This window comes from Polymorphospora sp. NPDC050346 (assembly GCF_040655695.1).
Classification (GTDB): Bacteria; Actinomycetota; Actinomycetes; order Mycobacteriales; family Micromonosporaceae; genus Polymorphospora; species Polymorphospora lycopeni.
In genome coordinates, this window is the sequence record NZ_JBFAKM010000023.1 from 60,549 (window position 1) to 116,912 (window position 56,364).

53 protein-coding genes are annotated in these 56,364 nt (G+C 72.6%); 23 read left to right on the forward strand and 30 right to left on the reverse strand.

Translation table 11 applies throughout. The annotated features are described in order from the left end of the window. Window positions 1–104 precede the first annotated feature (104 nt). The 5 genes from AB0I42_RS22885 to AB0I42_RS22905 all read right to left on the reverse strand — a co-directional run bounded on the left by AB0I42_RS22885 (window position 105) and on the right by AB0I42_RS22905 (window position 5,586). On the reverse strand, window positions 105–2,225 hold the full coding sequence (locus AB0I42_RS22885; RefSeq protein ID WP_357539776.1) for a Xaa-Pro dipeptidyl-peptidase: 2,121 nt from the start codon (window positions 2,223–2,225) through the stop codon (window positions 105–107). A 450-nt stretch (window positions 2,226–2,675) separates the two neighbouring features. Then, a complete protein-coding gene (locus tag AB0I42_RS22890) occupies window positions 2,676–4,202 on the reverse strand; it encodes a PQQ-dependent sugar dehydrogenase (protein ID WP_357539778.1) in 1,527 nt (508 codons plus the stop codon). A gap of 156 nt (window positions 4,203–4,358) precedes the next feature. Continuing rightward, the gene (locus tag AB0I42_RS22895) at window positions 4,359–4,634 is read right to left on the reverse strand and encodes a hypothetical protein (protein WP_357539780.1); all 276 of its coding nucleotides are present in this window, start codon (window positions 4,632–4,634) and stop codon (window positions 4,359–4,361) included. Beyond that, window positions 4,631–5,137, reverse strand: coding sequence for a hypothetical protein (locus AB0I42_RS22900; protein WP_357539782.1), 507 nt, complete (start codon window positions 5,135–5,137; stop codon window positions 4,631–4,633). Before AB0I42_RS22900 ends, AB0I42_RS22895 begins: the two co-directional genes overlap by 4 nt. A 20-nt stretch (window positions 5,138–5,157) precedes the next feature. Continuing rightward, window positions 5,158–5,586, reverse strand: a complete 429-nt coding sequence (locus AB0I42_RS22905) for a MarR family winged helix-turn-helix transcriptional regulator (RefSeq protein ID WP_357539784.1) — start codon at window positions 5,584–5,586, stop codon at window positions 5,158–5,160. 113 nt (window positions 5,587–5,699) lie between these two features. Here AB0I42_RS22905 and AB0I42_RS22910 point away from each other — a divergent pair, with 113 nt between their 5' ends. Continuing rightward, window positions 5,700–6,734: a PCRF domain-containing protein gene (locus AB0I42_RS22910; RefSeq protein ID WP_357539786.1), complete on the forward strand. Its 1,035-nt coding sequence runs from the start codon at window positions 5,700–5,702 to the stop codon at window positions 6,732–6,734. Here AB0I42_RS22910 and AB0I42_RS22915 read toward each other — a convergent pair. Next, window positions 6,731–7,303: a helix-turn-helix domain-containing protein gene (locus AB0I42_RS22915; RefSeq protein ID WP_357539788.1), complete on the reverse strand. Its 573-nt coding sequence runs from the start codon at window positions 7,301–7,303 to the stop codon at window positions 6,731–6,733. The two genes, AB0I42_RS22910 and AB0I42_RS22915, sit on opposite strands and share 4 nt — an antisense overlap. A gap of 119 nt (window positions 7,304–7,422) precedes the next feature. On the opposite strand from AB0I42_RS22915, the gene AB0I42_RS22920 reads away from it, so the two are divergent. From AB0I42_RS22920 to AB0I42_RS22930, 3 genes are all read left to right on the forward strand, one after another. Continuing rightward, on the forward strand, window positions 7,423–8,304 hold the full coding sequence (locus tag AB0I42_RS22920) for an SDR family oxidoreductase (RefSeq protein ID WP_357539790.1): 882 nt from the start codon (window positions 7,423–7,425) through the stop codon (window positions 8,302–8,304). A 106-nt stretch (window positions 8,305–8,410) separates the two neighbouring features. Beyond that, complete coding sequence (locus AB0I42_RS22925) at window positions 8,411–9,103, forward strand: CBS domain-containing protein (protein WP_357539792.1); 693 nt, start codon at window positions 8,411–8,413, stop codon at window positions 9,101–9,103. A gap of 41 nt (window positions 9,104–9,144) precedes the next feature. Next, complete coding sequence (locus AB0I42_RS22930; protein ID WP_357539794.1) at window positions 9,145–9,723, forward strand: dienelactone hydrolase family protein; 579 nt, start codon at window positions 9,145–9,147, stop codon at window positions 9,721–9,723. A gap of 81 nt (window positions 9,724–9,804) precedes the next feature. Here the strand turns inward: AB0I42_RS22930 and AB0I42_RS22935 are convergent, their stop codons facing one another. Next, window positions 9,805–10,593, reverse strand: a complete 789-nt coding sequence (locus AB0I42_RS22935; RefSeq protein ID WP_357539796.1) for a TetR/AcrR family transcriptional regulator C-terminal domain-containing protein — start codon at window positions 10,591–10,593, stop codon at window positions 9,805–9,807. Between the two features lie 62 nt (window positions 10,594–10,655). Here AB0I42_RS22935 and AB0I42_RS22940 point away from each other — a divergent pair, with 62 nt between their 5' ends. Together AB0I42_RS22940 and AB0I42_RS22945 are read left to right on the forward strand one after the other, a co-directional pair. Further along, window positions 10,656–11,591 carry an ATP-binding cassette domain-containing protein gene (locus AB0I42_RS22940; RefSeq protein WP_357539798.1) on the forward strand — a complete coding sequence of 312 codons (936 nt, stop codon included), beginning with the start codon at window positions 10,656–10,658 and terminating at the stop codon, window positions 11,589–11,591. Further along, the gene (locus AB0I42_RS22945) at window positions 11,588–12,355 is read left to right on the forward strand and encodes an ABC transporter permease (protein ID WP_357539801.1); all 768 of its coding nucleotides are present in this window, start codon (window positions 11,588–11,590) and stop codon (window positions 12,353–12,355) included. The genes AB0I42_RS22940 and AB0I42_RS22945 overlap by 4 nt, the downstream gene beginning before the upstream one ends. Window positions 12,356–12,365: 10 nt before the next feature. Here AB0I42_RS22945 and AB0I42_RS22950 read toward each other — a convergent pair whose 3' ends face one another. Then, window positions 12,366–13,316, reverse strand: coding sequence for a DMT family transporter (locus AB0I42_RS22950; RefSeq protein ID WP_357539803.1), 951 nt, complete (start codon window positions 13,314–13,316; stop codon window positions 12,366–12,368). Between the two features lie 66 nt (window positions 13,317–13,382). On the opposite strand from AB0I42_RS22950, the gene AB0I42_RS22955 reads away from it, so the two are divergent. From AB0I42_RS22955 to AB0I42_RS22990, 8 genes are all read left to right on the forward strand, one after another. Further along, entirely contained in the window at window positions 13,383–14,267 is an 885-nt protein-coding gene (locus AB0I42_RS22955; RefSeq protein ID WP_357539805.1) for a LysR family transcriptional regulator, read from the forward strand. Between the two features lie 133 nt (window positions 14,268–14,400). Then, window positions 14,401–14,730: a hypothetical protein gene (locus AB0I42_RS22960; protein WP_357539807.1), complete on the forward strand. Its 330-nt coding sequence runs from the start codon at window positions 14,401–14,403 to the stop codon at window positions 14,728–14,730. 173 nt (window positions 14,731–14,903) lie between these two features. Next, window positions 14,904–15,410, forward strand: coding sequence for a hypothetical protein (locus AB0I42_RS22965; protein WP_357539809.1), 507 nt, complete (start codon window positions 14,904–14,906; stop codon window positions 15,408–15,410). Continuing rightward, on the forward strand, window positions 15,410–16,807 hold the full coding sequence (locus AB0I42_RS22970; protein ID WP_357539811.1) for a hypothetical protein: 1,398 nt from the start codon (window positions 15,410–15,412) through the stop codon (window positions 16,805–16,807). The genes AB0I42_RS22965 and AB0I42_RS22970 overlap by 1 nt, the downstream gene beginning before the upstream one ends. Beyond that, entirely contained in the window at window positions 16,804–18,192 is a 1,389-nt protein-coding gene (locus AB0I42_RS22975) for a VWA domain-containing protein (protein WP_357539813.1), read from the forward strand. The genes AB0I42_RS22970 and AB0I42_RS22975 overlap by 4 nt, the downstream gene beginning before the upstream one ends. A 14-nt stretch (window positions 18,193–18,206) precedes the next feature. Next, window positions 18,207–19,319: an AAA family ATPase gene (locus AB0I42_RS22980; RefSeq protein WP_357539815.1), complete on the forward strand. Its 1,113-nt coding sequence runs from the start codon at window positions 18,207–18,209 to the stop codon at window positions 19,317–19,319. Continuing rightward, window positions 19,316–22,126, forward strand: a complete 2,811-nt coding sequence (locus AB0I42_RS22985; RefSeq protein ID WP_357539817.1) for a DUF5682 family protein — start codon at window positions 19,316–19,318, stop codon at window positions 22,124–22,126. Before AB0I42_RS22980 ends, AB0I42_RS22985 begins: the two co-directional genes overlap by 4 nt. Before the next feature lie 59 nt (window positions 22,127–22,185). Next, on the forward strand, window positions 22,186–23,007 hold the full coding sequence (locus AB0I42_RS22990; protein WP_357539819.1) for a hypothetical protein: 822 nt from the start codon (window positions 22,186–22,188) through the stop codon (window positions 23,005–23,007). A 22-nt stretch (window positions 23,008–23,029) separates the two neighbouring features. Here AB0I42_RS22990 and AB0I42_RS22995 read toward each other — a convergent pair whose 3' ends face one another. The 7 genes from AB0I42_RS22995 to AB0I42_RS23025 form a co-directional block, all read right to left on the reverse strand. Next, window positions 23,030–23,794: an SDR family oxidoreductase gene (locus tag AB0I42_RS22995; protein WP_357539821.1), complete on the reverse strand. Its 765-nt coding sequence runs from the start codon at window positions 23,792–23,794 to the stop codon at window positions 23,030–23,032. 18 nt (window positions 23,795–23,812) lie between these two features. Beyond that, window positions 23,813–24,655 carry a fumarylacetoacetate hydrolase family protein gene (locus AB0I42_RS23000; RefSeq protein ID WP_357539823.1) on the reverse strand — a complete coding sequence of 281 codons (843 nt, stop codon included), beginning with the start codon at window positions 24,653–24,655 and terminating at the stop codon, window positions 23,813–23,815. Window positions 24,656–24,680: 25 nt separating this feature from the next. After that, window positions 24,681–25,658, reverse strand: coding sequence for an aldo/keto reductase (locus tag AB0I42_RS23005; protein ID WP_357539825.1), 978 nt, complete (start codon window positions 25,656–25,658; stop codon window positions 24,681–24,683). 207 nt (window positions 25,659–25,865) lie between these two features. After that, a complete protein-coding gene (locus AB0I42_RS23010) occupies window positions 25,866–27,269 on the reverse strand; it encodes an endo-1,4-beta-xylanase (RefSeq protein ID WP_357539827.1) in 1,404 nt (467 codons plus the stop codon). 508 nt (window positions 27,270–27,777) lie between these two features. Next, window positions 27,778–29,235, reverse strand: coding sequence for a PepSY domain-containing protein (locus tag AB0I42_RS23015; protein WP_357539829.1), 1,458 nt, complete (start codon window positions 29,233–29,235; stop codon window positions 27,778–27,780). A gap of 161 nt (window positions 29,236–29,396) precedes the next feature. Beyond that, on the reverse strand, window positions 29,397–30,527 hold the full coding sequence (locus AB0I42_RS23020) for a Gfo/Idh/MocA family oxidoreductase (protein ID WP_357539831.1): 1,131 nt from the start codon (window positions 30,525–30,527) through the stop codon (window positions 29,397–29,399). Then, window positions 30,524–31,267 (reverse strand): sugar phosphate isomerase/epimerase, encoded by a 744-nt coding sequence (locus AB0I42_RS23025; protein ID WP_357539833.1) that lies wholly within the window; start codon window positions 31,265–31,267, stop codon window positions 30,524–30,526. Before AB0I42_RS23025 ends, AB0I42_RS23020 begins: the two co-directional genes overlap by 4 nt. A 267-nt stretch (window positions 31,268–31,534) precedes the next feature. Here AB0I42_RS23025 and AB0I42_RS23030 point away from each other — a divergent pair, with 267 nt between their 5' ends. Next, entirely contained in the window at window positions 31,535–33,085 is a 1,551-nt protein-coding gene (locus AB0I42_RS23030) for a serine hydrolase domain-containing protein (RefSeq protein WP_357539835.1), read from the forward strand. 11 nt (window positions 33,086–33,096) lie between these two features. Here the strand turns inward: AB0I42_RS23030 and AB0I42_RS23035 are convergent, their stop codons facing one another. After that, window positions 33,097–33,750, reverse strand: a complete 654-nt coding sequence (locus AB0I42_RS23035; protein WP_357539837.1) for a ThuA domain-containing protein — start codon at window positions 33,748–33,750, stop codon at window positions 33,097–33,099. After that, a complete protein-coding gene (locus tag AB0I42_RS23040) occupies window positions 33,678–34,646 on the reverse strand; it encodes an EamA family transporter (protein WP_357539839.1) in 969 nt (322 codons plus the stop codon). Before AB0I42_RS23040 ends, AB0I42_RS23035 begins: the two co-directional genes overlap by 73 nt. A 67-nt stretch (window positions 34,647–34,713) precedes the next feature. On the opposite strand from AB0I42_RS23040, the gene AB0I42_RS23045 reads away from it, so the two are divergent. Together AB0I42_RS23045 and AB0I42_RS23050 are read left to right on the forward strand one after the other, a co-directional pair. Next, window positions 34,714–35,577 carry a LysR family transcriptional regulator gene (locus AB0I42_RS23045; RefSeq protein ID WP_357539841.1) on the forward strand — a complete coding sequence of 288 codons (864 nt, stop codon included), beginning with the start codon at window positions 34,714–34,716 and terminating at the stop codon, window positions 35,575–35,577. A gap of 102 nt (window positions 35,578–35,679) precedes the next feature. Next, complete coding sequence (locus AB0I42_RS23050) at window positions 35,680–36,120, forward strand: carboxymuconolactone decarboxylase family protein (protein WP_357539843.1); 441 nt, start codon at window positions 35,680–35,682, stop codon at window positions 36,118–36,120. On the opposite strand, the gene AB0I42_RS23055 is transcribed toward AB0I42_RS23050, so the two are convergent. From AB0I42_RS23055 to AB0I42_RS23065, 3 genes are all read right to left on the reverse strand, one after another. Continuing rightward, entirely contained in the window at window positions 36,117–37,013 is an 897-nt protein-coding gene (locus tag AB0I42_RS23055) for a sigma-70 family RNA polymerase sigma factor (RefSeq protein ID WP_357539845.1), read from the reverse strand. The two genes, AB0I42_RS23050 and AB0I42_RS23055, sit on opposite strands and share 4 nt — an antisense overlap. A gap of 78 nt (window positions 37,014–37,091) precedes the next feature. Continuing rightward, on the reverse strand, window positions 37,092–37,433 hold the full coding sequence (locus AB0I42_RS23060) for a hypothetical protein (protein WP_357539847.1): 342 nt from the start codon (window positions 37,431–37,433) through the stop codon (window positions 37,092–37,094). Window positions 37,434–37,536: 103 nt separating this feature from the next. Further along, the gene (locus AB0I42_RS23065; RefSeq protein WP_357539849.1) at window positions 37,537–37,731 is read right to left on the reverse strand and encodes a hypothetical protein; all 195 of its coding nucleotides are present in this window, start codon (window positions 37,729–37,731) and stop codon (window positions 37,537–37,539) included. Window positions 37,732–37,905: 174 nt separating this feature from the next. Here AB0I42_RS23065 and gdhA point away from each other — a divergent pair, with 174 nt between their 5' ends. Beyond that, window positions 37,906–39,267, forward strand: coding sequence for an NADP-specific glutamate dehydrogenase (gene gdhA / locus AB0I42_RS23070; protein WP_357539851.1), 1,362 nt, complete (start codon window positions 37,906–37,908; stop codon window positions 39,265–39,267). Window positions 39,268–39,867: 600 nt separating this feature from the next. Here the strand turns inward: gdhA and AB0I42_RS23075 are convergent. From AB0I42_RS23075 to AB0I42_RS23085, 3 genes are all read right to left on the reverse strand, one after another. Further along, a complete protein-coding gene (locus tag AB0I42_RS23075; RefSeq protein WP_357539853.1) occupies window positions 39,868–41,046 on the reverse strand; it encodes an acyl-CoA dehydrogenase family protein in 1,179 nt (392 codons plus the stop codon). A 65-nt stretch (window positions 41,047–41,111) separates the two neighbouring features. Then, a complete protein-coding gene (locus AB0I42_RS23080) occupies window positions 41,112–42,161 on the reverse strand; it encodes an oligopeptide/dipeptide ABC transporter ATP-binding protein (protein ID WP_357539856.1) in 1,050 nt (349 codons plus the stop codon). Then, the gene (locus AB0I42_RS23085; protein ID WP_357539858.1) at window positions 42,161–43,204 is read right to left on the reverse strand and encodes an ABC transporter ATP-binding protein; all 1,044 of its coding nucleotides are present in this window, start codon (window positions 43,202–43,204) and stop codon (window positions 42,161–42,163) included. Before AB0I42_RS23085 ends, AB0I42_RS23080 begins: the two co-directional genes overlap by 1 nt. Window positions 43,205–43,328: 124 nt before the next feature. Between AB0I42_RS23085 and AB0I42_RS23090 the strand changes: the two genes are divergently transcribed. Genes AB0I42_RS23090 through AB0I42_RS23105 form a run of 4 tightly spaced genes read left to right on the forward strand, consistent with a single transcriptional unit; the run spans window position 43,329 to window position 47,944 of the window. Next, window positions 43,329–43,835: an Lrp/AsnC family transcriptional regulator gene (locus AB0I42_RS23090; RefSeq protein ID WP_357539860.1), complete on the forward strand. Its 507-nt coding sequence runs from the start codon at window positions 43,329–43,331 to the stop codon at window positions 43,833–43,835. Window positions 43,836–43,886: 51 nt separating this feature from the next. Then, window positions 43,887–44,834, forward strand: a complete 948-nt coding sequence (gene nikB, locus AB0I42_RS23095; RefSeq protein ID WP_357539862.1) for a nickel ABC transporter permease — start codon at window positions 43,887–43,889, stop codon at window positions 44,832–44,834. Beyond that, complete coding sequence (locus tag AB0I42_RS23100) at window positions 44,824–45,717, forward strand: ABC transporter permease (protein WP_357539864.1); 894 nt, start codon at window positions 44,824–44,826, stop codon at window positions 45,715–45,717. Before nikB ends, AB0I42_RS23100 begins: the two co-directional genes overlap by 11 nt. Window positions 45,718–45,742: 25 nt before the next feature. Continuing rightward, on the forward strand, window positions 45,743–47,944 hold the full coding sequence (locus tag AB0I42_RS23105; RefSeq protein ID WP_357539866.1) for a thiamine pyrophosphate-dependent enzyme: 2,202 nt from the start codon (window positions 45,743–45,745) through the stop codon (window positions 47,942–47,944). 61 nt (window positions 47,945–48,005) lie between these two features. Here the strand turns inward: AB0I42_RS23105 and AB0I42_RS23110 are convergent, their stop codons facing one another. The 6 genes from AB0I42_RS23110 to AB0I42_RS23135 all read right to left on the reverse strand — a co-directional run bounded on the left by AB0I42_RS23110 (window position 48,006) and on the right by AB0I42_RS23135 (window position 54,126). After that, window positions 48,006–48,974 (reverse strand): D-2-hydroxyacid dehydrogenase, encoded by a 969-nt coding sequence (locus AB0I42_RS23110; protein ID WP_357539868.1) that lies wholly within the window; start codon window positions 48,972–48,974, stop codon window positions 48,006–48,008. 7 nt (window positions 48,975–48,981) lie between these two features. Continuing rightward, window positions 48,982–49,191: a tautomerase family protein gene (locus AB0I42_RS23115; protein ID WP_357539870.1), complete on the reverse strand. Its 210-nt coding sequence runs from the start codon at window positions 49,189–49,191 to the stop codon at window positions 48,982–48,984. 4 nt (window positions 49,192–49,195) lie between these two features. Then, window positions 49,196–50,068, reverse strand: a complete 873-nt coding sequence (locus tag AB0I42_RS23120) for a tetratricopeptide repeat protein (RefSeq protein WP_357539872.1) — start codon at window positions 50,066–50,068, stop codon at window positions 49,196–49,198. A gap of 109 nt (window positions 50,069–50,177) precedes the next feature. Beyond that, entirely contained in the window at window positions 50,178–51,791 is a 1,614-nt protein-coding gene (locus tag AB0I42_RS23125; RefSeq protein ID WP_357539874.1) for an ABC transporter substrate-binding protein, read from the reverse strand. Continuing rightward, entirely contained in the window at window positions 51,769–52,845 is a 1,077-nt protein-coding gene (locus AB0I42_RS23130) for a membrane dipeptidase (protein WP_357539876.1), read from the reverse strand. Before AB0I42_RS23130 ends, AB0I42_RS23125 begins: the two co-directional genes overlap by 23 nt. A gap of 612 nt (window positions 52,846–53,457) precedes the next feature. Next, entirely contained in the window at window positions 53,458–54,126 is a 669-nt protein-coding gene (locus tag AB0I42_RS23135) for a hypothetical protein (protein ID WP_357539878.1), read from the reverse strand. Between the two features lie 140 nt (window positions 54,127–54,266). On the opposite strand from AB0I42_RS23135, the gene AB0I42_RS23140 reads away from it, so the two are divergent. Then, the gene (locus AB0I42_RS23140; protein WP_357539880.1) at window positions 54,267–55,559 is read left to right on the forward strand and encodes an MFS transporter; all 1,293 of its coding nucleotides are present in this window, start codon (window positions 54,267–54,269) and stop codon (window positions 55,557–55,559) included. Window positions 55,560–55,591: 32 nt separating this feature from the next. On the opposite strand, the gene AB0I42_RS23145 is transcribed toward AB0I42_RS23140, so the two are convergent. Continuing rightward, window positions 55,592–56,173 (reverse strand): hypothetical protein, encoded by a 582-nt coding sequence (locus AB0I42_RS23145; protein ID WP_357539882.1) that lies wholly within the window; start codon window positions 56,171–56,173, stop codon window positions 55,592–55,594. Between the last annotated feature and the right edge of the window lie 191 nt (window positions 56,174–56,364).

Consider the following 56,364-nt stretch of genomic DNA (forward strand, 5'->3'; position numbering starts at 1 on the left):
GCGCGGTCCCCCCCCCCGCCCCCCCCACCCCCCGCCCCCCCGGGGGGGGGGGGGCCCCGGGGGGGGGGGGGGGGGGCGCCCCCCCCCCCCCCCCCGCGGGTCTGCTAGCGGATCCGCGAGCGGGCGGCCGCGCTGACGATCGCCCCGCGTTCGCGAGGCTCGATCTTCCCGGCGGCCACCAGGTCGGAGGCCACCTCGGTCACGTGCCGGACGAACTGGCCGTGGTTCGGCCACTGTTCGCCGTCGAGGATGTGGTCGTTGATGGTGCAGGTCCCGGCCAGCGGCCGGTTCGGTACGCCGCTGTCGACGCCGCCGATCACGACCGTCGCCCCGGTGTCGGGGTTGTCGCAGACCGGCATCGCCAGCGGCCCGCCGACGACCGGGAGTTCGAGGGACGCGCCGGCCAGGTCGACGCTGAGCTCGGTGCCCGGCGCCGGGTGCAGGGTGAACTCGTGGTCGGTGGAGAAGACCATCAGGCCGATCCGCTGTCCGGCGGGGATGACCTGGTCGTCGGGCTGCAGGTCGACGGTCACGTCGACGAACTTGCCCGGCACCAGCGGCTTGCTGCGGGTGAGCGAGTCACGGTTCTGCGGGTCGGCCCAGCCCCGGGTGATGACGCTGGTCGTCGAGCCGCGGGTGCTCGACTCGCAGCCGGCCGCACCGGTCCACGGCAGCCGGACCAGCGCCACCGACAGGTTGGCCGCCGCCTTGCTCGACGCGAGCTTCAGCGTCACCTTCGGCGACCCGGAGATGTGCACCGGGGCGGACAGTTCCGGGGTGACGTAGAGCAGGCGGTGCGGCGAGTCCGCGGTGGCGTACGTGCCGACGTTGCAGGCGGTGTTGCCCGCGTCGACGAACCGCTCGACGCCGGTGCCCGGCCGGGCCAGCGAGGTCAGCCCGCCGGTGGTGGCGCCGCCGGCGCTCAGGTTGAGGGTGACCGGGGACGCCGCCGGGTTGGGGTAGTCGGCGTACGGGGTGAGCTGGCTGGCCCCGGTCTCGTTGCGGATGATCCAGGCCTTCGGGTCGTTCTCGACGCCGTTGCGGACGCCGTACAGGTAGCGGCTGAACCACTTGTTGCGCATGTCCAGCGGCGGGGCGCCGCCGTGGCCGCCCTGGTGGAAGTACGCCTGCACGGGAACCTTGCGGGCCTTGAGCGCCTCGATGATCCGGACGCTGTGCTCGGGCATCACGTTCCAGTCGTTGAACGCGTGCGCCATCAGGGTGGCGGCCTTGACGTTCTTGACCTGCGGCAGGTAGTCGCGGCCGGCCCAGAAGTCGTTGAAGTCGCCGGTCGCCCGGTCCTGGTGCCGGTTCATCATGTCCCGGACCTGCTCGATGCAGTACTGGCGCCGTTCCGGGAAGCCGCTGTGGATGTAGTCGAAGAGGAAGTCGATGTCCTCGCCGACCCAGCCGCCGGGGTTCCGGACCAGGCCCTGCGAACGGTAGTAGTGGTAGTACGACGTGTTCGGGGCGATCGGGATGATCGCCTCCAGCCCCTTGACGCCGGTCGTCGCGGCGGCCAGCGGCAGGGTCCCGTTGTACGACGTACCGGTCATGCCGACCTTGCCGGTGGACCAGCTCGTCGCGGAGACCAGCTCGGTCCCGTCGACGCTGGTGAAGCCCTTGGCGCGGCCGTTCAGCCAGTCGACGACGGCCTTCGGGGCCAGCGACTCGTTGCTGCCGCCGACCGTCGGGCAGCCCTGGGACAGGCCGGTGCCGGGCGAGTCGGAGTGGACGACCGCGAAGCCGCGCGGCACCCAGGTGCTGACCTCGCTGCTGCTGACCGACGTACGGTCCGCGCGGTGGGTGATCGGCGGCGGGGAGAGCCGGGCCGGGGGCTGCTCGCCGAGTTCGTGGGAGACGTTCCACAGGTACTGGCGCTGGGTCGAACCGGTCCCGGCGTAGTAGGGGCTGGTCTCGTAGACGACCGGCACCTTCAGCCCGTCGGCGGTCGGGCCGGGGCGGGTGACGTCGACGTGCATCCGGTCGCGCCGGCCGTCACCGTCGGAGTCGAACTCGGTCTCGACCCACAGCTGCTGGCGGATCCAGGTGGTGGAGTCGGCGAATTCGGGGACGATCTGCGCCTGGCCGTCGACGAAGACCGGCCCGGCATTCGTCGGAGCGGCGGCCGCCGGCTGGGTGACCGCCGTACCGGCGGCCAGCGCGGCCACGCACGAGACGGCCGTCGTGACGACCGCCCGTGCACCCAACTTTCTTCGTGTCATATGAGTCCTCCGTCAGCAGTCCTGGTCAGGGCGATCGACGGCCGCCGCCGCGGCGTGCCGGGGCGGTGGCGAGATATGGGGAACGGCCGCCCGGGTCCGGTTCGGTCCCGGCGGCGCTGGTTCAGGCAGGGTCGGCCGGACGTACGGGGGTGGTACGCCGGTGAAGAAGGTCGGATCGACGACGGGTGTTCTTGGTCACGAGACCGTAGCAACGGGTCCCGATCGACAGCACCCGACACCTGACGGAACTTCGCCCTGGCCTGGACCTTCCAACGTCGAACCGGAACCCCTGGTCGGCGGCCCGTCGGGCGGCCCACGGGCGGCGGAGAGCGCTCCCCTACGACCGGGCGCCGGAGGTCGCGGCGCTTCCCCACCGTCGGCCGGTCGACACGGGCCGGGTACGGCGAAGGGCCGGCGGGGCACCCCCGCCGGCCCTTCGCGCCCTGCCGATCAGGTCCGGCAGGCGGAGCCGCCGAGGGTGAACGTGGTCGGGACCGGGTTGCCGCCGGAGTACGTGCCGAGGAAGCCGAAGGTGACGGAGGCGCCGGGCGCGACGGTCCGGTTCCAGGACAGGTTGGTGGCCGTGACGGTGCTGCCCTGCTGGGTCAGCGCGGCGTTCCAGCCGCCGCCGACCCGCTGCCCGGCGTCGAAGGCCCAGGCGAGCGACCAGCCGTCGAGCGCGGTGGTGCCGGTGTTGGTGAGGGTCACGGTGCTGCGGAAGTTGCTCCCCCACTGGTCGTCGACGGTGTAGGTGACGGCGCAGGCGGCGGGTGGCGGAACCGCCTCGAACGAGATCCGGTGGAGCTGGCCGGGCAGGTCGTTGACGAGGTAGAGCTCGCCGTCGGCGTCCTCGCCGAAGCTGGTCGGCTGGGTCGGCAGCTCGCCGATGACGCGGTTCTCGTACGGGGCGCCGGGGGCGCCGGGGCGGATCGCCCACGCGGTGGCCGAGCAGTAGTCGCTGGCGATGTAGGTGCCCCCGACCAGGTCGGCGTACCGCTGGCCGCGGTAGACGAACCCACCGATCACCGCGCAGCCCTCGAAGGAGGTGCGGTAGTGGAACACCGGGTCGGTGTACCTGGCCCCGGCGCGGCACCGGCTCAGGTCGAACACGACCGGCCCTTCCCGGCACGACCAGCCGAAGTTCGCGCCGCCGCCGTTCGCCGGCAGGTGGTCGATCTCCTCGTAGGTGCCCTGGCCGACGTCGGCGATCCAGAGCGAGCCGTCCTGCGCGTCGAACGAGAAGCGCCACGGGTTGCGCAGGCCGAAGGCCCAGATCTCGGCGCGCGCCCCGGCCACCCCGACGAACGGGTTGTCCGCCGGTACGCAGTACGGGCTGCCGCCGCAGGACCGGCTGACATCGAGCCGGACGATCTTGCCGAGCAGGGTGTCGAGCCGCTGGCCGGCGTCGAACGGGTCGCCGGCGTTGCCGCCGTCGCCGAGGCTCCAGTAGAGGTGTCCGTCGGACCCGAACTTGACCTCGCCGCCGTTGTGGTTGGCGAACTCGGCGTGCGGCTGGGTCAGGATCACCTGTTCGGTCGCGGTGCCGCCGGACAGGACGAACCTGGACAGGGTCAGCGTGCCGTCGGGCACGGCGGTGTATGCCAGGTAGAGCACGCCGCTCGTGGCGAAGTCGGGCGCGGTCTCGATGCCGAGCAGGCCGCGCTCGTTGCCGGAGACGGCGACCCGGTCGGTGATGTCGAGCAGCGGCGTGGCGGCCAGTCCGGTGGTCGGGTGGTAGGCCCGGATCCGGCCGGCCTTCTCGGTGATGAACAGCCGGTCGCTGCCGTCGTCGGGGGCCGCGATGGCGGTGGGTCGCTGGAGTCCGAAGGCGACCTGGGTGGTGGTGACCCGCACCTGGTCCAGCGGACGGGCGGTGGCGCCGGGCGCGGCGGTGTCCGGGGCGGCGTGCGCCGGGCCGGGGAGCCCGGCGAGGGTGACCGCGAGGGCCAGGGCGGGGATCCAACGCTTTCGGTGCACTGTCCACTCCAGTCCAGCCGGCGTGCCGTGATCGGGGAATCCCGCGCATCGTATCGGCATTTGCCGATTTTTCGATGACTTTCTGGGAGCGTTCCCACGTATCGGGACCGGGCCGGACCGTCCCCTCCCGACGGGAGGTCCGGCCCGTACCCCTCGTCAGCCGGCGACGGGTCGCCGCGCCTCGCGCCGTACGTTCAGCATCGTGAAGACGCCGCCGGCGACCGGCACCAGCGCGAGCAGCCGGGTACGCGGCCGCAGGTCGCGGCCGAGCAGGGCGGTGACCGCGACCGCGAGATAGAAGGCGCCGTGCACCGGACCGAGCACGGCGCTCACCGGCCGCAGGTGCACGGTGGCGAGATTGAGCAGCAGCACCACGACGCTCGCCAGTTCGAGGATCGAGAGCACTTCGAGGGAGCGCAGCAGCGGCCTCACGAGTAGTCCGACCCCGGCCGGACGATCATCAGGATCACGACGACCGCCCACAACAGGTTGAAGATCCCGGCGAGCATGCCGAGCCGCCGCAACCGCCGCCCGTCGCCGGGAGTGGCGAGCGCGTCCCGCTGTCGCGGGGCGATCTGGAGGGCGAGGATGCCGCCGGCGACGGCCGTCAGCACCATCGCAACGGTGATCCACACCTCGCCCATCCGCCCCTGCACGAGGGCGAGCGCGATCCCGACGACCGGCACGACGAGGGCGGCGATCCCGTAGCCGCGGGTGATCCGGTGCAGCAGGCGGGCGACCCCGACGTTGCGCTCCCCGGCCGGGCGGGTGGCGCCACCGGTGCCACCGGTGCCACCGGTGCCACCGGTGCCAGCGGCGCCAGCGGCGCTTTCGGCGAGGGGCGCGAACCTCGGGAACAGACTGACGGCGACGGCGGCCGGGCCGACGAAGAGGATGCCGGCGAGCACGTGCACGGAAAGAAGGAAGGCTTCCACACCTTCAGCATAACTGAAGGTTAGTCGGGTGCCGATCCCCCGAAACTGCGCCGCATCACCTCGCGCAGCGCGTCCGCCACCTCGGGCAGGTCGGCCGACAGGCGCGCGTCGAGCGTCGCCACCGCCTCGGCGGCACGGGCCAGCACCGCCTCACCCGACGGGGTCACCCGCAGCGTGGACGCCGCGCCGGCCTGCGCGGTCGAGTCCTCGACCAGACCGGCCGCGACCAGCGTCGCGACCGCGGTGTGCGCGCTCTGCACGGTGATCCGGGAGCGCCGGGCGAGCTCGCTGAACGAGATGCCGGGCCGGCCCCGGATGTGCCCGAGCAGGCCGTACTTGCGCGTGGTGAGCCCGATCGGCTTGAGCGCGTCGGTCAGCTCGGCGTCCCACACCCGGGCGGCCGTGAGCAGGGCGATCAACGGGCTGATGGGCGGTGGGCTGGCGGACATGGCCGCAGTCTAGGGCGCGTGCCGAGGTCAGGGCGGCGACCGGCACCGCCTCGACGGCCCCGGCCGGCGACGTCCGCGCCGACGGCTGGCCAGGCGACGCTACCGTGCCGGAGGTGATCGCCGACCTTGCCCGGCGGGCCGCGGACCTCGACGCCACGCTCGGTGTCGCGGCGTCCGCGTTGGACGATCTGCGGCGGGAGCGGGCCGGGCTGACCACCGCCACCGCCGCACCGGGCCTGTGGGAGGACCGGGAGCGGGCACGCGGAATGCTGACCCGGCTCGCGCGGGTCGACGAACGGATCGGCCGATACACCGAGCTGCGCCGAAGGCTCGACGACGTGACCGCGCTGCTGGAACTGGTCGCGGCCGAGCGGGTGGACGACGGTCCCGCCGGCCGGGTCGACGACGAGGCGGCGGCCCTGGTAGCCGATCTCGCCGCGGACCTGGCCGCGCTGGCCGGCCCGGTACACGACCTGGCGATACTGAGCCTGCTCACCGACCCGGACGACGAGCGGCACGCGCTGGTCGAGATCGAGGCGGTCGACCTCGAGCCGGACGGGCTCGACCTCGTCGACCCCGTCGGCACGCTGCTGGCGATGTACCTGGACTGGGCCGCGTGGCGCGGTCACCCGACCGAGGTGCACCGGCGCCGGTTCCGAGGGTGGTCCGGTCTGCGGTCGGCAGTCCTCACCGTCGCCGCACCGTACGCGTACGGCCGCCTCGCCGCGGAGACCGGCACCCACCGGCTGACCGCGACGTACTCGCCGGACGGGTTGCCCCGCACCGCGGCCGCCGTGGTGCGGGTGCTGCCGGTCGCGGTTCCCGGCGACCACGTCGACGTGCGCGACCGGGAGGTCCGCGTCGACCAGCCGCGCGTCACCGGCGCGGACTGCAGTGGCCGCTACCGGGACACGATGGTGATCCTCACCCACCTGCCGACCGGGATCCGCGCGTCGAGTCAGCACCCCGGGCCGGGCTGGACGGTGGCCCGGTCCGCCTGGCGCGAGCTACGCACCCGCCTGCTCGCCGCCGGACGCGGCACCGACGACCGGCCCTCGGGCGAGGTCCGCGCGTACGGGGAACCACCGGGCGCGGAGGCCCTTGAACGACTGCTCCGGGAAGCTGTCCGGCGGCGGGTGACCGGCTAGCGGTCGGGGCGGAGCCCGTCGAGCATGAAGTCGACCGTCCGGTCGGCCTGCTCGCGCGACACCTGCCCACGCAGCCAGGCCGCCGCGCTCGTGAGCGCCAACACGTCGGCCCCGGTGACCTCGGGGCGTACCGCACCGTCCTTCCGGGCCCGGTCCACCAGGGCGGCGGTGGTGTCGGTCATCCGCTGGCAGGCGACGTGCAGTTCGGAGGCCTCGTCGTCGACGCCGGCGGCGAGGATGTCGGCCAGGCCCGCGTACGCCGCCGCGTGGTCGACCATGGCACGGATCCAGTCGGCGAGCGCGTCCTGCGCCGAAGGATGGTCCCGCAGCCGGTCGGCGTGTTCGAACAGCGCGGCGTGCCGGTCCCGCAGCACCGCGCCGAGCAGGGCGCGCCGGTGCGGGAAGTGGCCGTAGAGGGTGCCGATCGCCACTCCCGCCGCGCGGGCGATGTGCTCCAGCGGCGCGTCGGTGCCTCGCTCCCGGAAGGCGGTCTCGGCCTCGGCGAGCAGGCGTTCGTAGTTGCGGCGCGCGTCGGCGCGGGGCCGTCGCTGCCGTGCCGGCGTGGTCATGCCACCTTCCACCTTGCTAAGTCGAGGGCCCCTCGATATTTTATTCGAGGACGCCTCAGCTTAGCCGTCGTGTGGTGCGGCGGCGTCGTGGCGGGCACGTCGAGCGGAGGGCGACCCTCATGATCCTGGTGACCGGTGCGACCGGATCGATCGGCGGACACCTCGTACGCCGACTGGCGGACGACGGCGTCCCGTTCAAGGCGATGGTCCGCGACGAGTCCCGGGGCGCCGCCCTCGGCGTCGACTTCGTCGCCGGCGACTTCGACGACCCCGACTCGGTCGCCCGCGCGCTCGACGGCGTCGACCGGCTGTTCCTCAACGCCGGCGGCGCCGTACCGACCGACGGCGAGCAGCCGATGGTGCGCCAGCAGCGGGAGGCGATCGACGCGGCCCGGCGGGCCGGCGTCAGCCGGATCGTCAAGGTCTCCGTCTGGGGCGCCGAGGAGGGCGGCCGACTGGCCGTGGGCGCGCACTGGCAGATCGAACAGCACCTCAAGGCGTCCGGCGTCGAATGGTCGCTGCTGCGACCCAGCGGCTTCATGCAGAACTTCGTCACCGGCGCGGGATCGTTCACCGCCGACGGCGACCTGATCGGCAACCACCTCGACGCGCCGGTGTCCTACATAGACGCGGCCGACATCGCCGCGTGCGCGGCCGTGCTGCTGACCGGATCGCGCGGTGCCGGCGAGACGTACGTGCTCACCGGGCCGGAGGCGCTGACGCAGACGGAGATCGCGGCCAGGTTGACCACGGCCGTCGGCACCACCGTGCGCAACGTCGGAATGCCACCGGCCGAGATGGCGGCCACCCTCACCGCGCAGGGCCTGCCCGCGCACTTCGCCGACGACGTCGCCACCCTCTGGGCCGGGATCGCGGACGGCGCCCTGGCCGCCACCACCGACGCCGTACGGGAGCTGACCGGACGGCCGCCGCGCACCTTCGACGAGTTCCTCGCCGACCACCGCGACGCGCTGAAGGCTGTGCTCGCGCCCCGGCACTGAGCCGCCGTCCAGGGACCAACGCCCCCACCGGTCGCGGACCCACGACCCTGCCAAGGCCCGACCAGCCCGAATACGCTGGGTTGCAGAACGGCCGAGGAGGTACGTGATGAGGACGTGGACCGTCGACGACGTGATGACGACCGATGTGCTGACCGTCGGTGAGTCGGCGCCGTACCGGGAGATCGTCGACCTGATGACCGCGCGGCGGGTGAGTGCCGTACCGGTCGTCGACGAGTTCCGGCGGGTGCTCGGCGTGATCTCCGAGGCCGACCTGCTCCACAAGGTGGAACTGACCGGCGAAAGTCCCGGCTGGCGGATCTTCGAGGGACGGCGCCGGCACGACGCCCGGGTCAAGGCCGCCGGCATGATCGCGTACGAGCTGATGACCACGCCGGCGGTGACGGTCCCGGCCGGTACGCCGCTCGCCGCCGCCGCGCGGCGCATGAGCCGGGAGAACGTCAAGCGGCTCCCGGTCACCGACGACCTCGGCCGACTGGTCGGCATCGTCTCGCGGAGCGACCTGCTCAAGGTGCACCTGCGCCCCGACGGGGACATCCAGCGCGACATCGTGCGGGAGGTGGTCGAGCGGGTCCTGACCGCACAGGAGGGCACCCTGGAGGTGACGGTGACCGACGGGATGGTCGAACTCGCCGGACGACTCGACCGGCGCAGCTCGGCCGAGATCGCGGGCCGGCTGGCGGCGCGGGTGCCGGGCGTCGTCGACGTCGTCGCCGACGACCTGACGTACGACTTCGACGACGTGGACCCGGCGCCGTCCACGTCGGCCGCCGCCGGCTGAGCGGACCCCGGCGCGACCGGCGGTCTGGCAGGATCGGCCGCATGGCCGAGGTACTGCTGTTCCACCACGCGCAGGGGCTGACGTCCGGCGTACGCGACTTCGCCGACGTGCTGCGGCAGGCGGGTCACACCGTCCACCTGCCCGACCTGTACGACGGCGAGGTCTTCGACACCCTCGAGGACGGGGTGGCCCACGCCGGAAAGGTCGGCTTCGGCGCGCTCGCCGAGCGCGGCCGGCTCGTCGCCGAGGGACTGCCCCGGGAACTCGTGTACGTCGGGCTCTCCCTCGGCGTGGTGCCCGCCCAGATGCTGGCCCAGACCCGGGCCGGCGCCCGTGGTGCGCAGCTGCTGCACGCCTGCATACCGACGTCGGAGTTCGGCGGCGGATGGCCGGCCGGCGTACCGGTCCAGGTGCACGGCATGGACGACGACCCGTACTTCGCCGGGGAGGGCGACATCGACGCCGCCCGCGCCCTCGTCGCCGAGGCCGACGCCGGGGAGCTGTTCCTCTACCCCGGAGAGCGGCACCTGTTCACCGACAACAGCCTCGACGCGTACGACGAAGAGGCCGCCGCACTGGTGACCCGACGGGTGCTCGCCTTCCTGGCCGGCGTCCGCTGACAGGTACCCCGGCCCGCCGGGGCACCTGTGATCATCTGCTGCCCAGCAGTTCGACACGCCGTACGGACAACAGTGGAACAGCTAACGATCACTACGCACCTTCACGTCACGTAGGGCGCGGCGGCGGGCGGCGACGCCGTCGAGGATGACGTCGATCGCGAGCGCGAAGTCGGTGTCGTCGAAGGACTCCCCGCCGTCGGCGGGATTCTCGCTTTCCAGGATCGCCCGGAGCCGGGGGAACTCGTCGTGCCGGTCCGCGACGCGCAGGCGCTCCGCGAGGTAGGCGTTGACCTCGGGGGCGGTCCGGGCGCTCGCCGGTAGCGACTCGGCGAGGCCGGCGCCGAGTTCGGCGTCCGACCGCACGTAGGTCCACAGCAGGGTCAGCACGGTGACGGCCTCGCCGCCGGGCAGTTCCGAACCTTCGAGGGAGCCGAGACCGGCCTCCATCCACCGCACGTAGGAGGGCATCAGCGCTTCGCCGGTGATCGGCAGCGACGAGAGCCAGGGATGGGACCGGTAGGTGTCGCGCATCGCGGCGACCCAGGCGTGGGTGCGCGCGCGCCAACCCTCCTCCGCCGCCAGGTGTGGTGGGCGCCCGAGTGCGGCGTCGGCGGCGAGGACGAGCAGGTCCTCCCGGGACTGGACGTAGCGGTACATGGACATGGTGCCGCCGCCGAGCGTCTTGGCGACGCGGCTCATGGTGATCGCCTCGACCCCGTGTGCGTCGCCGAGCGCGACCGCGGTGTTCAGGATCTGGTCGAGGCTCCACCGGGGCTTCGGCCCCTTCGTGGTGTTCTGCGCGATGCCCCAGGCGGACAGGAGCACCGGGGGCAGGCCGCGCAGTGGCCCTTCGGAAGCTGTCGACGACACGGGACCGATCTTACTGCGTAACCATTACGCATCCGTACTGCGTAGGGGTTACGCTGTCTGGCATGACAGTCGAACCCCCCTCCTCCACCGCGCTCCGACCACCGGCGACACCGGTGCCGGCACTGGCCGTGACCGGCATCCGCAAGAGCTACGGCGGCCACGACGTCCTGCGGGACGTGACCTTCACCGTGCCGAGCGGACAGGTCTTCGCGATGCTCGGCCCGAACGGCGCCGGGAAGACGACCCTGATCCGCGTCCTGACGACCCTGATCCGGCCGGACGCCGGCACCGCCCACGTCCTCGGCCGCGACGTGGTGACCGAGGCTTCCGAGGTACGCCGGCTGATCAGCGTCACCGGGCAGTACGCCTCGGTCGACGAGGAACTCACCGGCCGGGAGAACCTCGTCATGATCGCCCAACTGCTCGGCCGGAGCAGGCGGGACGCCGAGGCCCGGGCCCGGGAACTGCTCGTCGAGTTCGACCTCACCGACGCCGCGGACCGCCGGGCCGGCCGGTACTCCGGCGGCATGCGACGCCGGCTCGACCTCGCCGCCGGCCTCGTCGACTCACCGCCGGTGATCTTCCTGGACGAACCGACCACCGGCATGGACACCCGCAGCCGCCAGGCACTCTGGACGACCATCACCCGGCTCGCCGCGGCGGGCCGGACCATCTTCCTCACCACGCAGTACCTGGAGGAGGCGGACACCCTCGCCGACCGGATCGCCGTGCTCGACGGCGGCCGGATCGTCGCCTCCGGGACCGCCCCGGAGTTGAAGCGACACGTCGGCCGGGAATGGGTCGAACTCACCCTGCAGGGCGGCGACGTCCGGCGCGAGAGCACCGACGGCAGCCCCGACCGCCTGCGCGAGATCCTCAACCGCTACCACGACGAGGGACAGGCTGTGGCCAGGGCGGCGATCCGCACGCCCAGCCTCGACGACGTCTTCCTCACCCTCACCGGACACCCCGTCGACCGCGAGGACAAGCAGCCGTGAAAGCTCTGCCGCTCCCCACCGAACTCGTCTTCACCCGGCGCAGCATCGTCCACTCGCTGCGCAATCTCGACAGCCTCGTCACCGCCGTCGTCGCGCCCGTCGCGATCATGATCCTGTTCGTCACCGTCTTCGGGTCCGCCCTCGAGGGCGCCGCCGGTGGCCCGTACACCGACTACGTCACCCCGGGCGTGATGCTGCTGTGCGCCGGCTTCGGCGCCGCGCTGACCGCGACCTCCGTCCACGCCGACGTCACCAAGGGGGTGATCGAGCGGTTGCGCACCATGCCCGTACGGGCCTCCGGGGTGATCTTCGGTCACGTCTTCGCCAGCGTCCTGCGCAACCTCGTCTCCACCACGGTCGTCGTCCTCGTCGCGCTGGCCCTCGGCTTCCGCCCGCGCGCGTCGTCCGTGGAATGGCTCGGCATCGTCGCCCTGCTCGCCGGGTACATCCTGGTGCTGACCCTCGTCGCCGCGGCCTGGGGACTGGCCGCCCGGTCGGTGGACTCGGCCGGCATGTTCAGCTTCGTCGCACTCTTCCTGCCCTACCTCTCCACCGCGTTCGTACCGGTGGAGAGCCTCCCGGCCTACCTTCGGGGATTCGCCGAACACCAGCCGGTCACGGTCGCGATCGAGACGCTGCGCGGCTTCGCGGCCGGCAGCCCGGACGCCGGTGACATGCTCGCCAGCACACTCTGGCTCGGGTCGATCGGCGCCGTCGCCACCGTCCTGACGGTACGGCTCTTCGCGCGTACCGGCCGGAGGTAGGCCGGGCACCTCACCGTGCCGGAGTCCGGCCGGCCCGGCTCCGGCTGGTGAGGATGCCGAGGATCACCAGGGCCGCGCCGACGGGTCCGTTCCAGCGCAGCGGCTCGCCGAGCACGACGATGCCGAGGCTGACCCCCACGACCGGGGTGAGGTAGGTGACGGTGGAGGCGAGGGTCGCACCCCACGCCTGGATGATCCGGGTGTTCCAGACGTAGGCGACGCCGGTACCGATCCCGCCGAGCACGACCACGCTGGCGACGACCGGGACGGACCACCGCACCGGCGTGGCGCCGGCGAACGGGACCAGGGCGGCGGTGACGACCGCCGCGACGGTGACCTGCGCGGCGGCGATCGTCGTCGGGTCGTACGGGGTGCCGCGCAGAAACCGTCGACTGTAGACGAAGGCGATTCCGTAGCAGGTGGTCGCGGCCAGGCACGCCCCCTGGGCGAGCAGGGGCCGGGTTCCGGCGCCGCCGGTGGGCGCGGTCCACGGCGCCGCGACGAGCAGGACCCCGGCCGCCGCGACGACGAGCCCGGCCGTACGGGTCCGGGTGAACCGTTCGTCGGGCAGTACGGCGAGCGAGACCAGGAGGGTGGTGATCGGGGTGGTGGCGTTGTAGATGCTCGACAGGCCGGACGGGATGTACTGCCCGGCCCAGGCGAAGAGCAGGAACGGGGCGACGCACAGCAGCACGGCGATCACCGTCAGATGTCCCCACACCCGCACCCCGCGCGGCCAGCGGCGCCGTACGGCGAGCATCGGCACGGCCAGGACGGCGGCGCCGCACGCGAGGCGGCCGAACACCACCTGCACCGGCGACAGACCGTCGAGGGCGACCCTGATGAACAGGAAGCTGGCGCCCCACACCAGCGCCAGCAGCGTGAATTGCACCGCCACGAGCCGGTTCCCGGCATCGTCCATCCGCTCCTCCTCGCTGTGCCCGGGTCCACGTTCGGGCATCGCCGTACGATGAGGCAAACAGATCTGTTTCATAGGTCGATCTGTTTTCCTCATGGAGGTCGGGCAGTGACGACGTTGCGCCAGCTCCGGGTTTTCGTCGCCATCGTCGACACCGGCGGGTTCGCCGCCGCCGGTGCCGTGCTCGGCACCAGCCAGTCGTCGGTGTCGCACAGCCTCGCCACCCTGGAGTCGCAGGTGGGCGCGGCGCTCGTGCACCGCTCCCCGGTCGTCGTGACGACGCACGGCGCCCGCCTGTTGCCGTACGCCCGCGCGACGCTGGCCGCCGCCGACGCCTTCGACGCCGCGACGCCGTCCCGTACCCCCACCACCGGCACGATCCGGCTCGCGGTCACCCCGACGGCCGGGCACCGCCTCGTCCCCGACCTCCTCACCCTCTGGCACACCCACGCGCCCGGCATCCGGGTACGGCTCCTCGAAGGTGACGACGTCGAGGTCGCCGAATGGCTGGCGACCGGGGCGGCCGACGCGGCCGTCCTCGTCGACGCGCCGGCCGGCACCGGGCCGGTGGTCGCCCGCGACGAGTTCCGCGCCGTCACCCGTACCGACCACCCGCTCGCCGGCACCGCCGCGATCCCGCTCGCCGATCTCGCCGAAGACCCGCTCCTGGTCTCCACCGCCGGCTGCGAGCCCCAGATCCGGGAACTCCACCGGCGGGCCGGCCTGCCCTACCGGCCGGCCCAGCGGGTACGCGAGCTGACGACATTGATGGCGATGGTCGACGCCGGCCTCGGCGTCACGCTCATGCCCACCCTCGCCGGGCCGATGCTCCCGGCCGGGCTGGCCATGACCCCGCTGGCCGACACCCTGCGCCGTGTCCTCACCCTGGGCGCCCCGGCCACCCGCCCCCGCCACCCGCTGGTCGGAAGGCTCCTCGACCTCACCGCCGAGCACCGGTCACCGGACGGACCGACCGGGCCGGTGCCGGCCTGACGCGGGCACGTCCGGTCGCCCGTGGATTCGGCGACGCGGTGACGTGAGATCGGGTCTTCGTCGACAGAATTACTTGCGCAGTCAACCAAGTTGGGTCACGATTCGACGGTAGTCGATACCAAGGAGGAATCGCATGAATCGGACGCGAGCGAGGATCGGCGCCGGCCTGGCCGCCGCCGCGGTCATGGCCGCCGGGCTCGGGATGGCGCCCGCGCCCGCCTCGGCCCAGCCGTCCGGCCTCGCCTTCTACAGCAGCTTCCCCTTCACCACCCCGGTCGTGCACCTGTCCACCCCGACCGGCGAATGCACGCCACTGCCCGGGACGGTCATCGGCCACGTCGGCTGGAGCGGCTTCACCAACGTCGTGATGTACCGGACCGCCGACTGCACCGGATACGAGACCAACACCGGAACGCTGCGCACCTACGACGCCGGACGCTTCCAGAGCTTCCGCGCCTTCTGACCACCACGCCGGGACGGGTGCGGGCACTGCCCCACCCGTCCCGGTGCGTTTCCGGGGCGGCGGCGCGCTGTCGTACCCGTGGTCCATGATCTCTCCCGTACGGCGGCGCCGGGGCGGCCCGGCGCCGGCATCGTCGTGGCCGGCGCCGGTTGCCGGCGGGGTGGGAGGTCGTAGTGGCGGACGTGGACCGGGCCGCGTGGCGGCGACGCAGCGCGCTACGGGTGGTGCCGCCGGCGCGGCCCCGGAAGCTGGCCAAGGTGCCCTTCGTCGAGTTGGCCGACGGCCGGCTGCAGGGTGTGGTGTCCAGCGGCTCTGACATCGAGCGGGTCTACGTCTCGTCGGTGACCTCCGGCAGCCACGCCTACCACTGCAGCACCAACAACAACCGGCCGTGCGGCGGCCTGCGCGGCGCCCCCTGCAAGCACCTGCACGCGCTCGCCGACGAGGCCGTGCTCCAGTACGGCATCGACCGGGTCGCCCGCTACCTGCGGGTGGAGGTCGAAGCCGGGGTGGACACCGGCACCGGGCTGCTGCGCCGGCTGGACGCGCGGCACGAGCCGACCCCGGCCGCCGTGGTGTTCAGCCGCTTCCTGCGCCACCTGGCCTACCTGGAGCTGCCCGGCAGCACGGCCCCCCTGCCCGAACTGCACTGGTTCCCGGCGACCGGGGCGGCCCGCTGATGCTGGGCACCCAACTCGCCGTCCTGAACGACGGCACCCCGGCCGGCTTGACCGACGCCCTCGACGTCGTCGCCGGATTCGACGAGGCCCTGACCGACGGCTTCGCCCGGGTGGGCGAGCCGGGCGCCGCCGCACTGGCCGCCCTCGCCGGCGCCCTGGCCGGCACCCCGCTCGGCGACCGGGTGGCCGAGGCCGTGGACAAGATGACCGCCGGTTCGGTGGCGCGCGAGCATCTCGTCACGCTCGCCGGAGCGCGTACGGCGCTGCTCGGCGCGACCCACGACGCCCTGCTCGGGCGGTTCGACACCGCCGTGGCCCGGGACCGGGCGGCCTGGACGTCCACCACGACCCGGCCGCCGGCGGAGCACCCGCTCGACGGCGCCCGTGCCTGGCTGCACGAGGTGGCGGTCACCGGCTGGCGGGGCGTCGACCACGAACTGCTGGCTGCCGCCGGGGCACAGGTCGAGGCGCTGTTGCCGGTGCCCACGCTGCGCCGGCTCGCGGTCCTGCTCGACGGGCTGGCCGCCGAACTGCGGGCCAGCGTCCCGATCGGCACGATGCCGCAGGTGCCGACCCGCCGCTGGGCCGACCTGTGGACCCGTGCGACGCTGCTCGCCCACGTCCCGCCGGCCGGCACCGGGTCGGCCGCCGCCGAACTGGTCACCGGGCGGCTGCTGCCGCTCGGTGCCGACGTACACGAGCACGACACGGCGGTGCAGGTCCAGGTGCACGGGATCCTCGAACCCGCCGACGGTTCGCCACCACGACTGGTCCGCACCGCGGTCGGCGCCGCGAAGGTCGACACGATCGTCGGTCCGGCGGTGTGGCAACTGCTCCAGGCCCACCCCGTACTGCTGGCCGCCCTGGCGCACCGGCGCGGCCTCACCGTCACCGACCTGCCGGTCAGCGGCGGCGACCTGCTCTGGCACGACGACCTGGTCCAGCTCGGCGAGCCGGCCGACCCGTTCGCCACCGCCCGGGTGCTGCTGCCCACCGCCGTCGCGGCGGCCACCGCACCGCTGGACCGGCACCCGGTCGGCATCGCCGAGCCGGTGCTGCTGGAGGGTTACGCCGTACGCGCCGACGACGGATCGCTCAGCCTCGAACTCGACGGCCACCGGATCGCCGTCGCGGTCGACCGGCTGCCGTCGTGCGGCCCGCTCACCGCCGAACTGGTCGCCTCCTCGTCCGCCTGCCTCGGCCTGGTCAGGTGGGACGACGGGTGGCGCGTCCAGCCGCTGGCGGTGCAGGCCACGGTGAAGCGCCGTACGGTGGCCGCGCACAACGGCGACTGGGCCGAGGGCGTCACCGACCCCAAGGTGGCCAAGGCCGAGGCCAGGTCGGGCGATGTGGTGGCGGTGCTGCGCGAGCGCGCGGGAAGGCTGCTGCGGAAGTGACCGGCCCCGACACCACCCACGACCACTCCGACGAGAACCGCCGCCAGGTGCTCTACTGGCGGCTGCTGGCCCGGCTCTTCGACCCCGACGAGCAGCCCGCCCTGGAATCGGCGAGCGTCGCCGTCGTCGACGACCTCGGCCTGCCGGCCGCGCTGCTCGACCCGGCGGTCTCGGTCGACAACGTCGTCCAGCGCTTCCCGGCACTCGCCGACGAACTGCGCGGCCTGCTGGCACCGGCCGAGGCCGACGCACCGGCCGGAACCGGTGCCCCTGCGGACCCCACGACCCCGGCGGGCGAGGCCGGCGAGCCGGACCCGGTCGGCCGCGACGAGGTCCGCCGCGCCGCCCTGGTGTCGAAGCTGCTGCTCAACGTCTTCGCGACCGGTTCCGGCGCGGTCACCGCCGGCCAGCTCGCCGGCTGGCAGTCCGACGCCGGCTGGTTCGAGCAGGCGCTCGGCTTCGGGCCGGGCGAGCTGCGCCGGCAGGGTGGCAGCGGGCTGGGCGGCACGCTGGCCGGTCTGGAGGGTGACCTCGTCCGGCGGATGCGCCTGCGCGAGGTGCTGGCCGACCCGGCGCTGGCCAGCCGACTGACCCCCAGCATGTCGCTGATCGAGCAACTGCTGCGCGACAAGGCCAACCTGTCCGGGGTGGCCCTGGCCAACGCCAAGGCGCTGATCCGCCGTTTCGTCGACGAGGTCGCCGAGGTGTTGCGTACGCAGGTCGAGCAGACCAGCGTCGGCACCATCGACCGGTCGGTGCCACCGAAGCGGGTGTTCCGCAACCTCGACCTCGACCGGACCATCTGGCAGAACCTGACCAACTGGAGCCCGGACGACGAGCGCCTCTACGTCGACCGGCTCTACTACCGGCAGACCGCCCGGCGCACCACACCGGCCCGGCTGATCGTGGTGGTCGACCAGTCCGGTTCGATGGTCGACTCGATGGTCAACTGCACCATCCTGGCGTCGATCTTCGCCGGACTGCCCAAGGTGGACGTACACCTGATCGCGTACGACACCCGGGCGCTGGACCTGACGCCGTGGGTGCACGACCCGTTCGAGGTGCTGCTGCGCACCAACCTCGGCGGCGGCAACGACGGCCCGGTGGCGATGGCGATGGCCCGCCCGAAGATCGTCGAGCCGCGCAACACGGTCATGGTGTGGATCTCGGACTTCTACGAGTTCGGCCGCTCCCAGCCGCTGTTCGACGGCATCGAGGCGGTGCACCGCTCCGGCGTCCGGTTCATCCCGGTCGGCTCGGTCAACAGCTCGGGCCAGCAGAGCGTCAACCCCTGGTTCCGTCAGCGTTTCAAGGACCTGGGCACCCCGGTGATCTCCGGCCACATCCGCAAACTCGTCTTCGAGCTCAAGAGCTTCCTCACCTAGGAGAACCTTCCCCAATGACCGAGATGCTGCGTGCCCCCGCCGAGGTCAAGTACGCCGACGAACTCGACTGGCTGGAGTCGGTCGACACCGACCCGAAGCCGTTCTCGTGGCGGCTGAGCCCGCGAATGGTCCGGCTGTTCGTCCTGGGCTCCGAACGCGCCGACGGCCTCGACCGGGAGATCCCGCAGAAGTGGTTCGGCGACCGCAGCTTCGTCGAGCGGAGCATCGTGACCCTGGCGTCCGACCGCGGCCTGCTGCTGATCGGCGACCCGGGCACCGGCAAGAGCTGGCTCGCCGAACTGCTCGCCGCCGCGATCTGCCGCAACTCGACCCTGGTCGTGCAGGGCACCGCCGGCACGACCGAGGACCACATCAAGTACTCGTGGAACGTGTCGATGGTCATCGCCAAGGGACAGTCCCGGCAGTCGATGATCCCGTCGCCGATCATGACGGCGATGGAGCAGGGCGTCGTCGGCCGGTTCGAGGAGCTGACCCGGTCCACCAGCGACGTGCAGGACGCCCTCATCTCGATCCTGTCGGAGAAGTACGTCTCGATCCCCGAACTCGACCACGACAACATCGTCTTCGCCAAGCCGGGCTTCTCCATCATCGCGACCGCGAACAGCCGTGACCGGGGCGTCAACGACCTCTCCTCGGCGCTCAAGCGGCGGTTCAACTTCGTCCGCGTCCCGGTGGTGACCAACAAGCGCAGCGAGGCGGAGATCGTCCGGTTCCGTACCGAGGAACTGCTGCGCCGGCACCGCATCGAGTTGGAGGTGCCGCCGACCCTGCTCGACATCCTGTTGCAGAGCTTCGCCGACCTGCGCGCCGCCGCGGCGTCGGCGACCAGCGACGACGAGAAGCTGGAGTCGGCGCTGTCGACCGCCGAGCAGATCGGGGTGCTGGAGGACGCCATCCTGCACAGCCAGTTCTTCGGCGACCGCACCCTGCGGGCGGCGACCCTGGCCGGGTCGCTGATGGGGTCGCTGGCCCGGCGCAGCCCGGAAGACCTCGCCATCCTCAACAAATACCTGCACGGGGTCGTGGAGCCGCGCGCCAAGCAGGACGGTGACACCTGGGGCGACTTCCTCGACGGCGGCCGCCAGGCGATCGCCGCCCTGTCGTGACCGCGCCCGCCACGGCCGGCCCGTTCGGTGCGCTGCGTGAGCAGCTCACCGACGCGGCCGCCACCTTCGCCGACTCACCGGACGCGCTGAACGGCATCCTCGCCGGCATCGTCGACGACGTCGACCGGGCGCTGGGCGAGCCGCTGGAGATCTTCCCGGTCTGCCACCACTCCCCGGCCTCCGCGCTGGCGATGGTGCGCCGGCTGCGGGAGAAGCGGCCCCGGGTGATCTACCTGGAACTCTGCGAAGACCTCCAGCCGCTGCTCGGGGAGCTGCGCAACTGCCGCCTGCCGGTGGCGTTGCAGGCGTTCGCGTCCGAACTCGACGGCTTCCCGGCCGAGTGGGGTCCGCTGAGCGTGGTCGCGCCGGTCACCGAGGCGTCGGCGGAATACCAGGCGATCGCGTACGCGCTGGAGACCCCCGGGGTCGAACTGGTGCTGGTCGACCGCTCCACCGACCACGTCTTCCAGTGGCTGCCCCGGCCACCGGGATCGGCGCCGCCCGACGGGCCGGCCGGGGTGGCCACGGAGGCGGAGGAGGACGCCGCCCTGCACGGCGACGCGGTCGGGGTGGAGATCGGCGACCTGCGCCCCGGTTTCGCCGACCTGGAGACCTACCTGCTGCACCACGGCAAGGTGCGGCACTGGTCGGAGTGGTGGGACCAGTACGTCGAACAGCCGCTCGTCGACGCCGACCACGACACCTACCGGCAGGTGATGGTGCTGATCGGCAGCCTGTTCCGGCGGCTGCGGCCGGCCCGGTCCGAGCGGCTGGACCGCGACGAGGACCGGGAGCGCTACATGTGGACCCGGATGCGGCAGCACCTGGCCGCGTCCGGTGCCGACCCGGCCGACTGCCTCTACGTCTGCGGCGCCTTCCACGCCGCCAGCCGCGTCGAGCAGTTCGGGCTCGCCGCCGACGCCCCGGCCTACGAGATCACCCCACGGACCGGCACCCGCTGGCGGTACGGGCTCATCCCGTCCAGCCACTCCGCGATCGAGGCGCAGTTCGGGCTGGCCTCCGGATCGGTGTCGGTCGCCTCGGCGACCTGGACCAAGGCGGTCGGCCGGTCCCGACTCGTCCCGTTCCGCCTCGACGGGCAGCGCGGCGGCCGGCGGACGACCACCCGGGGTGGCTCCGCCGCCGCACCGGCGCCGGCCGGGCCGGTCACCGACCGGCTCAGCGGCTTCCTGGCCGAGCCGCCGACGCTCGGTGGCCTCGACGAGGCCGAACTGCGCGGCTGGTGCGTCGACATCGTCCGGCTGGCCCGCCGCAACGGCTATCTGGCCAGCACCGCCGACGCGATCGCGGTCTTCGAGACCTCGATCCTGCTCGCCAACCTGCGCGGCCGGCCCCGGCCGACCCCGTACGACTTCGCCGACGCCGCCGTCACCTGCGTCGAGAAGGACGTCGTGCCGGGCCGGCGGGACGTCCGCCGGCTGTGCGAGATCCTGCTCGGCGGCGACCGGATCGGGCAGGTCGGCTACGACGCCCTGCCACCACTGGCCCGCGACGTCGTCGACCGGCTCCGGCCGCTCGGCATCGACCCGGAGAAGCGTACGGTCCAGCGGGTCCTGCTGGACCTGCGGGCCGATCCCCAGCTGGCACCCTGTTCGGACCTGCTCTGGATGCTGCGGCACCTGCTGCCGTCCGACGCGGCCCGTCCGATCATGGGCGAGCGCCGGTTGGGGCACCGGTCGATCCAGGAGAGCTGGGACGTGGCACTCGGCCGCAACCAGCGGGCGCTGATCGAACTGGGCTACGAGGGGGTGACCGTCGAGCAGGTGCTGGAGCAGCGGCTGCGCCGGGCCGTACGCGGTCCGGACGCGACCGCGGCGGTCGCGCTCGGGGCCGTCGAGGACGCCGTACGGCTGCTCGACAGCCCCCGCCTGGTCGACGACCTGGGGGCGCGGGCGGTCGACCTGCTCGCCGCCGAACGCACCGTCGACGACGCCCCCGACGTGCTGCGCCGCATCCGCCGGCTGCTGGGCCACTACCGCACCACCGGGTCGGCGCTGCCGGCCTGGTGCGAGTCGTTCGTGACCGTCGGCTACGCGCACTACTGCACGCTGCTGCCGACCGCGTTCGTCGACGAGCAGACCGGGGTCCGTCAGGTCGGCGCGATGCTGGGCTTCCTGTTCGGCATGGAGAGCCTGGCGCTGTCGCTGGGCTGCGACCGGTCACAGCTCGAACTCGCCGTCGCGCAGTCGCATCCCGAGACGCCGGCCAAGGTCGCCCTGCTGTGGGCGGCCCGGCACCAACTGGGCCTGCTGCCGCTGGCCGAGTTGCGCGAGCGGTGTGCCGGCCTGCTCGGCAACCCGCTGGTGGTGCCGGCCTTCCCGCAGTATCTCGCCGGGTTCGTGCAGGCGCTGGAGCCGGTTCCGGGGCTCACGCCGTTCGTGGTCGAGGTGCTGTCGTCGGCGTTCGCCCGGCTGCCCGACCCGGTGCTGCTGCCCTGGCTGCCGACGCTCATCACCACCCTGCGCGAGCAGGGCCCGGAGCTGGTGCCGCTGCTGGTACGGGAGGCGGGGCGGACGTTCCCCGGCAGCCTGCCGGCGCTGGACGCCTGGCTGCCGCCGTGGCTGGCACCGGCGCCGTTCCTGGCCGGTGCCGGGGCGGCCGTCGCGGCGGGGCCGGTCACCGACCTGCTCGCCGGGCACCCCGAGGCCGTCGACGCGGTCGCGGCGCTGCTCGGCTGCACCGGCGGGTGGCGGGACGCGGGACCGGCTGCCCCGGCCGGGCTGGCGACGCTGCTCGCCGCCCACCCGGAGACGGCCGTCGCGGTGGCCGACCTGCTCACCGGTTGATCCATTGTGGCCGAACGGGCGGGTTCGGGCACGTCGCCGGACCCGTACCGTCTCGCGGTATGACCGCCGACGAGGCACGCCCGGCCCGCCCCACGCAGGTGGCCGCCGCGTTCTGGCTCCTGCTCGCCACCGCGGTCCTGCTGCTCGGCATCGTCGGGATGACCGTCGCGCACGCCGTGTGGTTCGACGGGGAGATCTCCCGGGTCGCCGCGCTGGTGCCCGACGCCGATCCCGACGAGGTGAGTGGGGAGCGGTTCGGCAACGTCCTGGGTGCGGTGGTCATGGGCCTGCCGACGCTGGTTCTGGCGGTCTGGCTGGCCGCGACGGCGGTGCCGGTGCTGCGCGGCGGCAACGTCGGACGGATCCTCGTCTTCGTCGCCGGGGGTGCGCAGTTGGCGGTCTGCGGGCTTCAGGGGTGTTCCGGTCTGCTGTTCCTGCCGCTGCTGGTCGCGATCGACGACGGCGGGTACGTCGAGGAGGGCGCCGTCGACGATCCGGACGGGCTGTGGGAGGAGTCGGAGTTCCTCGCGACCCTGTATGCCGAACCGATCGCGTTCGGTGACCTCTCCTTCCTGGCCACCGGGGTCGGCACCGTGCTGGTGCTGACCCTCACGGGTGCGGTGGTGCTGCTGCTGGCACTGCCTCCCGCGCACCGCTACTTCGTGCCGCGCCCGGCACCGCCGCCGGTACCGGCCTGGCCGGTCTACCCCGGCGGCTACGCGGTGCCGATGCCGTACCTGGTCTGCCCCGATCCCTCGGCCCACTTCCCGCCGCAGGCGGACAAACCGGCGCCCGCTCCCCCGCCCACCGCCGGGACGACGGGCGACGCTCCCCCGTCCGGCGACGCCACCACGCCACCGTCTACTTCGGACCCCGGCTAGCCGGCCGGGTCCGTTCCCCGGTTCAGCTCGGGGGCGGTGATGGGGCCAGCCGCAGGCCGTACAGGCCGCAGTCGACCGCGAGCGAGGTGCCGGTCACCGCGCCGCTGTCCGGCGACGCCAGGTAGACGACGGCGGCGGCCACCTCCGGCGCGGTGACCAGCCGGCCGGTGGGCTGGCGGGCGGCGAGCCGGATCTTCTCGGCGACCGGGTCGTCGGCGTCGGCGAGCAGCCGGGCGACCCACGGGGTGTCGACGGTGCCGGGGGCGACGCAGTTGACCCGGATCCCCTCGCCGACCAGGTCGGCGGCGAGGGCGAGGGTCATGGCGTGGACGGCGCCCTTGGACGCCGAGTAGAGCACCCGTCGGGGCAGGCCGGCGCCGGCCGCGATCGACGACATGTTGACGATCGCCGCGGCCCGGGACCGGCGCAGGTGGGGCAGGGTGACGGCGGTGGTCCGGGCGATGCCGGTGACGTTGACGTCGAGCACCCGGGCCCACTGCGCGTCGTCGTTGTCCTCGACGGTGCCGACGGCGGAGATGCCGGCGTTGTTGACCAGGATGTCGATCCCGCCGTACGCGTCGGCGACCGACGCGACCGCGGCGGCGAGGGAGGCACGGTCGGCGACGTCGGCGCGTACGGGGTGGACGCGGGGGTCGGTGGGGGCGCCGGCCGGATCGAGGTCGAGCACGCCGACCCGGGCGCCGGCGGCCAGCAGCGCCTCGACGCAGGCCCGGCCGATTCCGGAGCCGCCGCCGGTGACCACCGCGACCAGGCCGTCACACCGCACCGGAACCTCCGGTGCCGTTCATCGGGCGCCATCCAACGGAGAACGCTGCCGGCCGAGCCCCTCGATCGCGATCTCCATGACGTCGCCGGGCTTCAGGTACGGGAACCGGCCGGACAGCGCGACCCCCTCCGGCGTGCCGGTGTTGATCAGGTCGCCGGGGTCGAGGACGGTGAACTGGGACAGGTGCCAGATCAGGTACGCCACGTCGAAGATCATGTCTTTGGTCGTGGAGTCCTGCCGGGGTTCGCCGTTGACCCACGAGCGCAGCCACAGTGCCTGCGGGTCGGCGATCTCGTCGGGGGTGACCAGCCACGGTCCGAGCGGCTGGAAGGTCTCGCACGACTTGCCCTTCGACCACTGCCCGCCGGAGCGGGCGAGCTGGGAGTCGCGCTCCGACACGTCGTTGGACAGCACGAACCCGGCGACGTGGGCGAGCGCGTCGGCGGGCGAGTCGAGGTAGCGGGCCCGCCGGCCGATGACGACGCCCAGCTCGACCTCCCAGTCGGTCCTGGTCGAACCGGGCGGGACGAGCACCGTGTCGTACGGCCCGACCACGGTGTTCGGCGCCTTGTAGAAGACGATCGGTTCGGTGGGCGGCTCGGCGCCGGATTCCGCGGCGTGGGCCGCGTAGTTCTGGCCGACGCACAGGACGACGCCGGGCCGGGCGATCGGCGGGCCGACCCGTTGCCCGGTGACGTCGATCTCCGGCAGGCCGGTCGCCCCGGCGACCCGGCGCAACCCGTCGGTGGCGAAGAACGCCGGGTCGATGTCGGCGGTCAGCGCCGACAGGTCGTAGTGCCGGTCACCGGCGTACAGCACGGGTTTCTCCGCGCCCGCCGGGCCGACCCGCATGAGCTTCACTGACCAACCTCCAGGGGGTTCCGGTTCACGGGGTGGGTACGTCGGCGGGCAGCAGGCCGGTCCGCTTCAGGTCGGCCCAGAACGCGCCGGGGATCTCCCACCCGAACATGGCGACGGCGTCGGCGACCTCGTCGGGGCTGCGGGCGCCGACGACGACGCTGGTCACCGCCGGGTGGCCGAGCGGGAACCGGATCGCCGCCGCCCGCAGCGGCACCCGGTGCCGCCGGCAGACGTCGCGCAGCGCGAGCGCCCGGTCGACCAGGTCCGGCGGGGCCGGCGCGTAGTCGTAGGGGGCGCCGGGCCGGGGGTCGGCGAGCAGGCCGGAGTTGTAGACGCCGGCGGCGAGGACCGCGACGCCCCGCTCGTGGCACAGCGGCAGCAGTTCGGCCAGCCCGGACTGGTCGAGCAGGGTGTAGCGGCCGGCGAGCAGGACGCAGTCGAGGTCGGTGGCCCGGACGAGGTCGGCCAGCATCGGGGCCTGGTTCATGCCGGCGCCGACCGCGCCGACGGCGCCGCGCTCGCGCAGCTCGGCCAGGGCCGGATAGGCGCCGGCGACGGCTTCGGTGAAGTGCTGGTCGGGGTCGTGGATGTGGGCGATGTCGATCCGGTCCAGGCCGAGCCGGTCCAGGCTCTCGGCGTACGACCGCATCGTCCCGGCGTACGAGAAGTCGAAGACCGGTTCGAGGCCGGTCGGTTCGGCCCAGAACGACTGTCCGGCGGTGCCGCCGGGCACGAGCCGGCGGCCGACCTTGGTCGAGATGGCGAACTCGGCGCGGGGCCGGCCGGACAGGGCCGCCCTGGCGCGGCGTTCGGAGCGGCCGGCGCCGTAGAGCGGAGCGGTGTCGAACAGGCGCAGGCCGTGCTCCCACGCCGTGTCGACGGTGGCCCGGGCGACGTCGTCGCCGACGGGGGTGAAGAGCCCGCCGATCGGGGCGAGTCCGAGTCCGAGCCGGGTCACCCGTACGTCGGTGTGCCCCAGCCTGACCCGGTCGGTCGCCCTCATCGGCCGCCCCGGCCCGGGACCTCGTGTCGCACGGTGTTCGCTCCTGGTGGCGGCTCGGGCAAGGGGATTCCCCACGGGAAACAGCTCGCTAGTGTCTACTTCGAACCGACGGTCCCGGTCAAGGGGCGACCTCGGCCGGACGGCCGCCGGGTACGGCGCGGGCCGGCGTGGAGCGGCTGGTCGCCCCACGCCGGCCCGGCCGGCCGGTCAGCCGGCGGTGCAGGTCGGGGTCATCCCCGTCCCGCTGCCGGTGCCCTGGAAGCCGAACTCGGTCGACTGTCCGGCGGCGACGCGGCCGTTGTAGGCCACGTTGGCGAACCGGACCGTGCCGCTGTTGCCGCTCGCCTGGGCGTTCCAGGTGTTGGTCACCGCCGCCCCGGCGGGCAGGGTGAGGGTCACCGTCCACGAGTTCGTGCCCGACGAGCCGGCCGTGACCCGTACGGTGGCCACGAAGCCGCCGGTCCAGGAGTTGAGCGAGACCGACGCGGTGCAGCCGGCGCCGCCGGGCGGGGGCGTGGTCGGCGGCGGGGTGGTGGTCGGCGGGGTCGTCGGCGGCGGGGTGCCGCCGTTGAGCGCGGCCAGCGTGGCGTCGTACGCGGGCTTCTTGTTGCCGTTGCCGTCGAAGAGCAGCGGGGTGCCGCTGGCCCGCCACGAGTCGGTGTCGCGGATGCCCCACACGGTGATTCCGGTGCAGCGGGCGACCGCCAGGCAGTCGTTGACCACGTTGCGGTAGGTGTTGGCCTGGGCGGTGCCGGACCCCTCGATGTCGAGTTCGGTGATCTGTACGTCGACGCCGAGGGCGGCGAAGCTGGACAGCGTGGTCCGGTAGTTGCCCGGGTAGGGCGAGTTGGGGTTGAAGTGCGACTGCAGACCGACGCAGTCGATCGGCACGCCGCGGGTCTTGAAGTCGCGGACCAGGTTGTAGACCGCCTGGGTCTTGGCGTGGGTCCAGTCGTCGGTGTTGTAGTCGTTGTAGCAGAGCTTGGCGCCGGGGTCGGCGGCACGGGCGGCGCGGAACGCGGCCTCGATCCAGTCGTTGCCGGTGCGCTGGAGGTTGGAGTCGCGGCGGGCGCCGCTGCTGCCGTCGGCGAACGCCTCGTTGACCACGTCCCAGGAGTGGATCTGTCCCCGGTAGTGGGTGGCGACCTGGGTGACGTGGTTGAGCATCGCCGCCCGCAGCGCGCTGCCCGACATGTTCTGCATCCAGCCGGGCTGCTGGGAGTGCCAGGCCAGGGTGTGGCCCCGCACCTGCATGCCCCGGCCGCGGGCGTGGTTGACGATCCGGTCGGCGTTGGCGAACGTGAAGACGCCCTGTTGCGGCTCGGTCGCGTCGATCTTCATCTCGTTCTCGGGGGTGACCGAGTTGAACTCGCGGTTCAGGATCGTCGCGTACGTGTTGTCGCTGAGCTTGTTGGCGGCCACGGCGGCGCCGAAGTAGCGGCCGCGTTCCGCGGCGGAGGCGCCCAGCGTCGTGGCGGCGTTGGCGGAGGTCGTGACGACCAGTGCCAGGCCGGCGGCGAGGGCGCCGACCGCGGCGACGGTGGACACGACGCGCAGTCCGCGCCTGGTAGCCGGGCGGCGCGTGCCACCCCGGTCGGAGTTGCTGTGCATGAGATGTCACCTCTCTGGCAACGATGTGGACGGAACGTCGATCCCTCCTGCCGTGGGACGGGACCGCAGGAGGGCTGTGCCGGACGGGAAGCCACCGCATGGTGGGTCGCCGGCCGGGTGCCGGGCAGGCACCGACCGGGTGTCACTCGCCGCGCGCGAACGGTTCGATCCGGACGGCCCGGGGTCACGGAATCGACGTGACTCAATCCAGATCGCCGAAAGACTAACCGAGAAATTCCGGTAGTTCAATGCACGGATGAACTGGATCAGTTTCGCCCGAGGAGCACAGGTCGCCAGGCAGGGCCGATGGTGTTCGGAGCACAGTCGACTGAAAACTTCCGGAAGTTTCGGAACGGATTTTGGCAGCACGACACGAATTTCCGGAGCCGTCAGAAAACGTCACGGCGGCGCCCGGGTGGCCCCGGCGGTCGTCCGCCGGAAAACGACGTGCGGGCCCGCTGAGCGGGCCCGCACGTCCATCGCTGCGGGGCCTCCCGGCCCCGGTGACCTACGCCGACACGGCGGCACCCGACCGGCGGCGCCGCCACGCGGCGACGACCAGGTCGACGACGATGAAGGCGAGCAGCGGAATGCCGAACAGCGGCAGCACCCAGCCGAGCAGGAACACCGCCGGCAGGCCGATCACGATCGCCCAGGTCGGAAGCTGCCACCAGGCGCCCCGGGCAACCGGTGGGGCACCGACGACCGCCCGGCGGTCGGCCCGGGTGGGCCGGCGCTGCCACCACATCCGGTAGCCCCAGAAGATCACGCAGAGCAGGCCGACGGCGAGCGCGGCGAGCAGGATCTGGTTGACCGGGCCGAACAGGAGGCCCATGTGCGCGCTGATGCCCAGGCTGCTCAGCTTCGCGAGCAGCGGCCAGTCGGCGAAGTCGCTGCGGTCCACCACGGTGCCGGCGGCGGGGTCGACGGCGACCCGGTCCAGGCGTACCGGCCACACGTTGTCGACCTGCTCCACCGTCCACGCCGACGACACGTCGGCGGGCGGGACCACCTCGACCGGGCCGGTCAGCCCGTCCGCGCGGGCGATCCGCAACACGTCGTCGATCGCGGCCGGGTCGACCGGCGGGGCGGCCGTCGGAGCGCCGCCGTGGTGCCCGCCGCCGGCGGCCGGCCCGTCCGCACCGCCCAGGGCGGTGGACAGCACCGGCGTACGGGCGTCGAGCGCGTCCAGCCCGGCGCCGAAGTTGGCGCCCGCGTAACGGGACCAGGTCAGTCCGGTCGCGGACAGGAACAGCAGCCCGACCACCAGCCACACACCGGTGCTGGCGTGCCAGCCCCGGGTCCGGCGTACGCCCTTGCGGGCGGCCAGATCGGGCAGCAGCAGCCGGCGCAGCCGACCCCGGGACCCGCGCTGGCGGCGCCACCACAGCGCCAGCCCGCCCAGCGCCACCACCCACAGCCAGCTCGCCGCCAGCTCCGAGTAGTGCCGCCCGACCGTCCCCAGGTGCAGGTTGCGGTGCAGGTCGTCGATCCAGGTACGCACCGGCGTGTATCCGAACCAGGTGGTGAGCTGGCCCTTCACCTGCGCGGTGTACGGGTCGACGTACACGCTGTGCTGGTCCTCCCCCAGCTCCGGCGAGGTGAACACGACCTGCGTCGTCGTCCCGTCGGCGCCCGGCGCCACATAGGTCAGTGTCCCGTCGGGGTGGGCGGCCCGGGCGGCGGCGACCTGCTCCGACACCGGCAGCGCGGTCCGGCCCGCCGGGTCGGCCCGCAGTTCGGTGCCGTAGACGATCGGGTCCAGTTGCGGGGTGACGGTGTAGGCCAGTCCGGTCACCGCCGCCAGGACCAGGAACGGGGCGACCAGCACCCCGGCGTAGAAGTGCAGCCGCAGCAGCAGCGGCCCCAGCCCGTACGTCCGGCGCCCGGCGCCGGAACCGGCCGGCGCGGCCGGCGGCGGTGGGGCTTCGGCCGGCCCGGCCGACCTGGCAGAGGTCAGGGACATGTGTGCTCCGATCAGGCTCACGGCCGGCACGGAGACACCGGCGCCCGCTCAGTAGTCGCGGCGCGCCCCCAGGTAGTTCCGACCATTCTCGCGGATCGATGACCGGTCGCCCCACCCGTGGCAGCCGGGCCACGGCGGGTTGGCGAGCAGCGGCGGTACCGCTACGTGGGGCCGGCGGAGGTGGCCGCGATCGTCGCCACCGTCGGGTCCCAGCCGGACGGCAGCGGAGCGGCCGGGGTGAAGCTGCTCTTCACCGTGACGAACCCGCCGGTGTCGGCGGCCTCGGCGATCGCCATCATCAGGTCGAGCACGTGCAGTGCCTGCTCTCCGGAGGCCCGGTGCGGGCGGTCGAGCCGGATGGCCCGGGCCATCTCCACCACGCCGATGCCCCGGCCGGACCGCTGGCCGGAGATCGGTACCGGCACCCAGTCGTCGTCCGTCGCCCGGCGCAGTCGGGGGTGCCCGTCGTAGCCGTTCGGGTCGGGCAGCGCCAGGGTGGCGGTGGTGCCGGTGATCTCCAGGAAGCCGGCGCGGGAGAGCGGCGAGTCGAAGCTGAACACCAGCGTCGCCACCTGGCCGGCGACGAACTCGACGAGCGCGGTGACGTGGGTGGGCACCTCGACCGGGAAACTGGTCCCGGCCCGCGGGCCGGCGCCGATGGTCCGGTGCGGGAACGCCCGCCGGCCGGCGGCCGCGACCCGGCCGGCCGGCCCGAACGCCGAGGCGAGCGCGGTCAGGTAGTACGGGCCGAGGTCGAACAGCGGGCCGGCACCCCGCTGGTAGAGGAACTCCGGTGACTCGTGCCACGACTCCGGTCCGGGGCTCTGCAACAGCAGCAGCGCGGTCTGCGGGGTGCCGATGGCCCCCTCGGCGAGCATGGCCAGCGCCGCCTGCGTGCCGGCGGTGAGGAACGTGTCGGGTGCGCCGCCGACCCGTACCCCGGCGTCGGCCGCCGCGGCGAGCAGCCGGCCGCCGGACTCGCGGTCCATGGACAGCGGCTTCTCGTTGTAGACGTGCCGGCCGGCGGCGATCGCCGCGCCGGCGACGGCGTCGTGCGCGGCCGGGATGGTGAGGTTGACGACGAGTTCGACGTCGGGGTGGTGCAGCGCGGTCGGCACGTCGGTGGCGTGCGGCACCCCGTACCGGGCGGCGACGGCGCCGGCCCGGTCGAGGTCGAGGTCGGCGCAGGCGACGACCCGCAGGTCCGGGGACGTGATCAGGGTGGGCAGGTACTGGTGGCTGACGGTGCCGCAGCCGACGACGGCGACACCCACGGGTCCGTGTCCGGTCATCGCGGTGCTCCCTGCTCCAGGGCGGTCAGGTATCGGTGGCTCTCCTCGATCGCCTCGAGGACGTCGGTGGCGCAACGGTCGAGTTCGACGATCCGCCGGGCCGCCGGTGCGGCGGCGAGCGCGGCGACGACCGGGACGACCCCGGCGCCGACGGCGGTCATCGGTCCGGCCTCGGTCGCCGGGCCGTCCTTGACGTGCAGATAGCGGACCCGGTCGCCGAGCCGACCCAGGAGTTCCGGTACGTCGGCGCCGCCGGTCGCGGCCCAGTAGATGTCGACCTCGAGCAGCACCTCGGGGGCGAGCAGGTCGGCGAGGACCTCCAGGGCCGGCCGGCCGTCGATCCGGGAGGCCAGTTCCCAGTGGTGGTTGTGGTATCCGAGCCGCAGTCCGTGGTCGGCGGCGCGGACGGCGGCGGCGTTGAGGTCGCGGGCGGTCGCCTCGATCCCGGCGCGGTCGGCGAACCGCCGCGGCGGCGCCATGGGCTGGATGACGGTGTCGGTGCCGAGCACGACCGCGCCGGCGAGGACCGCGTCGCGGTCCGGTCCGAGTACGTCGCCGTGGGTGGCGCAGACGGCCAGCCCGAGCGGGTCGAGCGCGGCCCGTAGCCCGTGCGGGTCGACATGGGTGTCGAACGGCTCCACGGCCCGGTATCCGGCGTCGGCGAGCCGGCGCAGGGTGCCCGGCCGGTCGGCGGCGAGCGGTTCCCGCACGCTGTAGAGCTGGACGGCGAGGGAGGTCATGGTTCCCCTTCGGGAGGCCGGCCGACCGGCGGGCCGGTCCGGGTGGTCGTCTTCACCGGGGCGGTGCGCGTGGATGCGACGCCCACCACCCACTGTCATCGACAGACAACGATATCTGGAGAGGTCGGCCGTGTCGTGCCACGGCTCGGGCCGCAGACCCTGACCACACGCCACCCGCCGCTTAGGGGTGAGCGCCTGCGGATCTCCGGGTGGATCTCCGGAGCCTTCCCGATCCGTCCGGACGCCACGCTCCGTAGCGTCCCCGGCGTGGGTGAGGGACGAGAGGGTGGCACCACGATGCGGGTAGGCGGCACCACGGAACGAACAGGCCGGTCCGGGCACTGGCGATGGTTGCTGACTCTGGCGTTGGTGGTGCCGGTGGTGGCGCTCGTCGCCCCAGCCGCGAGCGCGCGGGAGCGGGCCGAGGTCGAGAGTGTCCTCGACGGCTACGTACGCGACGTCCGGCCGCCCGGCGCGGCGCTGGTGGTCCTGGCCGGCGGGACGCCGCAGACGCTGGTGCGCGGCGAGGACGGCGCCGGGCGGCCCGTCGACGCCGACACGCTGTTCCGGATCGGCTCGATGAGCAAGGCGTTCACCGCCCTGGCGGTGCTCCAGCAGGTCGACGCGGGCCGGTTCGGGCTGACCGACCCCGTCGTCGACGTGCTGCCGGACTTCCGCATGGGCGACCCCGGGCACCGGTCGATCACGGTCCGCGACCTGCTGACCCACCGCTCGGGGATCTCCGCGGTGGCCCAGGAGTACGCCGCCCGGCCGGCCGGGTCACCGGCCGAGGTCGTCGAATCCGTCGCCGGACACCCGCTGGCCGCCGAACCCGGGACCCGTACGGAGTACAGCAACACCGGCTACGGGATCCTGGCGCGGATCGTCGAGGTCTCGTCCGGGACGGAGTTCAACGCCTACCTCGGTCAGCGGGTGTTCGCGCCGCTGGGCATGACCTCAACGACGTCGACCAACCTCTGCGACGCGCGCCCCGACGGGCTGACCAACGGCTTCTCCGCCGTGCTGGCCCTCCGGCTCGCGGTGCCCGAGATGCCGGGTACCTGCGCCGGCAGCGGCGGGATCGTCTCCACCGCGACGGACATGGGCCGGTGGCTCGCGTTCCAGCTCGGTGACGGCACCTCCGCCGCGACGGGTGAACGCCTGCTGTCGGAGCCGATGCTGCGGTCGATGCACGACGTCCCCGACGAGGCGGGCGAGTACGGCCTCGGCTGGCGCGACACGTCGGCGGAGTCCGACACCGAACCCTTCATCGGGCACGGCGGCACCCTCGCGACGTACGCCTCCAGCATCGAGTTCTCGCCGCGGACCGGCACGGGCGCGGTGGCGCTGACCAACGCCGCGGGGGCGCCGGCGCTGCTGACCCACAACGCGATCGCCGCCCTGGACGGCGGACCACGACAGGCGATCACCAATCCCTACGACGGGGTCAACATCTTCCTGGCGGCGCTGAGCGGTGTCGTGCTGGTCCTCGCGTGCGTCGGGCTGCTGCGGGCCCGCCGCTGGGCCGGGCGCCGCACGGACACGACCGGCCGTGGGATCGTCCTGCGCCTGGCGCCGCTGGTCCTGTCCGGGCTGCTCGGGACACTGCTGCCGGTGCTGGTCGGGGCGCTGATGGGACTGGTCGACATCGTGTCGTACCGGCTCGTGCTCTGGCTCTTCCCGATGGTCTACGTGCTCGGGATCGCGATCGTGCTGTCCTGTGTGACCGTACTCGTCGCGCGGTTGACCCGCCTGCATACGGCGCGGCGGGCCGGCGCGGCGGTCGCCGGACCGCACCCGGTGACACAGACGGTCTGACGGGGGCGACGTCAGCCGCCGGTGGCGTACCGGATCCCGCCGAGTAGGTGGGCCAGCACCGCCGGCTCCTCGTACGACCCGACGGTGTGCCCGAGCCCGGTGTAGAACGACCGGCCGCCGAGATTTTCATGGCACCAGGCGATCGGGTGGTCGGTGCCCATCCGGCCACCCTCGTACGACGTCTCGTCGACCCGCAGCAGCACCCGCACCGACGGGCGCGGGTTGGTGCGGAAGTCGTACCACTCGTCGGTGCGTTCCCAGACCGGCGGCAGGTGCGCGGTCGCCGGGTGGTCGGGGTCCTCGACGACGATCCGGCCGGGCTGCACCGCCGGGTGCCGGTCGAACCAGGCCCCCACCAGGGCGCCGTAGAACGGCCAGTCGTATTCGGTGGTGGCCGCGCCGTGGATGCCGACGTAGCCACCGCCGCCGCGGACGTAGCCTTCCAGCGCCGCCCGGGCGGCCGGGTCGTCGGAGATCGTCCCGCTGGTGCTCAGGAACGCCACCGCGGCGTGGCCGGCGAGCCCGGCCGGGGTCAGGACGGCCGGGTCCTCGGTCGCGACGACCTCGAACCCGTGCCGGCGGCCGAGTGTCGTCAGGGCCGCCACCCCGGCCGGGATCGAGTCGTGCCGGAACCCGCCCGTGCGGCTGTAGACCAGGATCCGCATCCGACGATCCTAGAGCGTCGGGCGTGCGACGCGGGCCCGCCGGCCCGGGCCGCGACGGCGAACGCGTTGACGGCGACGACGATCGCGATGCCGGCCCACTCGTGCGGGTCGAGCACCTGGTGGAGCAGGACCAGGCCGGCGAGCGCGGCCAGCACCGGATGGACGCTCATCACCACGCCGAAGAGGCGCGCGGGCACCCGGCGCAACACGATCAGGTCGGCCGCGTACGGCACGACCGAGCTGAGCAGGCCGGCGACCGCCGCGAACAGGATCCCGCCGCCGTGCAGCCGGCCCTGGACGAGCAGGACGACGGCGACCGGCAGGCAGGCGAGCGCGGACACGGCGGTGGCGGCGGCGGGCGCCTGCAGACCGGGCAGCCGGCTCCCGAGCAGGCGGTTGAGCAGGATGTACGCCGCCCAGCAGGCGCCCGCGAGCAGACCGAGGCCGACGCCGGGAAGGTCGCTGGCGGGTCCGGGCAGCACCAGGACGTACACCCCGACGGCGGCGCCGGCCGCGCAGGCCAGGTCGAGCCGGGTACGCGAGCCGGCCAGGGCGACCGCGAGCGGGCCGAGGAACTCCAGGGTGACGGCCAGGCCGAGCCCGATCCGGTCGACCGCGCTGTAGAGGCTCAGGTTCATCGTGGCGAACACCGCCCCGAGCAGCAGAGTCGGCCACCACTGCGGCCAGGTGAAGCGGCGCAGGTCCGGCCGGACGGCCGGCAGCAGGACCGCGGCCGCGACGAGCTGCCGGACGGCGACGACCCCGGCCGGCCCGACGGTGGCGAACGCCTGCGCGCCGACGGCGGCACCGACCTGGCTGCTGGTCGCGCTGGCGAGCATCGTCGCCAGCCCGCCGAGCGACGGGGTCCGGCCGGTGCCGGTGATCTCGGAGGTCATGCCCCGACTGTCCGCGCGGTCGGCGGGGACCGGAAATGCGTCCGCGTCACAGCTATACGCTGGGCGTATGGATGTCGAGCTGCGGCACCTGCGGGCACTCGTCGCGGTCGTCGACGCGGGCACGTTCACCGGGGCCGCCGCGGCCCTGGGCGTGTCGCAGGCCGCGGTCTCGCGTGGTGTCGCCGCCCTGGAGGTGGCGCTCGGCGCCCGGCTGCTCCAGCGCACCACCCGCCACGTCGCGCTGACCGCGACCGGGGCGCAGGTCCTGGCCCGGGCCCGCAGCGTGCTCGACGAGGTCGCCGCCCTGCACCGGGTCGTCGAACAGTCCCGCACCGAACTGCGGATCGGCTACGCGTGGGCGGCACTGGGCCGGCACACCCGACGGCTGCAGAGGGCGTGGGCTGCGGCGCACCCCCGGCTGCCGCTGGTGTTCGTGCAGTCGCCCACCGCCAGCGCCGGGCTCGCCGAGGGCGCCGCGGACGTGGCGGTGGTCCGCCGGCCCCTGCACGACCCGCGCTTCGACACCGCGCAGGTGGGCGTCGAGGCCCGCTACGCCGCCGTGGCCACCGACAACCGGCTGGCCCGGCGCCGGGCCGTACGGATCGCGGACCTGGCCCGGTACCCGGTGGCGATCGACGACCGTACCGGGACGACCACGCCGGACATGTGGCCGGCCGACGCCGCCCCGACCACCATCCGCATCACGCACAGCGTGGACGAGTGGCTCACGCTGATCGCCGCCGGGCAGGCCGTCGGGATCACCTCGGAGGCCACCGCGAACCAGAATCCCCGGCCGGGGGTGGCGTACCGGCCGCTGCGCGACGCGCGGCCGCTGCCGGTCTGGCTCGCGTGGTGGCGCGACGACCCGCCCGCGTACCTCGGCGACCTGCTCGACCTCGTCCGCGGGACGTACCGGCCGCCGGCCGGCTGACCCGTCTGTCACACCCGCGGCCCCGCCGTCGACAGCCGTTGTGGAGGGCGGCCCGCCCTCCCGTCGCCCGGGTGGGCGACGCGGCAACGGTGAAGGACGACGATGGCACGCTTGAACATCAGGCAGCACGCGCCGCAGGGCTTCCAGGCCGTGGCGGACCTGGACCGGTACGCCCGGGAGAACCTCGACGACATCCTGTTCGACCTCGTGAAGCTGCGCGCCTCGCAGCTCAACGGCTGCGCGTACTGCGTCGACATGCACGCCACCGACCTGGAGAAGCTGGGCCAGCCGACCCGGCGGATCTACGCGGTCAGCGCCTGGCGGGACACCGGCTTCTTCACCGAGCGGGAGCGGGCGGCGCTGGCCCTGACCGAGGCGATCACCATGATCGCCACCGGCGTCGACGACGCCGTCTGGGCCGAGGCGGCCCGCCTGTTCCCGGCGCGGGAACTGTCCGATCTGGTGCTCGCGATCGGGACGATCAACGTGTGGAACCGCATCTGCGTCAGCACGCTCACCGCCCCGCCGCCCCTGGTCGGCTAGACGGCCGCCGGATCGGGCGCAACCGGGCCCGGGACGGCGCCGTGCTTGTCCGGGTTGGAGACGTCGAAGATCCGGTGGATCCGGCCGTCACGCACCTGTATCGAGATGACGTGGACGACGCCGGCCAGGGTGACGATCGCGCCCGGCGTGCCGTTGACGGTGACCAGCCGCACGGCACGCCGGGTGGACATCCCGCTGATCCCGACGACGAACCGGGCCACCTTCGCCGGACCGAACAGCGGGTTGCGGGCCGCGCGCCGCCGGCCGCCCCCGTCGTTGTACGCGACGACGTCGTCGTGCAGCAGCGCGACGAGCGCGTCGAGATCACCGTCGCGGGCCGCCGACAGGAACGCCACCAGCAGCGACCGCGTGCCGGCCTCGTCGCCGGCCCGGTCGGCGGCGCCGTTCCCGGTCGGTGCCCCGTGCCGGTCGAGTGTTCGCATGGCCCTGGCATGGTGTTGCCGGGCGGCCGCCGGGGTGATGTCGAGGACCCCGGCGATCTCGTCGTGGCGGTAGCCCAGCGACCGCAGGACCACGACCGCCCGCTGCGGCGGGGTCAGCGTCTCGGCGATCATCAGGAACGCCGTCGACAGGGTCTCCCCCACCTCGACCAGGTCGGCGGCCGCCGGCTGCCGGTCGACGACGACCGGCTCGGGTAGCCACGGGCCGACGTAGCTCGACTCGCGTTGGCGTCTGCGCAGCGCGTCGATCGCGCGGCGCACCGTCGTCGTCGTCAGCCACCCGCCCGGGTTCGCCACGTCGTCCGCGCCGGCCCACCACTCGATCGCGACGTCCTGCACCACGTCCTCGGCGTCGGTCCACGAGCCGAGCATGCGGTAGGCCAGTGCCGTCAACCGACCGCGCTGTCCCTCGAAAAGCGCCTCCCGGCTCACGGAGCGGGACGCCTGGGGACGTGGACCATGTTCCGGACTCTACCGACGGCCGGCGCACCCCGATCGGCCGACGTCGGGTCACTCCCGGGCGAACGGCTCGTCGCTCCACCGGAACCAGCACTCGCCGGCGCCCATGTGCAGCAGGAACTCGGCGACCGGACCGGTCGGCGCCACCAGCGTCATCAGCGTCGTGATGCGGTCGTACGCCGTCTCCCACGCCTCGACGGCGGCCGCGCTGTCGTCGTCCTCGAGCACGGTCGACAGCGCGACCTCCTCGGCGAACAGGGGTGCGACCTCGGCGAACCCGGGCCGGGCCGCGAAACTGCCGCCCAGCCAGGGGAAGTCGGCGTCGGTGACTGTGATCTCACCCAGCACCTCGTCGCCCCGACGTAGCTGCCACACCTCGCCGATCCTGCCCACCGGCCCGCCTCCGTACCGCCCGTCACGTTCAACAGAGTCGCCACTATGGCACCCGTCGCCGCCGCGGTGTACCGGGGGTCGGTCGATGTCGGTGGGGTCGCCGTCAACCTGGGACTATCTCCCGGCGGTAGGCCCGCACCCGTGCGCCGTCGATCAGGATCACCTCGATCCGGCCGTCGGGGTCGAGCGCCCGGCCGACGGAGTGGACCCGTTTGCCGGCGTGGTCGGCACCACCGTCGCGGTGCTCGGGACGGAAGATCCAACCGAGGTGCACAGGTTCAGCGGAGCGCACAGCCATCCCCCCGAATAGCACAGACGTACGAGCGCACAGTCTAGTCATCCGGCACCGGCCGGCGCCCGTACGACACGCGAATCCGCGCCGTCACCTCACCCCACACGGCAGGAGATCCGAGTACGCCGATGCCGTAGGGTCTGAGCTGGGCAAATGGGTGACGGACGCGGGAGGAACCGGGTGACCGCACGAGACAGGCTGGACGCGCGGGACAGGCTGGAAACGATCTTCGCCGACGTGGTGCGCCGCAATCCCGGCGAGGCCGAGTTCCACCAGGCGGTGCGCGAGGTGCTGGACAGTGTCGTACCCGCCCTGACCCGGCATCCCGAGTACGCCGACGCGAAGATCATCGAGCGGATCTGCGAACCGGAACGGCAGATCATCTTCCGGGTGCCGTGGGAGGACGACCGCGGCGAGGTGCACATCAACCGCGGGTTCCGGGTGGAGTTCAACAGCGCGCTCGGCCCCTACAAGGGCGGGCTGCGGTTCCACCCGTCGGTCTACCTGGGCATCGTGAAGTTCCTCGGCTTCGAGCAGTTGTTCAAGAACGCGCTGACCGGGATGCCGATCGGCGGCGGCAAGGGCGGCTCGGACTTCGACCCGAAGGGCCGCTCGGACCGTGAGGTGATGCGGTTCTGCCAGTCGTTCATGACCGAGCTGTACCGGCACATCGGCGAGTACACCGACGTGCCCGCCGGTGACATCGGCGTCGGCGGGCGGGAGATCGGATACCTGTTCGGCCAGTACAAGCGCATCACGAACCGATACGAGTCCGGGGTGCTGACCGGCAAGGGGCTGAGCTACGGCGGTGCCCAGGTGCGCCGGGAGGCGACCGGGTACGGCACCGTGTTCTTCGCCGAGGAGATGCTGCGCGTCACCGGCGACAGCTTCGAGGGCAAGCGGGTCGTGGTCTCCGGGTCGGGCAACGTGGCGATCTACGCGATCGAGAAGGTGCGGCAGCTCGGCGGCACCGTCGTGGCGTGTTCGGACTCCTCCGGCTACGTACACGACGACAAGGGCATCGACCTCGACCTGCTCAAGGACCTCAAGGAGGTCCGGCGGGCCCGGATCGACGAGTACGTGACGCACCGCCGGCACGCCTCGTTCGTCGCCGGCCGCTCGGTGTGGGAGGTGCCGTGCGAGGTCGCGCTCCCGAGCGCGACGCAGAACGAGATCGGCGCGGCCGAGGCGGCGGCCCTCATCGACGGCGGCTGCAGCATCGTCGTCGAGGGCGCGAACATGCCGACCCGCCCGGACGCGGTCCGCGCGTTCGCCGAGGCCGGCGTCCGGTTCGGGCCGGGCAAGGCCGCCAACGCCGGCGGGGTGGCCGCCAGCGCGCTGGAGATGCAGCAGAACGCGAGCCGCGACTCGTGGACGTTCGCCCACTCCGAGCAGCGGCTGCGGGAGATCATGTCCGACATCCACGCCCGCTGCCACGCCACCGCCGACGAGTACGGCATGCCGGGGAACTACGTCGCCGGGGCGAACATCGACGGCTTCCGGCGGGTGGCCGAGGCGATGCTCGCGCACGGCCTCATCTAGGGCGTGCGTCGGAGCGGGGATCTGGTCGGCCAGGCCCCGGGCCGACAGCCCCAGCCCGCTGACGAGCTGAGCGTGGGAGGGGTTATTCCGGCCGGATAACCCCTCCCAGCCTCAGCTCGTCCCACGGAATCCCCGTCCACCACCCCACTCCCAGAGCGATATGCGCCGAACGTCCGTCATGGGCGGGGCAGGTCACGGAGTCACGCGGTTGATCTGGGCGGGAGGGACCTTATCGAGCGTGGATAAGGTCCCTCCCGCCCAGATCAACAACGCCCCATGGGCACCAGGCGACCCCGGCCGCCAGGCGACGCCGGCCGCCACCATTCTCGGGATCCGGGAAGCGTCCGGCCGCCGTCGGCCGTGGCAACCACCGACCGAAACGCCCCGGCAAAGCAAGCGACGGACCGCAGTAGACCGTGACCAGGGGCGCGAGTCGACCGAGCGCCGCCGCACCGTCTGGAGCCCGAGGACATGCGGCGAAGCCGTCATGCCCACAGGGCGCCTCCCGCTTCGGAATCCGCTCCCCCCTTGTGCCTGCCGCCGGGGCCGTCGCCGGGGAGCGAACGTCGGCTCCCCGGCGACGGACGACGGGCGGCGGCGTCAGCGGAAGGCGGCGTGGCCGGTCAGGGTCTGCCCGATGACGAGCTGGTGCACCTCGGAGGTGCCCTCGTACGTCAGCACCGACTCCAGGTTGGCGGCGTGCCGCATCACCGGGTAGTCGAGCGTGATGCCCGCCGCGCCGAGGATCGTGCGGCAGGTGTTGGCGATCGCGAGGGCTTCCCGGACGCTGTTGAGCTTGCCGAGGCTGATCTGCCGGTGGTCCAGCGCCCCGGTGTCCTTCAGCCGGCCGAGGTGGAGGGCGAGCAGGAGGCCCTTGCCCAGTTCGACGGTCATGTCGGCCAGCTTGACCTGGGTGATCTGGTGCGCCGCCAGCGGCTTGTCGAAGATCTGCCGGCTCTGGGCGTAGGCGATGGTCGTCTCGAGGCAGTCCCGGGCCGCGCCGAGCGCGCCGAACACGATGCCCATCCGCGCCTCGTTGAGGCAGGACAGCGGTCCGCCCATGCCGGTCCCGCCGGGGAGCACCGCGTCGGCCGGCAGCCGTACGTCGTCGAGCACGAGTTCGGAGGTGACCGAGGCGCGCAGGGACAGCTTGCGCTTGATCTCCGGGGCCGAGAAGCCCGGGGTGTCGGTGGGTACGACGAAGCCACGGATTCCGTCGTCGGTCTGTGCCCAGACCACGGCGACGTCGGCGACGGAGCCGTTGGTGATCCACATCTTGGTGCCGCTGAGGATCCAGTCGTCGCCGTCGCGGCGGGCCCGGGTGCGCATCCCGGCTGGGTCGGAGCCGAAGTCGGGTTCGGTGAGCCCGAAGCAGCCGATCGCCCGGCCGGCGGCCATCGCGGGCAGCCACTCCTGCTTGTGCTCGGCGGAGCCGAACCGCCAGATCGCGTACATCGCGAGCGAGCCCTGCACCGACACCAGGGAGCGCAGGCCGGAGTCGCCGGCCTCCAGTTCCAGGCAGGCCAGGCCGTACGCGGTGGCGCTGGTGCCGGCGCAGCCGTACCCGGTCAGGTGCATGCCGAGCACGCCGAGTTCGCCGAGTTCGCGGGCGAGATCGCGGGCCGGCAGGCGACCGTCCTCGAACCAGGTGGCGACGTGCGGGCGGACGCGCTCGTCGACGAAGTGCCGCACGGCGGCCTGCAGGTCGCGGGTCTCGTCGTCGACCAGGGCGTCGACGCCCAGGTAGTCCAGCGGGGCGGCGGGGGTCACCAGGGGCACGGCCGGTCCTTCCGAAAGGGTGTCGCGGGATCGTCACGGGTGGCGCGGAGATGTCGCGCCGGGCTTCACGGGCCGCTCGGGGCGGGGTCCTCCGGGAAGTGGCAGGCGACCTGGTGGCCGGTGCCCGTGCCGGCGCCGGCCAGGACCGGCGGGGTCACCTCGCACACGTCCTGGGCCTTCCAGCAGCGGGTCCGGAAGCGGCAGCCGGTGGGCGGGTTGAGCGGGCTCGGTACGTCGCCGGTGAGGATGCGCTGCTCGCGCTCGCGCTCGACGTCGGGGTCGGGGATCGGTACGGCCGACAGCAGCGCCTGGGTGTACGGGTGCTGGGGCCGGGTGTAGAGGCTCTCGCAGTCGGCGACCTCGACGACGGTGCCGAGGTACATCACCGCGATCCGGTCGCAGAGGTGCCGGACGACCGCCAGGTCGTGCGCGATGAACATCATGGTCAGGCCGAGGTCCTCCTGGAGGGATTCCAGGAGGTTGACGATCTGGGCCTGGATGGAGACGTCCAGGGCCGACACCGGTTCGTCGGCGACGATGAACTCGGGGCTGCTCACCAGGGCTCGGGCGATGCCGACCCGCTGCCGCTGCCCGCCGGAGAGTTCGTGCGGGTAGCGGCCGTGCCACTGGCGGCTGATGCCGACCATGTCCATGATTTCCAGGGCTCTGGCGCGGCGTTCGGTGGCGGAGCCGCCGGAGTGGACGAGCAGGGGTTCCTCGATGAGTTCGCCGATGGACATCCGTGGGTTCAGCGACGCGTACGGGTCCTGGAAGATCATCTGCATCCGGCGGCGCATGGCACGCAGCCGGCCGCCGCGCTGGGTGGTGAGTTCGACGCCGTCGAACGTCACGGTTCCCGCGCTGGGTCTGATCAGTTGCAGGATGGCGCGGCCGGTCGTGGACTTGCCGCAGCCGGACTCGCCGACGACGCCGAGGATCTCGCCGCGCCGGATGTCGAGGTCCACTCCGGACACCGCACGTAGGCGGGCCGGCCGCAGCGCGCCGCGTACCGGGACCTTGAAGTCCACGGTGAGGTCGCGGGCGCGGACCAGCACGGTGGGGTCGTGTGCTGTCTTGACCAGTGTGTCGCCGGCGGCGGCCGGTGCCTTGGACATCATTTCTCCTCGACGAGTTGGCTGGCGTACCGGTCTTTCGTGGACAGCCAGCCGCCGTGGGAGGCGTCCTGCATGCCCCAGCATCTGGTCTGTTGGTCGCGGTCGGACGCCTCGCGGGGGGCGGTGAGGCCGGGGGGCGAGTCGAGGCAGACGTCCCGCCGGTGCACGCAGCGGGGCGCGAACCGGCAACCGGACGGCATCGCGGACAGTTCCGGGGGCTGGCCGCCGATCGGGCGCAGCCGGCCGCCGCGGGCCTGGTCGAGGCGCGGGACGGAGCCGAGCAGGCCCCACGTGTACGGCATCTGGGGGCGGCGGAAGAGGTCGCCCGTCTCGGCGCTCTCGACGATCTGGCCGGCGTACATGACGTTGACCCGCTCGGCCATGCCGGCGACGACGCCGAGGTCGTGGGTGATGAACAGGACGGCGGTGCGGGTCTCGGCGGCGAGGTCGCGCAGCAGGGCGAGGATCTGGGCCTGGATGGTGACGTCGAGCGCGGTCGTGATCTCGTCGGCCAGGATCAGGCGCGGGTTGCAGGACAGCGCCATCGCGATCATCACCCGCTGGCGCATGCCGCCGGAGAGCTGGTGGGGGTAGGAAGCCAGGCGGGTCGCGGCGGCGGGGATGCGGACCATGTCGAGCAGTTCGACGGCCCGCGCACGGGCGGCCGAGCCCCGTAGCCGCAGGTGCAGCTTCAGCGCCTCGGTGAGCTGCCGGCCCACCGTCAGCACCGGGTTCAGCGAGGTCATCGGATCCTGGAAGATCATCGCGATGCCGCTGCCGCGGACCGCCCGCAGTTCGCGCGGGCTCATCCGGAGCAGGTCGCGTCCTTCGAAGAGGACCTGGCCGCCGGCGACCCGGCCGACCGGCGGGACGATCAGCCCCATGATCGATTGGGCGGTGGCGGACTTGCCGCAGCCGGACTCGCCGACCAGTGCCACCATCTCGCCGGCGTCCACAGTGAACGACACACCGTCGACGGCGGTGACCGCCCGGCGTCCGGCACCGAATTCCGTACGCAGATCCCGCACTTCAAGCAAGGCCATCGGAAACCTCTGTTTTCTGTTCGCCGAGTGCCGTTATTCGTCAGCCGGGAGTCTTGCACATCCGATCATCGTCGTCTAGATTCACCGAATCGTCGAAGTACGGCGATATTTGAGACGGGGTGGCATGGCGTCGAAGAGCTCGATCGAGAAGGACCGCAGCATCATCCGGGAGCTGGTTCTGGACGCCCGCCAGACAAACGTGGCGCTCGCGGCCAAGGTGGGGCTGTCCGAGGGCTCGGTGCGGCGGCGGGTCGACCGGTTGGTGACCGAGGGCCAGCTTCACTTCGCCGCCATCCCGAGCGCCCCCCTCATGGGACGCCCGGTGCACACCGTGTTCCAGATCCAGAGCGCGCCGGGCACCACCGACGACCTGATCGAGACCCTGACGGCGATGTCCGAGATGGCCTACGTCTACCACGTGACCGGCCAGTTCGACATCATCGCCGTCGGCTACTTCGCCTCCAGCGAAGACATGCGCCGGTTCTCCACCGAACGGCTCGGCCACCTGCGCGGCGTGATGGAGATCCGGTCCGTCATGGTCCTGCGGGTCGCCAAGCGGGCCCACGAGTGGGCCCGCGACATCGCCAGCGACGACGACGCCGCGGACGAGCCGGTGACAAGCACGACCTAAGTCCCCCACGCACCGCGGGTCACACTCACCCCGCAGTCTGGAGTTGACCCTTTGGCCCGCATCATCCTGACCCGCCTGCTCGCGGTCGTGCCGGTACTACTCGGCATCTCGGTCATCTCGTTCTTCGTGATCAGGATGATCCCCGGCAACGTCATCAGCTCGATCATGGGTCAGGACTTCAGCGATCCCAAGCTCGAGGCCGAGATGCGGGCGTACTTCGGCCTCGACATGCCGATCCACGAGCAGTTCCTCAGCTGGTTCGGCCGGCTGTTGCAGGGTGACCTCGGCACGTCCATGCGCAGCGGGCAGCCGGTCCTGGACGAGATCCTGGAGCGGCTGCCCGCCACCATGCTGCTGGCCGTCTCCGCCCTCGTGGTCTCGGTGCTCATCTCCATCCCGTTCGGGGTGCTGAGCGCCACCCGGCGCAACGGTCTGCTGGACGCCGGCTCCCGGCTGGCCTCGCTGATCGGCCTGTCGGTGCCCAACTTCTGGCTCGGCATCCTGCTGGTGTATCTCTTCTCGGTCACCCTGGGCTGGCTGCCGTCGCAGGGCGCCGGCAACGGCGAGGGCGGCCTGGCCCAACTGAAATACCTCATCCTTCCGGCGGTCACCCTCGGCGCCAGCCTGGCCGCGATCAGCATGCGGATGACCCGGTCCAGCATGCTGGAGGTCCTCAACCAGGACTACGTCCGCACCGCCCGGGCCAAGGGCCTCGGCGAACGGGTCGTCGTCGCGCGGCACGCCCTGCGCAACTCCCTCATCCCGGTGGTCACGGTGCTGGGCATCCAGGCCGGCGCCCTGCTCGGCGGCACCGTCGTGGTCGAGCAGGTCTTCTCCTGGCCGGGCCTGGGCACGATGGTCATCCGCGGCATCACCCAGCGGGACTACCCGGTGGTCCAGGGCACGCTGCTCTTCCTGGCCTTCTTCTACGTCGTGGTCAACCTCCTCGTCGACATCATCTACGTCTACCTGGATCCGAGGCTCCGCAGTGGTCACTGAACCCGCTACCGCGCAACCCCTGCCACCGGTCCGGCGCCGGCCCGCGATACGCCTCCTGCGGGCACTCGTACGCGACCGGATCGGCGCGATCGGCCTGGTCCTCGTCGTCACCATGACACTCGCCGCCGTCCTGGCCCCGCTGATCGCCCCCTACGACCCCACCGCGATGTCCAACCAGCGCCTCGCGCCACCCGGCGGAACCTTCCTCCTCGGCGCCGACGAGGCCGGCCGCGACCTGCTCAGCCGGGCCCTCTACGGCGCCCGGACGTCGCTGAGCGTCAGCCTGATCGTGGTGACCGGCGCCGGGATCATCGGCGTCGTCCTCGGCCTGCTCGCCGGGTTCTTCCGGGGCTGGCTGGACGGGGTGATCACCCCCGCGATGGACGTGCTCTTCTCGTTCCCCACCCTGCTGCTGGCACTGGCCGTCGTCGCCGCCCGCGGGCCGGGCACCGAGAACCTCATCCTGGCCCTGATCATCGTGTTCATCCCGAGCTTCGCCCGGATCGTGCGGGGCACCGCGATGACGATCGTCAAGGAGCCGTACGTCGAGTCCGGGCGCGCGGTCGGGCTGAGCAACACCCGCCTCATCTTCAAGTACGTCCTGCCGAACGCGGTGGCACCGATCGCCGTGCAGTTCACCACGAGCCTCGCGTACGCGATCCTGATCGAGGCGTCGCTGGGCTATCTCGGGCTCGGTGTCCAGCCGCCGCAGCCGTCGTGGGGTTCGATGCTGTCGTCCGGCAAGGCGTTCATGGAGATGTCCATGTGGCCCTCGCTGGTGCCCGGCATCTGCATCATGCTCACCGTGCTGGGCTTCAACCTGCTCGGCGACACGATCCGCGACGCGCTGGACCCGCGCCTGCGCGGCCGGGCCGGACGCTGACCGGCAGGGGCGGGACGCACACCCGATGGAATCCGTCGACGAGCATCTGATCCGGCACCTCACCGAGTGGTCCACCGGCACTCCCCCGCCCGGCTCCCCCGGCCCGGACGGGACCGGCCCGACCGACCGGCTGCTGCTGGCATATCTCGACGCGCAGTTGGAGAGCCGGCACCTCGACCTCGCGCTGCGCTGGCTGCAATCGCGCGGCGAGGGGTTCTACACGATCGGCTCCAGCGGTCACGAGAGCAACGCCGCCGTCGCCCTCGCCCTGCGCCCCACCGATCCGGCGCTACTGCACTACCGGTCCGGCGGCTTCTACGCGGCCCGGGCCGGCCAGGTGGCCGGGACCACCCCGGTCGCCGACGTGCTGCACTCCGCCGCCGCGTCGCGGCACGACCCCATCTCCGGGGGCCGGCACAAGGTGTTCGGCCACCACGGGCTGGCGATCGTGCCACAGACCTCGACCATCTCCTCGCACCTGCCCCGGGCCGTCGGCATGGCGTTCGCGCTCGGCCGGGGACTGGCGACCGGCGGGTTCCCCGCCGACGCCGTGGTGGTGTGCAGCTTCGGCGACGCGTCGGCCAACCACTCCACCGCGGTCGGCGCGCTGAACGCGGCCGGCTGGTGCGCGCACCAGGGCCTCCCGATGCCGCTGCTGCTGGTGTGCGAGGACAACGGGATCGGGATCAGCACCCGTACGCCCACCGGCTGGACCGGCCGGGCCCTGTCGATGCTGCCCGGCATCGAGTACGTGCCGGTCGACGGCACCGATCCGGCACACCTGCTGACCACCGCCGCCGACGTGGTCCACCGGGTCCGCCGGCAGCGCCGGCCGGTGCTGCTGCACCTGCGTACGGTCCGCTTCATGGGCCACGCCGGCTCCGACGCCGAGCTGGCGTACCGCACCCGGGGCGAGATCGTCGCCGACTACGTACGCGATCCGATCCTGGCCACGGCGGCCCTGCTCGCCCGGCGCGGCATCCTGGACCCGGCGGCGACGCTGGCCCGCTACGAGGCGACCCGGGAGCGGGTGATGGAGCAGGCCCGGGCCATGGTCGGCCGGGTCGAACGACTGGACAGCCCGCAGGCCGTCGTCGCCCCGCTGACCGGGCGGCGCCCGGACGCGGTGAGCGCCGCCGCGGCCCGCGCCGGTACGGGCCGGGAGCGGGCGTTCGGCGGTAAGCCGCCGGAGGAGCGCCCGCCGCTCACGCTCGGCCAGTCGATCAACGCCGCGCTGCACGACGCGCTGCTCACCTGGCCGCGGGCGCTGGTGTTCGGCGAGGACGTGGCCCGCAAGGGCGGCGTGTACGGCGTCACCCGCGGGCTGCGGAAGGCGTTCGGCCCGGCCCGGGTCTTCGACACCCTGCTCGACGAACAGACGATCCTCGGCGTCGCGCTGGGGAGCGCGCTGACCGGGGCCCTGCCGATCCCCGAGATCCAGTACCTGGCTTACCTGCACAACGCCGAGGACCAGTTGCGTGGCGAGGCCGCCTCGCTGCGGTTCTTCTCGGCCGGCCGCTACTCCAACGGCATGGTGGTCCGCGTCGCCGGCCTGGCCTACCAGAAGGGGTTCGGCGGGCACTTCCACAACGACAACTCGGTGGCCGTACTACGCGACATCCCCGGCCTGGCGCTGGCCGTGGCCGCCCACCCGGCCACCGCACCGGCCCTGCTGCGGCAGTGCCTCGCCCTGGCCGAGCAGGAGGGCCGGGTCTGCGTCTTCCTCGAACCGATCGCCCTGTACCACGAGCGCGACCTGCACACCGAGGGCGACGGCGGGTGGCTGGCGCCGTACGCGCCGCCGGACGGGTGGGCGGCCGCGGAGCGGCCGCTCGGCCGGGTCCGTACGGTCCGCGACGGCGACGACCTGGTGCTGGTGACGTACGGCAACGGGGTACGGATGAGCCTGCGGGTGGCCGAGACGCTGCGCCGGGACGGGATCGGGGCCCGGGTAGTCGACCTCCAGTGGCTGTCGCCGTTGCCGGCCGGGAGCCTGCTCGACGCCGTCGCCGGGGTGCCGCACACCCTCGTCGTCGACGAGGGCCGGGCCAGCGGCGGGGTCGCCGAGGCGGTCGTCACCGCGTTGGTGGACGCCAGGTACGCCGGTACGGTCGGCCGCGTCACCAGCCTCGACAGCTACGTCCCCCTCGGGCCGGCGACCGCGCACGTGCTCCTGCAGGAGGCCGGTGTCCTGGCCGCCGCCCGCGACCTCGTCCGGCGCCGGTAGCCGGACAGTCCACAGACGACGGTGCCCACCCGCCGGGAGGCGGGTGGGCACCGTGGGTGGTTCAGTAACCGAGGTCGGGCTGTCGCATCGAGCCGACCGGCTGCCCACCGGCGAGGAACCGGTCGAAGTTCGCGCAGAAGTCCTCGTAGAGCCGGTTGATGTTGCCCGCCGCCCGGAACGACGTGTGCGGGGTGACCATCGTGCGGGGCAGTTCCCACAGCCGGCTCCCGGCCGGCAGCGGCTCCTCCTCGAAGACGTCGAGCACCGCGCCCGAGATCGTGCCGCCGGTGACCGCGGCCACGAGGGCGTCCTCGACGACCAGCGCACCGCGCCCCACGTTGATGAGGACCGCGGTCTCCCGCATCGCCGCGAAGTGCTCGGCGTCGAAGAAGTAGCGGTTCTCCGGGGTCAGCGGCATCGCCAGCACCACCCAGTCGGCCTCCGGCAGCGCGGCCAGGGCCTGGCCGGCCGGGACCACCCGGTCGAAGCCCTCGACGGCGGCGCCACCGCGGTTGACGCCGATCGCCCGGGCGCCGAGCGCCCTGGCCCGCCAGGCGACCTCGCCGCCGATCGAGCCGGTGCCGAAGACCAGCATCGTGCTGCCGATGAAGTCGCGGGCGACCAGCCGTACCCACTCGTGCCGGTCCTGCGCCTCCCGCAGCGCGGGGAAGGCCCGGGCGTGCAGCAGCGCGGACGCGATGACGTACTCGGCGATCGGCACGTTGTAGGAGTGCGGCGACCGGGTGTAGAGCAACCCCTCGGCCAGCCGGCGCTGGAAGAGGTCACCGCCGACCCAGTCGAAGCCGGCCGCGGTGATCTGCACCCAGCGCAGCTTCGGCGCGTTGGCGAGGATGCCGTCGAACATCTCCTCCCCCATCGAGCTGCGCAGCATCACCTCCGCGTCGAAGTACTCCTCGCGCAGCGGCCCGGCGTCCGGCACCGCGGTGAACCGGCAGTCGGGGTAGCGGTCGAGCAGACCGGGCCGCATGCCGGCCAGGTTCTCGCTGATCAGTACATGCGGCCCTGTCATGGGTGACTCACGCCGTCCCTTTGGCCCGGGCCGCGGCCGCGCGCTTGCTGTAGGGGATTCCGCCCTTGGCCCACAGGTCCATCGAGATCTCGTAGAGGATGACCTGGGTGCTCTCCCGCGGCGAGCCGTACTTGACCATCACGTCGGTGAGATCGGCGATGATCGCCTCACGGGTCTCCTGGTCACGGGCGCCGAGTTCGACACGGATGGTGGCCATCGGATCACTCCTTCACGCTCGCCGGCACGCCGGCGAAATCGGGATTGCGGGAGAATTCGGCCTGTACGGCCAGATAGGCGAACGCGTGCGCGACGCCCGTACGCAGGACGGCGTCGAAGGTCTCGCGGGCCTTCTCGATGTCGCCGTGGTAGTAGTACCAGTTGCCCAGGCCGTAGCCCTGGGTGGCGGTGCGCAGGTCGTCGCCGGCCACCATCCGCCACAGTTGGTCGGCGGTGAGTTCGCCGGTGTAGAGCCGCATCCGGCTCTCGTAGCCGACGTAGTGGTCCTCGTCGACGAGGTCGATCCGGCGGAACCGGTCCAGCACCTCCTCGGCCTCCGCCGGCCGGCCGAGCCGGCGCAGCGCCATGTACTGCCAGTCCTGCGAGGCGACGGTGCCCTCCTGGTGCCGCGAGCTGCGCTCCGCCTCGCGGAACGACGGCAGGCACGCCTCGAAGTCACCGAGCAGGTACTGCGCGACGCCCAGGTGGTACCAGACCGAGGTGTGCAGAGTGGTGTGGTAGCGGCCGAGTTCCGCCGGGTCCTCCGCCGCCTGTCCCTCGCCGAGGTGCTGCGGCCGTACGTCCTCCGGCCGGCCCAGGACGAGGCTGACCACGTCCTTCTCCACCTCGGGCTGGTACATCTCGTACTCGTCCTCGACACCGGCCAGCCCCTCGGCGGCCGTCGTCAGGTCGGCGACGGCGCCGGTGTAGTCACCGGTCGAGATGCGCCGGTGGCCACGGAAACGCAGCAGTCGCACGTTGCCGGGTTCGAGTTCGAGCGCCTCGGTGAGCAGTGCGACGGCGTCGGCGTGCTTGTTCAGGTAACCCTTGAGCCGGGCGGCCATGATGTAGCGGTCGATCAGCGGTACGGACGCCATGGTGTGCCTTTCGGTGGTGGCGTGGCGGTCCCCGGACGGGCCGGGCACGCGGTGGGACGGGGTGGGGCCGGGGGTGCCGGCCGGGTGTGCGGCACCCCCGGCGGCCCGGTCAGCGGTCGAGCCAGAGGTGGCGGTAGAAGCGGTACGTCGGGGTCGGGTCGCCCTTGTAGCCCTGGACGTCCTTCTTCACCACGTCGAAGTCCGCGTTGAGGAACGTCATCGCCACCGGGCCACGGTCGGCCAGGATCGTCTCGGCCTGCTGGTAGAGCGCGGCCCGCTTCTCGCGGTCCAGTTCCGAGCGGGCCCGCACGACCAGCGCCTCGTACTCGGCGTCGTGCCAGTTGCCGTAGTTCAGGCCGCCGCCCTTGAGGAAGCTGGCGCTGAACCGCTCGTCGGGGTCGTACGTCAGCCCGAAGCCGGACTGGTACATGTCGAACTCGCCGGACTTGGTCTTGGTGTCGGCGATGCTCGCCTCGACCGACTCGATGGTGACCTTGATACCGATCTTGGCGAGCTGCTGCTGCTCCACCTCGGCCGACCGCACCTGGAACGCCGACGTCGCGATGACCATGAGGGTCGCCTCGAAGCCGTCGGGGTGGCCGGCCTCGGCCAGCAGCGCCTTCGCCTTCTCGATGTCGGCCGTGCCGTAGACGGGCTGGGTCAGCGCGCCGAACCGGTCCGGCGGCAGGTAGCCGGCGTTGAGGGCGGTGCCGTAGCCGGAGTTGGCGACGTTGAGGATTTCCTGCCGGTCGAGGGCGAGGAAGATCGCCTGCCGGACCTTGACGTTGTCGTACGGCGCCTTGGAGGTGTTGAGCCGCAGGTGCAGCGACAGCGAACCGGAGCCGCCGTACCACTTCAGTGCCTCGTCGGCCTTGAGCGCGTCGATGAACTCGGGGGCCGGCCGCCACAGGAAGTCGACGGTGCCGCTGCGGATGGCCGCGGCGCGCGCGTTGTCGTCGGGGTTGAAGGTGAAGTCGAGGCCGTCGAGGTAGGGAACGCCGGGCTCCCAGTACTTGTCGTGCTTGTCGAGCTTGATGGCCTGGCCGGTGACCCGGGCCGCCATCTTGAACGGGCCGCTGCCGCCGTCGACGCTGCCGTTGAGGCCGGCCGACTCGACGACGGTGCGGTCGACGATGGAGGAGGCGGCGGTGGACAGCAGGGTGAGGATGGCGGCGTTGGGGCTGGACAGGGTGAACACGGCGGTGTGTTCGTCCGGGGTCGCCACCGACGTGATCGACTCGTAGCTGCGGGCCCGCGGGGCCCGGGTCGCCGGGTCCTTGATGCGTTCGATCGAATACTTGACGTCTTCGGCGGTGACTTTGCGGCCGCTGTGGAAGAAGGCGTTGTCCCGCAGCTTGAACGTCAGGGTCAGGCCGTCGGCGCTCTGCTCCCACGATTCGGCGATCGCGGGCTTGATCTCGCCCCGGTACGACTGGACCAGCGACTCGTAGATCTGTTCGTTGATGACGAACGCCGAGGTCTCCGACATGCGGTGCGGGTCGAGTTCGGTGGCGTCGAGCCGGATCATGATGTTCAGCCGGCCACCGGACTTGGGCTGCCCGGCCGGCGGGTTCTCGTCCTCGAGGCGGACGTTGGTGCTCAGCCCGTCGTTGGTCGTGCCGCCGTTGTCGGTCGACGGCGGTGCGCCGCCGCCGGAACAGCCGGCCAGCACCGCCACGGCGACCCCGGCCGCGAGGACCTTATGTAGGGTTCGAACTCTCATGCCTTTCTCCTTGCTCGGGTGGAGATTGCAGCGTGGTGGTGGCGGTCCGCCAGGTCTCGCCGAAGACCCGCAGCCAGTTGCCGCCGAGGATCCTGGTGACTTCGTCGGGTGCGAACCCGCCGTCGAGGAGTGCCGTGGTGAGGTTCGGGAACTGCGAGGCGTCGTCCATCCCCACCGCCCGACGCTCGCTCCAGGCCCAGTCGCCCAGCAGGGTCCGGTGTTCGACGATCTGCTCTTCCCGCATGGCTTCGGTGAGCGTCTCGTCGTAGTCGGTCGCGATGGCGACGTGGTCGACGCCGGCCACCTCGACGACGCGGGCCACGTGCTCGACGAAGCGGGCGAGGTCCGGACGCCGCCGCGGCTCCTCGGGGTAGTAGAGGAAGCCCGAAAGGGTGGTGATTCCGATGACGCCGCGCTGTTCGGCGAGCCGGCGCAGGAACGCGTCGTCCTTGGCCCGGATGTGCGGCGACAGTCCGTCGCAGAACGAGTGGGTGACGACGATCGGACGGTCGGAGGCGTCCATCGCGTCGAGGCCGGTGCGCTGGCCGCAGTGTGAGACGTCGACCAGGATGCCGAGTTCGTTCATCGCCCGGACGAAGGCGCGGCCCTGGATCGTCAGGCCGGAGTCGGTGGCCTCGCCGCAGCCGGCGCCGAGCAGGTTCTGCCTCTGGTAGGTCAGTTGCAGGATGCGTACGCCCAGGTCGTAGAAGGTGCCGAGCAGGTCCAGGTCGACGCCGATCATCTCGGTGTCCTGCGGGCCGAGGATGACCGCTTCCCGTCCTTCGGCCTTGGCCCGGTGGATGTCGTCGACGGTCAGCGCCAGCAGGGCGGCGTCGGAGTGTTCGTCGAGCCAGCGACGGCAACTGTTGATCTCGCGCAGGGCGGTGACCGTGTCGGCGTACGGCCGGGTCACCGTGTGGTTGACGGCGGTGACACCGCCGCGACGGATCCGCTCGAGATGCTCGTCGCTGAGTTCGATGACGGTGCTCCCGTCGACCACGGTGGCGGCGGTATGCAGCTCGTCGGGCGCGAGGACGGCGCGCTCAGTGTTCAACGTCGACTCCAAGTTGTGTGCGCTCGGGAGATGGCCGCGACTCTACGAGGACACGCCAGATCTTGTCTATAGATCCGGGGATATCGTTAGTTGACCACTTTGAAATGACGAATTTCGTCATTTTAGGTTTCAGGCTTGTTGATCACCGATCCCCGGGCACGCGGCACCGCCGCCGCACCCTCGGCGGCCAGGCCGATTCGGCTTCCGCCGCAGGTCAGATACCGTGTCCGGCGGGACTGGTGCCGCCATAATTCCGCATATGCCGTGGTTTGCCACCGGTCATCCGGCCGAAGTCGGCCGCCGGGCCGCCGGCACTCCCGCGGCGTCCGGGTGGCGGATTTGGACAGTCATCACCCCGGACAGTCAGCGCCTCGGACAGTCACCGCCTCGAACAGTCACCGCCCCGACAGTCACCGCCCGGACAGTCACCGTGGGGTGCCGACCCGGCGACGGGGCACCGCCACCCCGCCGCCGACCGCGGTGTCATGGTCGCGGGACACGTCGACGCGGCGGCGAGGGTGACTGTCACCCTCGCCGCCGCGGACCGTTCTGATTGGAGAGTCGTGGCGCTGCCGGACCGGCGCGCCGCGGCCGCCGGGAACCAACCGACCGTCAGCGGCCGGCCGCCCGCCACAGCCCTCGGGCGATCCAGAGACAGCCGACGCCGAGCAGCACTCCGTGCCCGATCCGGATGGCCGGCGCGGTGAAGAACTGCGGCAGGAACAGCACGAACCCGGCGGCGAACAGAAGGCCGCTCGACCGCGGAACAAGGCCGGACCGCCAGATCGCCACCGCCGCGAGCACCGCCGCGAAGCCCAGCGCGACCAGGCCGATCCCGAACGTCGTCACCGCCACCGGCCCGAACCGCACCGCCTCGGCCAGGGCGAGCACGTCGACGGGCTGCCCGTCGGCGGCCGCACGCCCGACGGCGTGCAGCCCGAAGTCCTCGGCGCCGTAGTACGGCAGGGTCAGGCCGGCACCGACCCAGCCGATGACGACCGCCGCGAGAGCCGGCGCCTCGGCCCGGGTACGGGCGACCACGCCGTACAGCGCGAGCAGGCCGATCGGCACCAGGACGAAGCCCACCATCGCGAACAGGTGGGAGAAGACCCAGGCGGTGGAACCCAGCGCCGCGGTCGCGCCGGCGGCCGTTGACTCGTCGTCCCAGGGCCGGGTGGCCGGGTACAGGACGAACAGCACCCCGGCGGCGACGAACGCGAGGGCACCGAGACGGACGCGGGGCGCGGTCACCAGGGATCGAGCGGTTCGGCTAGGCTCCATAGCCTAGAAGCTAACCCACCTAGCCAGATGTGCGCAACACCGGACCGCATCCGGCGGGGTCGACCGCCGCCGACCACTCTGGCAGTCTGCGTAGTGCTCCCGACGGAAGAGTTCGACCGACGCCGTAGGCAGGAGACCGTGTGCCGCCACCGTCACGCCCGGGACTGCTGCGCGACCCCGACTTCCGTCACCTGTTCGCCGCGACCGCGACCGGCCAACTCGGCGACCGGTTCGTCTTCCTCGCCCTGCCACTGATCGCCATCGTCTCGCTCGACGTGAGCGAGTTCGAGGTCGGCGTACTGACCGCCATGACCACGGCCGGTTCGCTGCTCGCCGGCCTGCCCGCCGGCGCCTGGGTCGACCGGTGGCGGAAGCGCTCCGTAATGATCAACACAGACCTGGCGCGCGCCGTCCTGCTGTCGCTGATTCCGGTGCTCTGGTGGGCCGACGCCCTGACCATCTGGCTGCTGTACGCGGTCGCCCTGGCACACGGCCTGTTCACGGTGTTCTTCGACGTCGCGTACGTCAGCTACCTGCCGTTCCTGGTCGGCCGGGACAATCTCGTCGAGGCCAACTCCAAACTCGCGTCGGTCCGTTCGGCGGTCAGCATCAGCGGCCCGGGACTGGCCGGCCCGCTCGTGGCCTGGCTCGGCGCGCCGTTGACCCTGCTGGCGAGCTCCGTGGGGATGGCGTTCTCGGGACTGCTTGTCGCCCGGATCCGCAAGCGCGAGACCCGACGCCGGGCCGACCCGTCGAGGCACCTGCTGCGCGAGGTCAGGGAGGGCCTGTCGTTCGTGCTCGGCCACCCGCTGCTGCGGCCGGTCGTCGTGGCGGACGGGATGTTCAGCCTCTTCCTGGTCACTTACCAGACCATGCTGCTGGTCTTCCTGTCCCGGGAGGTGGGTCTCGGGTCCTTCGGCATCGGACTGGTCCTGTCGACGATGGCCGGCGGCGGCCTGTTCGGCGCTCTGGTCGCCCGACGGGTGGTCACCCGGATCGGGTCCGGCCCGGTCATCTGGCTGGCCCCACTTTGTACGGCCCCACCAGCCGCCCTGATGCCGCTGGCCGAACCGGGCTGGCGGCTCTACCTGGCGGTGCTCGGCCTGATGATGCTGTCGACCGGCGGCGTGATCCGTCTCGTCGCCCAGGCCGGCCTGCAGCAGTCCGTCACCCCCGACCGGCTGCTGGGTCGGATGAACGCGACCTTCCGCTTCGTCATGTGGGGCAGCATGCCGCTGGCCGGTCTCCTCGGCGGCGCCCTCGGCACCCTCCTCGGCGCGGAGGCGGTGCTGTGGATCGGTGCCGTCGGGATGACGGCGGCCTTCCTGCCGACGCTGCTCTCCCCGCTACGGGCCATGCGTGAGCCACCGGTCACCGAGCCGGAATCACCGCCCGCCGACCGGGAGAAGCCCACACCGCAACCTGCCCGGTAGCCGGCCGGCACCGCCGACCCCGACGACGGTTGTCAGTCGAGCCGGTCGACAACCGCGCGGCCACGCGGCGAGAGCCGGTAGCCGGTCTCGAGGCTCTCGGTCAGACCGAGCTCCTTCAGCTTGCGGACGTCGCGCTTGAAGACCTCGGTGGCCGGATAGCCGGCCAGTTCGGCCAGCTCGGCGGCCCGCCGGGCCGGGTGCTCCGCGATGATCCGTAGCACCGTCGCGGTCCACGCGCCGCGCGCCCCGGCCCGGTCGAACCGGGCCAGCCTTTCGGTGAGCGCGGCCAACTCCGGCACGCCGAGCTGATCCTGTTCGCGCAGCGCCTCACGCGGATCCGGACCGGCGTAACCGACCCCGATCCGGAACAGCCGCAGGTCGCCGCTTCCCGGCAGGTCAGCGCGCAACGCCTCGGCGGACCGGTAGCCGGCCCGCCTCGCTTCGGCGTCGGACACCTCCCGCTCGTCGACGGGGCCGATCGAGCGGATCTCCACCAGCCCGATCGCGGTCCGCAACCGGCTGCCCGCCCGGACCCGGGGCTGACGCCAGCGGCGGAACACCACCGAGACGGTGCCCCGCCGGATCCCGTCAAGGACCTCGCTACGGAACAGCATGTGCGGCCCCCTCCCTGTCGGGGTTGTCCCATGCCCCTGATTCTGTCTGCCGAGCGGCGTGCCGGAACACCGTACGGCCCAGGAATGCGCCCGACGCCCTCGACGGTTAACGCCAGCGCCGGGCGACGCTAAAGGAGGGTTAACGGGCGCCGACAACGGCCGACGACCGGGATAACGTGCCTGGTGTGTCG

What these genes read in the sequence shown, in the direction of transcription:
- AB0I42_RS22885 (WP_357539776.1), bottom strand. Translation starts at nt 2,225, where the DNA reads ATGACACGAAGAAAGTTGGGTGCACGGGCGGTCGTCACGACGGCCGTC.
- AB0I42_RS22905 (WP_357539784.1), bottom strand. Translation starts at nt 5,586, where the DNA reads ATGTCCGCCAGCCCACCGCCCATCAGCCCGTTGATCGCCCTGCTCACG.
- AB0I42_RS22915 (WP_357539788.1), bottom strand. Translation starts at nt 7,303, where the DNA reads ATGACCACGCCGGCACGGCAGCGACGGCCCCGCGCCGACGCGCGCCGC.
- AB0I42_RS22920 (WP_357539790.1), top strand. Translation starts at nt 7,423, where the DNA reads ATGATCCTGGTGACCGGTGCGACCGGATCGATCGGCGGACACCTCGTA.
- AB0I42_RS22925 (WP_357539792.1), top strand. Translation starts at nt 8,411, where the DNA reads ATGAGGACGTGGACCGTCGACGACGTGATGACGACCGATGTGCTGACC.
- AB0I42_RS22930 (WP_357539794.1), top strand. Translation starts at nt 9,145, where the DNA reads ATGGCCGAGGTACTGCTGTTCCACCACGCGCAGGGGCTGACGTCCGGC.
- AB0I42_RS22940 (WP_357539798.1), top strand. Translation starts at nt 10,656, where the DNA reads ATGACAGTCGAACCCCCCTCCTCCACCGCGCTCCGACCACCGGCGACA.
- AB0I42_RS22950 (WP_357539803.1), bottom strand. Translation starts at nt 13,316, where the DNA reads ATGCCCGAACGTGGACCCGGGCACAGCGAGGAGGAGCGGATGGACGAT.
- AB0I42_RS22960 (WP_357539807.1), top strand. Translation starts at nt 14,401, where the DNA reads ATGAATCGGACGCGAGCGAGGATCGGCGCCGGCCTGGCCGCCGCCGCG.
- AB0I42_RS22970 (WP_357539811.1), top strand. Translation starts at nt 15,410, where the DNA reads ATGCTGGGCACCCAACTCGCCGTCCTGAACGACGGCACCCCGGCCGGC.
- AB0I42_RS22980 (WP_357539815.1), top strand. Translation starts at nt 18,207, where the DNA reads ATGACCGAGATGCTGCGTGCCCCCGCCGAGGTCAAGTACGCCGACGAA.
- AB0I42_RS22990 (WP_357539819.1), top strand. Translation starts at nt 22,186, where the DNA reads ATGACCGCCGACGAGGCACGCCCGGCCCGCCCCACGCAGGTGGCCGCC.
- AB0I42_RS23005 (WP_357539825.1), bottom strand. Translation starts at nt 25,658, where the DNA reads ATGAGGGCGACCGACCGGGTCAGGCTGGGGCACACCGACGTACGGGTG.
- AB0I42_RS23010 (WP_357539827.1), bottom strand. Translation starts at nt 27,269, where the DNA reads ATGCACAGCAACTCCGACCGGGGTGGCACGCGCCGCCCGGCTACCAGG.
- AB0I42_RS23015 (WP_357539829.1), bottom strand. Translation starts at nt 29,235, where the DNA reads ATGTCCCTGACCTCTGCCAGGTCGGCCGGGCCGGCCGAAGCCCCACCG.
- AB0I42_RS23020 (WP_357539831.1), bottom strand. Translation starts at nt 30,527, where the DNA reads ATGACCGGACACGGACCCGTGGGTGTCGCCGTCGTCGGCTGCGGCACC.
- AB0I42_RS23025 (WP_357539833.1), bottom strand. Translation starts at nt 31,267, where the DNA reads ATGACCTCCCTCGCCGTCCAGCTCTACAGCGTGCGGGAACCGCTCGCC.
- AB0I42_RS23035 (WP_357539837.1), bottom strand. Translation starts at nt 33,750, where the DNA reads ATGCGGATCCTGGTCTACAGCCGCACGGGCGGGTTCCGGCACGACTCG.
- AB0I42_RS23040 (WP_357539839.1), bottom strand. Translation starts at nt 34,646, where the DNA reads ATGACCTCCGAGATCACCGGCACCGGCCGGACCCCGTCGCTCGGCGGG.
- AB0I42_RS23045 (WP_357539841.1), top strand. Translation starts at nt 34,714, where the DNA reads ATGGATGTCGAGCTGCGGCACCTGCGGGCACTCGTCGCGGTCGTCGAC.
- AB0I42_RS23050 (WP_357539843.1), top strand. Translation starts at nt 35,680, where the DNA reads ATGGCACGCTTGAACATCAGGCAGCACGCGCCGCAGGGCTTCCAGGCC.
- AB0I42_RS23065 (WP_357539849.1), bottom strand. Translation starts at nt 37,731, where the DNA reads ATGGCTGTGCGCTCCGCTGAACCTGTGCACCTCGGTTGGATCTTCCGT.
- AB0I42_RS23080 (WP_357539856.1), bottom strand. Translation starts at nt 42,161, where the DNA reads ATGTCCAAGGCACCGGCCGCCGCCGGCGACACACTGGTCAAGACAGCA.
- AB0I42_RS23085 (WP_357539858.1), bottom strand. Translation starts at nt 43,204, where the DNA reads ATGGCCTTGCTTGAAGTGCGGGATCTGCGTACGGAATTCGGTGCCGGA.
- AB0I42_RS23090 (WP_357539860.1), top strand. Translation starts at nt 43,329, where the DNA reads ATGGCGTCGAAGAGCTCGATCGAGAAGGACCGCAGCATCATCCGGGAG.
- AB0I42_RS23105 (WP_357539866.1), top strand. Translation starts at nt 45,743, where the DNA reads ATGGAATCCGTCGACGAGCATCTGATCCGGCACCTCACCGAGTGGTCC.
- AB0I42_RS23110 (WP_357539868.1), bottom strand. Translation starts at nt 48,974, where the DNA reads ATGACAGGGCCGCATGTACTGATCAGCGAGAACCTGGCCGGCATGCGG.
- AB0I42_RS23115 (WP_357539870.1), bottom strand. Translation starts at nt 49,191, where the DNA reads ATGGCCACCATCCGTGTCGAACTCGGCGCCCGTGACCAGGAGACCCGT.
- AB0I42_RS23120 (WP_357539872.1), bottom strand. Translation starts at nt 50,068, where the DNA reads ATGGCGTCCGTACCGCTGATCGACCGCTACATCATGGCCGCCCGGCTC.
- AB0I42_RS23125 (WP_357539874.1), bottom strand. Translation starts at nt 51,791, where the DNA reads ATGAGAGTTCGAACCCTACATAAGGTCCTCGCGGCCGGGGTCGCCGTG.
- AB0I42_RS23135 (WP_357539878.1), bottom strand. Translation starts at nt 54,126, where the DNA reads ATGGAGCCTAGCCGAACCGCTCGATCCCTGGTGACCGCGCCCCGCGTC.
- AB0I42_RS23145 (WP_357539882.1), bottom strand. Translation starts at nt 56,173, where the DNA reads ATGCTGTTCCGTAGCGAGGTCCTTGACGGGATCCGGCGGGGCACCGTC.